49 protein-coding genes and 1 tRNA gene (2 of these 50 only partly in view) are annotated in these 57,671 nt (G+C 64.6%); 23 read left to right on the top strand and 27 right to left on the bottom strand.

All coding sequences use genetic code 11. The features are described from left to right. The 3 genes in view from AC07YH_RS00510 to AC07YH_RS00500 are tightly spaced (at most 4 nt apart) and all read left to right on the top strand, a layout consistent with a single transcriptional unit that may run on beyond the window. Positions 1-1,221: the 3' portion of a glycosyltransferase family 61 protein gene (locus AC07YH_RS00510; protein WP_494745055.1), read on the top strand. The gene continues 6 nt to the left of window position 1, outside the view; 1,221 of the gene's 1,227 nt are visible here — the last part of the coding sequence; its start codon lies off the left edge, out of view; its stop codon occupies positions 1,219-1,221. A 4-nt stretch (positions 1,222-1,225) separates the two neighbouring features. After that, a complete protein-coding gene (locus tag AC07YH_RS00505) occupies positions 1,226-2,389 on the top strand; it encodes a glycosyltransferase family 61 protein (RefSeq protein ID WP_494745054.1) in 1,164 nt (387 codons plus the stop codon). Further along, a complete protein-coding gene (locus tag AC07YH_RS00500; protein ID WP_494745053.1) occupies positions 2,386-3,471 on the top strand; it encodes an esterase-like activity of phytase family protein in 1,086 nt (361 codons plus the stop codon). Before AC07YH_RS00505 ends, AC07YH_RS00500 begins: the two co-directional genes overlap by 4 nt. Before the next feature lie 54 nt (positions 3,472-3,525). Here the strand turns inward: AC07YH_RS00500 and AC07YH_RS00495 are convergent, their stop codons facing one another. Next, entirely contained in the window at positions 3,526-4,371 is an 846-nt protein-coding gene (locus AC07YH_RS00495; RefSeq protein ID WP_494745052.1) for an oxidoreductase, read from the bottom strand. Between the two features lie 120 nt (positions 4,372-4,491). Here AC07YH_RS00495 and AC07YH_RS00490 point away from each other — a divergent pair, with 120 nt between their 5' ends. Continuing rightward, complete coding sequence (locus tag AC07YH_RS00490) at positions 4,492-5,397, top strand: LysR family transcriptional regulator (protein ID WP_494745051.1); 906 nt, start codon at positions 4,492-4,494, stop codon at positions 5,395-5,397. Here the strand turns inward: AC07YH_RS00490 and AC07YH_RS00485 are convergent. From AC07YH_RS00485 to AC07YH_RS00475, 3 genes are all read right to left on the bottom strand, one after another. Beyond that, positions 5,394-5,750: a response regulator gene (locus AC07YH_RS00485; protein ID WP_494745050.1), complete on the bottom strand. Its 357-nt coding sequence runs from the start codon at positions 5,748-5,750 to the stop codon at positions 5,394-5,396. The genes AC07YH_RS00490 and AC07YH_RS00485 overlap by 4 nt on opposite strands. Further along, complete coding sequence (locus AC07YH_RS00480) at positions 5,747-6,892, bottom strand: sensor histidine kinase (RefSeq protein WP_494745049.1); 1,146 nt, start codon at positions 6,890-6,892, stop codon at positions 5,747-5,749. The genes AC07YH_RS00485 and AC07YH_RS00480 overlap by 4 nt, the downstream gene beginning before the upstream one ends. Before the next feature lie 359 nt (positions 6,893-7,251). Continuing rightward, the gene (locus tag AC07YH_RS00475) at positions 7,252-7,749 is read right to left on the bottom strand and encodes a GNAT family N-acetyltransferase (RefSeq protein ID WP_494745048.1); all 498 of its coding nucleotides are present in this window, start codon (positions 7,747-7,749) and stop codon (positions 7,252-7,254) included. A 43-nt stretch (positions 7,750-7,792) separates the two neighbouring features. On the opposite strand from AC07YH_RS00475, the gene AC07YH_RS00470 reads away from it, so the two are divergent. Next, positions 7,793-8,086 (top strand): DUF6916 family protein, encoded by a 294-nt coding sequence (locus AC07YH_RS00470; RefSeq protein WP_494745047.1) that lies wholly within the window; start codon positions 7,793-7,795, stop codon positions 8,084-8,086. 49 nt (positions 8,087-8,135) lie between these two features. Here AC07YH_RS00470 and AC07YH_RS00465 read toward each other — a convergent pair whose 3' ends face one another. From AC07YH_RS00465 to AC07YH_RS00450, 4 genes are all read right to left on the bottom strand, one after another. Beyond that, on the bottom strand, positions 8,136-8,693 hold the full coding sequence (locus AC07YH_RS00465; protein WP_494745046.1) for a phage tail protein: 558 nt from the start codon (positions 8,691-8,693) through the stop codon (positions 8,136-8,138). A gap of 30 nt (positions 8,694-8,723) precedes the next feature. Further along, positions 8,724-9,275 (bottom strand): phage tail protein, encoded by a 552-nt coding sequence (locus AC07YH_RS00460; RefSeq protein ID WP_494745045.1) that lies wholly within the window; start codon positions 9,273-9,275, stop codon positions 8,724-8,726. 25 nt (positions 9,276-9,300) lie between these two features. Continuing rightward, positions 9,301-9,831 (bottom strand): phage tail protein, encoded by a 531-nt coding sequence (locus AC07YH_RS00455; RefSeq protein ID WP_494745044.1) that lies wholly within the window; start codon positions 9,829-9,831, stop codon positions 9,301-9,303. Positions 9,832-9,982: 151 nt separating this feature from the next. Next, the gene (locus tag AC07YH_RS00450; protein ID WP_494745330.1) at positions 9,983-11,251 is read right to left on the bottom strand and encodes a dicarboxylate/amino acid:cation symporter; all 1,269 of its coding nucleotides are present in this window, start codon (positions 11,249-11,251) and stop codon (positions 9,983-9,985) included. Between the two features lie 91 nt (positions 11,252-11,342). Here AC07YH_RS00450 and AC07YH_RS00445 point away from each other — a divergent pair. Next, a tRNA-Arg gene (locus tag AC07YH_RS00445) sits at positions 11,343-11,419 on the top strand. 151 nt (positions 11,420-11,570) lie between these two features. On the opposite strand, the gene AC07YH_RS00440 is transcribed toward AC07YH_RS00445, so the two are convergent. Beyond that, positions 11,571-11,750 carry an antitoxin Xre/MbcA/ParS toxin-binding domain-containing protein gene (locus AC07YH_RS00440; protein ID WP_494745043.1) on the bottom strand — a complete coding sequence of 60 codons (180 nt, stop codon included), beginning with the start codon at positions 11,748-11,750 and terminating at the stop codon, positions 11,571-11,573. Between the two features lie 32 nt (positions 11,751-11,782). Next, positions 11,783-12,043 (bottom strand): hypothetical protein, encoded by a 261-nt coding sequence (locus AC07YH_RS00435; RefSeq protein ID WP_494745042.1) that lies wholly within the window; start codon positions 12,041-12,043, stop codon positions 11,783-11,785. 276 nt (positions 12,044-12,319) lie between these two features. Here AC07YH_RS00435 and AC07YH_RS00430 point away from each other — a divergent pair, with 276 nt between their 5' ends. Beyond that, a complete protein-coding gene (locus AC07YH_RS00430) occupies positions 12,320-12,967 on the top strand; it encodes a hypothetical protein (protein ID WP_494745041.1) in 648 nt (215 codons plus the stop codon). A gap of 76 nt (positions 12,968-13,043) precedes the next feature. Here AC07YH_RS00430 and AC07YH_RS00425 read toward each other — a convergent pair whose 3' ends face one another. The 7 genes from AC07YH_RS00425 to AC07YH_RS00395 all read right to left on the bottom strand — a co-directional run bounded on the left by AC07YH_RS00425 (position 13,044) and on the right by AC07YH_RS00395 (position 22,591). Next, positions 13,044-14,027 carry an HNH endonuclease family protein gene (locus AC07YH_RS00425; protein ID WP_494745040.1) on the bottom strand — a complete coding sequence of 328 codons (984 nt, stop codon included), beginning with the start codon at positions 14,025-14,027 and terminating at the stop codon, positions 13,044-13,046. Continuing rightward, positions 14,020-16,365, bottom strand: coding sequence for an AAA family ATPase (locus tag AC07YH_RS00420; RefSeq protein ID WP_494745039.1), 2,346 nt, complete (start codon positions 16,363-16,365; stop codon positions 14,020-14,022). Before AC07YH_RS00420 ends, AC07YH_RS00425 begins: the two co-directional genes overlap by 8 nt. 553 nt (positions 16,366-16,918) lie before the next feature. After that, the gene (locus AC07YH_RS00415; protein WP_494745038.1) at positions 16,919-18,829 is read right to left on the bottom strand and encodes a DUF7380 domain-containing protein; all 1,911 of its coding nucleotides are present in this window, start codon (positions 18,827-18,829) and stop codon (positions 16,919-16,921) included. 470 nt (positions 18,830-19,299) lie between these two features. Next, complete coding sequence (locus AC07YH_RS00410) at positions 19,300-19,497, bottom strand: hypothetical protein (RefSeq protein ID WP_494745037.1); 198 nt, start codon at positions 19,495-19,497, stop codon at positions 19,300-19,302. A gap of 14 nt (positions 19,498-19,511) precedes the next feature. After that, entirely contained in the window at positions 19,512-19,730 is a 219-nt protein-coding gene (locus AC07YH_RS00405) for a hypothetical protein (protein ID WP_494745036.1), read from the bottom strand. A gap of 61 nt (positions 19,731-19,791) precedes the next feature. Beyond that, a complete protein-coding gene (locus AC07YH_RS00400; protein ID WP_494745329.1) occupies positions 19,792-21,330 on the bottom strand; it encodes an ATP-binding protein in 1,539 nt (512 codons plus the stop codon). Next, positions 21,323-22,591: a DNA cytosine methyltransferase gene (locus AC07YH_RS00395; RefSeq protein WP_494745328.1), complete on the bottom strand. Its 1,269-nt coding sequence runs from the start codon at positions 22,589-22,591 to the stop codon at positions 21,323-21,325. Before AC07YH_RS00395 ends, AC07YH_RS00400 begins: the two co-directional genes overlap by 8 nt. Before the next feature lie 259 nt (positions 22,592-22,850). Here AC07YH_RS00395 and AC07YH_RS00390 point away from each other — a divergent pair, with 259 nt between their 5' ends. The 9 genes from AC07YH_RS00390 (at position 22,851) to AC07YH_RS00350 (ending at position 35,147) form a co-directional block, all read left to right on the top strand. Continuing rightward, positions 22,851-24,656, top strand: coding sequence for a DUF262 domain-containing protein (locus AC07YH_RS00390; protein WP_494745035.1), 1,806 nt, complete (start codon positions 22,851-22,853; stop codon positions 24,654-24,656). A gap of 1 nt (position 24,657) precedes the next feature. Beyond that, entirely contained in the window at positions 24,658-27,477 is a 2,820-nt protein-coding gene (locus AC07YH_RS00385; RefSeq protein WP_494745034.1) for a Z1 domain-containing protein, read from the top strand. A gap of 342 nt (positions 27,478-27,819) precedes the next feature. Then, the gene (locus AC07YH_RS00380) at positions 27,820-28,557 is read left to right on the top strand and encodes a PD-(D/E)XK motif protein (protein WP_494745033.1); all 738 of its coding nucleotides are present in this window, start codon (positions 27,820-27,822) and stop codon (positions 28,555-28,557) included. An 806-nt stretch (positions 28,558-29,363) separates the two neighbouring features. Next, positions 29,364-30,203, top strand: a complete 840-nt coding sequence (locus AC07YH_RS00375; RefSeq protein WP_494745032.1) for a TnsA endonuclease N-terminal domain-containing protein — start codon at positions 29,364-29,366, stop codon at positions 30,201-30,203. Next, entirely contained in the window at positions 30,200-31,894 is a 1,695-nt protein-coding gene (locus tag AC07YH_RS00370; protein WP_494745031.1) for a TnsB C-terminal domain-containing protein, read from the top strand. The genes AC07YH_RS00375 and AC07YH_RS00370 overlap by 4 nt, the downstream gene beginning before the upstream one ends. Beyond that, entirely contained in the window at positions 31,842-32,243 is a 402-nt protein-coding gene (locus AC07YH_RS00365) for a hypothetical protein (protein ID WP_494745030.1), read from the top strand. Before AC07YH_RS00370 ends, AC07YH_RS00365 begins: the two co-directional genes overlap by 53 nt. A gap of 152 nt (positions 32,244-32,395) precedes the next feature. Beyond that, positions 32,396-33,298, top strand: a complete 903-nt coding sequence (locus tag AC07YH_RS00360; protein WP_494745029.1) for a TniB family NTP-binding protein — start codon at positions 32,396-32,398, stop codon at positions 33,296-33,298. Positions 33,299-33,330: 32 nt separating this feature from the next. After that, entirely contained in the window at positions 33,331-34,212 is an 882-nt protein-coding gene (locus AC07YH_RS00355; RefSeq protein ID WP_494745327.1) for a TniQ family protein, read from the top strand. Between the two features lie 35 nt (positions 34,213-34,247). Further along, positions 34,248-35,147: a hypothetical protein gene (locus tag AC07YH_RS00350; RefSeq protein WP_494745028.1), complete on the top strand. Its 900-nt coding sequence runs from the start codon at positions 34,248-34,250 to the stop codon at positions 35,145-35,147. 185 nt (positions 35,148-35,332) lie between these two features. On the opposite strand, the gene AC07YH_RS00345 is transcribed toward AC07YH_RS00350, so the two are convergent. After that, a complete protein-coding gene (locus AC07YH_RS00345) occupies positions 35,333-35,575 on the bottom strand; it encodes a type II toxin-antitoxin system TacA family antitoxin (protein WP_494745027.1) in 243 nt (80 codons plus the stop codon). A gap of 356 nt (positions 35,576-35,931) precedes the next feature. Next, on the bottom strand, positions 35,932-36,528 hold the full coding sequence (locus tag AC07YH_RS00340) for a TetR/AcrR family transcriptional regulator (protein WP_494745026.1): 597 nt from the start codon (positions 36,526-36,528) through the stop codon (positions 35,932-35,934). A 97-nt stretch (positions 36,529-36,625) separates the two neighbouring features. On the opposite strand from AC07YH_RS00340, the gene AC07YH_RS00335 reads away from it, so the two are divergent. The 3 genes from AC07YH_RS00335 (at position 36,626) to AC07YH_RS00325 (ending at position 39,525) form a co-directional block, all read left to right on the top strand. Next, positions 36,626-37,375, top strand: coding sequence for an SDR family NAD(P)-dependent oxidoreductase (locus tag AC07YH_RS00335; protein ID WP_494745025.1), 750 nt, complete (start codon positions 36,626-36,628; stop codon positions 37,373-37,375). Between the two features lie 78 nt (positions 37,376-37,453). Further along, complete coding sequence (locus AC07YH_RS00330) at positions 37,454-38,407, top strand: zinc-binding dehydrogenase (protein WP_494745024.1); 954 nt, start codon at positions 37,454-37,456, stop codon at positions 38,405-38,407. A gap of 62 nt (positions 38,408-38,469) precedes the next feature. Next, on the top strand, positions 38,470-39,525 hold the full coding sequence (locus AC07YH_RS00325; RefSeq protein WP_494745023.1) for an NAD(P)-dependent alcohol dehydrogenase: 1,056 nt from the start codon (positions 38,470-38,472) through the stop codon (positions 39,523-39,525). 150 nt (positions 39,526-39,675) lie between these two features. Here the strand turns inward: AC07YH_RS00325 and AC07YH_RS00320 are convergent, their stop codons facing one another. From AC07YH_RS00320 to AC07YH_RS00300, 5 genes are all read right to left on the bottom strand, one after another. Next, positions 39,676-40,095 carry a hypothetical protein gene (locus AC07YH_RS00320; RefSeq protein ID WP_494745022.1) on the bottom strand — a complete coding sequence of 140 codons (420 nt, stop codon included), beginning with the start codon at positions 40,093-40,095 and terminating at the stop codon, positions 39,676-39,678. 23 nt (positions 40,096-40,118) lie between these two features. Then, positions 40,119-40,382, bottom strand: coding sequence for a hypothetical protein (locus tag AC07YH_RS00315; protein WP_494745021.1), 264 nt, complete (start codon positions 40,380-40,382; stop codon positions 40,119-40,121). Next, on the bottom strand, positions 40,382-40,606 hold the full coding sequence (locus AC07YH_RS00310) for a hypothetical protein (protein ID WP_494745020.1): 225 nt from the start codon (positions 40,604-40,606) through the stop codon (positions 40,382-40,384). The genes AC07YH_RS00315 and AC07YH_RS00310 overlap by 1 nt, the downstream gene beginning before the upstream one ends. Before the next feature lie 12 nt (positions 40,607-40,618). Continuing rightward, complete coding sequence (locus AC07YH_RS00305) at positions 40,619-41,503, bottom strand: hypothetical protein (RefSeq protein ID WP_494745019.1); 885 nt, start codon at positions 41,501-41,503, stop codon at positions 40,619-40,621. A 430-nt stretch (positions 41,504-41,933) separates the two neighbouring features. Continuing rightward, positions 41,934-43,850, bottom strand: coding sequence for an SIR2 family protein (locus AC07YH_RS00300; protein WP_494745018.1), 1,917 nt, complete (start codon positions 43,848-43,850; stop codon positions 41,934-41,936). 522 nt (positions 43,851-44,372) lie between these two features. Between AC07YH_RS00300 and AC07YH_RS00295 the strand changes: the two genes are divergently transcribed. Beyond that, on the top strand, positions 44,373-50,207 hold the full coding sequence (locus tag AC07YH_RS00295; RefSeq protein WP_494745017.1) for an SIR2 family protein: 5,835 nt from the start codon (positions 44,373-44,375) through the stop codon (positions 50,205-50,207). Positions 50,208-50,446: 239 nt separating this feature from the next. Next, positions 50,447-52,426 (top strand): phospholipase D-like domain-containing protein, encoded by a 1,980-nt coding sequence (locus AC07YH_RS00290; protein WP_494745016.1) that lies wholly within the window; start codon positions 50,447-50,449, stop codon positions 52,424-52,426. Positions 52,427-52,519: 93 nt separating this feature from the next. Here the strand turns inward: AC07YH_RS00290 and paoC are convergent, their stop codons facing one another. The 3 genes from paoC to paoA are packed head-to-tail and all read right to left on the bottom strand — an operon-like array spanning position 52,520 to position 56,314. Continuing rightward, positions 52,520-54,718: an aldehyde oxidoreductase molybdenum-binding subunit PaoC gene (paoC, locus tag AC07YH_RS00285; protein ID WP_494745015.1), complete on the bottom strand. Its 2,199-nt coding sequence runs from the start codon at positions 54,716-54,718 to the stop codon at positions 52,520-52,522. A 4-nt stretch (positions 54,719-54,722) separates the two neighbouring features. After that, entirely contained in the window at positions 54,723-55,673 is a 951-nt protein-coding gene (locus AC07YH_RS00280; RefSeq protein WP_494745014.1) for an FAD binding domain-containing protein, read from the bottom strand. After that, on the bottom strand, positions 55,670-56,314 hold the full coding sequence (gene paoA, locus AC07YH_RS00275) for an aldehyde dehydrogenase iron-sulfur subunit PaoA (protein ID WP_494745013.1): 645 nt from the start codon (positions 56,312-56,314) through the stop codon (positions 55,670-55,672). Before paoA ends, AC07YH_RS00280 begins: the two co-directional genes overlap by 4 nt. 623 nt (positions 56,315-56,937) lie before the next feature. On the opposite strand from paoA, the gene AC07YH_RS00270 reads away from it, so the two are divergent. Both AC07YH_RS00270 and AC07YH_RS00265 read left to right on the top strand, forming a co-directional pair. Next, positions 56,938-57,558 carry a lytic transglycosylase domain-containing protein gene (locus tag AC07YH_RS00270; protein ID WP_494745012.1) on the top strand — a complete coding sequence of 207 codons (621 nt, stop codon included), beginning with the start codon at positions 56,938-56,940 and terminating at the stop codon, positions 57,556-57,558. Next, on the top strand, positions 57,558-57,671 hold the beginning of the coding sequence (locus tag AC07YH_RS00265) for a TrbC/VirB2 family protein (RefSeq protein WP_494745011.1). The gene runs 195 nt beyond the window's last position; 114 of the gene's 309 nt are visible here — the first part of the coding sequence; it begins with the start codon at positions 57,558-57,560; its stop codon lies off the right edge, out of view. Before AC07YH_RS00270 ends, AC07YH_RS00265 begins: the two co-directional genes overlap by 1 nt.

The following is a 57,671-nucleotide window of genomic DNA, read 5'->3' as shown; positions in this document are numbered from 1 at the left end:
CGCCTGGTCCGCCTCGCGCGCCGAGTGCGGCGCAAGCTGAAGGGCTTGATCCCGGATGCGCCGCCCCCGCCGGGCGTGCCGCTGACGGTGATCGAGGAGGCTGCGGCGCTGACCCGCGTCGCCAATCCGATGACGGGTCCGGCCGGCGTGATCGGCCCCGTGATCGAACAGTCCGTGCTCGACGATCCCGACGCCCGCGCGCGTCTCGAAGGCAAGAGCGGCGGCGTCGACATCCCGACCTGGGCCGACGGCGTTGGCGGCGTGCTGCACGCGGCCGTCGATCTGATCCGCGTCGGTGACGTCTGGCACGCGCCGGCCTTCGGCGCCGTGTTCGATCAAACCGGGCGGGTGTTCAAATCCTCGGTCCACGAGGCCCTCTACCTGACCCCGACCCTGGCGGCCTTGCCGCACACCCGCCGCGAGGGCGAGGCGATGCTGTTCGTGCCGCCGGCCGACGCGCCGATGCTGCCGCGCGCCACGGTGTTCATGGCCTGGGGAGGCTTGCACAACTACGGCCACTTCCTGATCGACTGCCTGCCGGCCCTGCTGGCGGCGGATCAGGCCGGGGCGCTGGCCAGCCATCCGCCCGTCGCGCCGCCGCTGTTGCCCTGGCAGGCCGAGCTGTTGGCCTTGCTGGGCGTGACGCCGACCGTCATCGACGCGCCGGCCGCGCGCCTGGGCGAGGCGGTGTTCGCCACGCCGATGGATCACTTCCTGCACGCCTCCGGCCCGCCGCTGGACGCCGTGCGCGACCGTATCTTGGCCGCCTCGGCGATCACGGACGATCCCGCAGCGCCCAAGCGCATCTACATCTCACGCCTTGGCTCGCTGAAGCGCGTGCTGACCAACGAGGCCGAGCTGGAGGCCGCTCTCGAGATGCGCGGCTTCACGATCGTGCGGCCCGAGACCCTGTCGGTGCGCGACCAGATCGCGCTGTTCCATCGCGCCGAGACCATCGTCGCCCCGGCCGGCGCCGCCCTGGCCAATGTGCTGTTCTGCAAGCCCGGCGCGACGCTGATCGAAATCCAGCCCAGCAACTTCACGGGCGTCTGGGTGCGCAACATCGCGCTGCTGGCCGATGTCGACTGGCGCGGCTTCTTCGCCCCGTCGCCGCTCAGCGAGACCGAGATCGTGATGGAAGGCGAGCTTCGTCCGGCCTCGGAGTTCCGCTGGCGGCTGGACCTCCCCGCGTTCCTGACCTTCCTCGACGGCGCGCTCTAGGCCCATGGCCGCCTTCGTCGACCTCTCGGGCGCCGACCGGGTCTCGATGGACGAGGCGCTGAGCGGGGTCCATCGGGCCGCGCGCGTCAAGCTGATGGGCTCCAGCGGCCCGATCCCGCCGCGCCCCATGCTGTGGCCCTGCGCCGGCGACCTGCTGAACGCCATGCATGATCTGGACGGCCTGGTCGCGCCCGAGATCGACCTGCTGGTCGCCCACCGCGTCGTGGCCGGCGGCACCGGCGCGCACCTGAAGCTGGACGGCCAGCTGGTCTATGCCGAGGGGCCGTACCCCTTCTACATCCGCCATTGGTACGAGCACGACATCACGCCGGAGACCTGGGACTTCCAGGCGAGGCCCCGTATTCGTCTCGACCGGGCCTTCGTGATCAGCCACTTCAACTATGTCTGGGGTCACTGGCTGACCGAGATGTATCCGAAGCTCTTCCTGATCCGGGCCTTGAACGCCGCCGGGATCACCGCGCCGCTAGTGCTGCCGTCGACCGCGCCGGGCTATGTCACGCGGATCGTGCGGATGATGCTGCCGGGCCAGGAGATCATCACCTACGATCATCGCGACGAGGCGGTCGAGATCGGGACGGCCCTGCTGCCGCACATGCTGCACAAGGACTATCAGTTCCACGACTTCCTGCGCTGGGAGCTGGAGCGCGAGGCGCTGGCTTGGCCGGGCGCGGGCGAGATGGACAAGGTCTTCGTCAGCCGGGGCGGGGTGCGCACGGCCCAGTCGTTCCGCGAGATGGAGAACGAGGCCGAGATCGAGGCGATCGCGCAGGAACTGGGCCTGACCCTGCTGCGGCCCGAGACCATCCCGTGGGAGCAGCAAGCCAGGATCTTCTCGCGGGCGCGGGTCGTGGCCGGCGAGTTCGGTTCGGGCCTGCACAATGCGCTGCTGTCGCCGGAGGGCTGTCAGGTGGTGTCGCTGAACTGGCTGGTCGAGGTGCAGTCGCGGATCGGCAACTTCCGCCGCCACGATGTCGGCTACATCCTGCCCACCGACGGTCGCGCCCGGCTGCACGCCATCGAGGCCCAGGTCCAGCCGTTCTCGATCGACCCCGATGAATTCCGTCGCAAATTGAGCGTAGCCGTCGAGCGCGCCGACATGAGGCGACCGATGTCCGGTTGGGACGCCGCGCCGGAGCTGATGCTGTGAAAGCCCTGATCCTCGCCGCCTTGCTGGCTACCGGCTCCGCGTCCGCCGCCGAGCGGGTGTCGCTGCTCAAGGCCTGCGAGACGCCCAAGGACATCGTGTTCCAGGGCGGCGGCTACGGCGGGATTTCGGGGATCGACTACGACCCGCGCAGCAAGCTCTGGGCCTTCATCAGCGACGACAAGTCCGAGCATGGGCCGTCGCACTTCTTCCTGGGCAAGCTGGATGTCCGGCCGGGCAAGCCCTGCGGACCGGAACTGACCAGGATGGTCCCGCTGCGCCGCGAGGACGGCCAGACCTTCCCCGACCGCAAGGCCGGGACCGAGGCGGCGGACGGCGAGGCGATCCGCTTTGATCCTCACGGCGCCGACCTCGTATGGTCGACCGAGGGCGATTTCGACCACGGCTATCCGCCAGCCATCCGGCGGATGAAGGCCGACGGGACACCGGTCGCGCGCCACGTCGCGCCCGACGCCCTGACCTTCCACGACGGCGGCAAGACCGGCGCGCGCAAGAACGCCACCACCGAGGGGATCAGCTGGTCCGCTGACGGACGATCCCTGTGGGTGTCGATGGAATGGCCGCTGGTCCAGGACGGCCCGATCCCGTCAGTGGCCGAGGGCGGGCTGACGCGGCTGAGCCGCCTGGACCGCTCCGGCAAGCTGGTCGCCCAGTACGCCTATCGCATCGACCCGGTGCAGGTCGCCTCGCCGGTGGGTGTCGGCGACAACGGGATCAGCGAGATCCTGACCCTGGACGACCATCGCCTGCTGATCCTGGAACGCTCGGGGATCAAGGAGGCCGACGGCCACTACAGCTATCACATCCGGCTCTACCTGGCCGACGTGGCCAAGGCCGGGGACGTCTCGAAGGTCGACAGCCTGCTGGCGACGCCGGTGCGGCCGGTGGAGAAGCGCCTGCTGCTGAACTTCGACAGCCTGGGCGTCCGGATCGACAATCTGGAAGCCATGGCCTGGGGGCCCCGCCAAGCCGACGGGGCCCGTACGCTGGTCCTGGCGTCGGACGACAACTACGACGCCAAGCAGATCAATCAGGTGCTGGTGTTGCGGTTCACAGCCCCCTGATTGTCATCCCGGACAGCCTCTGCGAGGCTTCCGGGATGACAAGGAGGAGGTGGCTTAGGCCGCTTGTTCTTGCTTCGGGAAATCCGTCGACTCCGCCACCGCGCGCCAATCCTTCAGCAGCGCCAGGTGGGCGGCCGCCACGGCTTCGGTCGCCGCCGCCGTGTCGCTGCCCAGGGGCAGGCGGACGGGCGGGTTCGGCGCATCGACGAACTCGATCAGCACCTGGGCCAGGCGGCGCGGGTCACCGGGCTGGTTGTGGCTGACCGCAGCCGCCACGGCCCGCGTGGCCCCGGCCGTCTCGTGGTAGTCGGCGATGCTGGCCGGGCTGACGCTCAGCGAGGTCGCGTCCAGGAAGTCGGTGCGGAAATAGCCCGGCTCGACGGCGGTGGCGAAGACGCCCAGCGGGGCCAGTTCGGCGGCCAGCGCTTCGGTCAGGCCCTCGACGGCGAACTTGGTCGAGCAGTAGATCCCGAAGCCGGCGCCAGAGCGCAGGCCGCCGACCGACGACAGGTTCAGGATGCGGCCCGAACGCTGGCGGCGCATGTGCGGCAGCACCGCGCGGGTCACGGCCAGCAGGCCGAAGACGTTGGTGCGGTACAGCGCCTCGATCTCGGCGCCGGTGGCTTCTTCGACCGCGCCCAGCAGGCCGTAGCCGGCGTTGTTGACCAGGATATCGATGCGGCCGAAGCGCTCGACGGCGGCCTTGGCGGCGGCGTGGGCTTGGGCTTCGTCGGTGACGTCCAGGGTCACGGCCAGCAGGTTCGCGTGCTCGCCCAGGCGGTCGGTGACGGCCTTGGGATTGCGGGCGGCGGCCACGACGGCGTCGCCGGCGGCCAGGGCCTTTTCCGCGATCAGGGCGCCGAAGCCGCGCGAGGCGCCGGTGATGAACCAAGTGCGCATTGTTCGTTTCCTTAACCAGAGGCCGGGCGGAGCGCCTCGGCGATGGACGAACATCTAGACCCGCGCCTTAGATGAGATAATCTTCTCAGTTCTCGCCGACATAGTGAGCTGCGTTCATCAATGCGTCCCGTCGCCCCCGCCGACCTGGCCAGCTTCCTCGCCATCGCCCGTCACAAGAGCTTCCGTCGGGCCGCCGACGAGCTGGGTTGCACGCCGTCGGCGCTGAGCCACGCCCTGCGCGGCATCGAGGAGCGGCTGGACCTGCGGCTGGTCAACCGCACCACCCGGAGCGTCGCCCTGACCGAGGCCGGCGAGCGCCTGTACGAGCGGGTGTCGCCGGCTTTCCGCGACATCGACGACGCCCTGGACGATCTCAACAACTTCCGAGGCCGGCCGATGGGCGCGCTGCGCATCAACGCCGCGCGGGGGGCGGTCGAGATGATCCTGCTGCCGGCGGTCACGCGCTTCATGGCCCAGCAGCCGGGCGTGACCGTCGAGATCATCGCCGACTCGGCCCTGGTCGACATGGTGGCCGAAGGCTGCGACGCCGGCATTCGCTTTGGCGAGACCATCGCCCAGGACATGGTCGCCGTGCCGATCGGCGGACGCCAGCGCACGGCCATCGTCGCCTCGTCGGCGTTCTGGGACGCGCACCCCAAGCCGACACGGCCGGAACAACTGCGCGAGTTGCCCTGCATCCGCTTCCGCTTCGCCAGTGGGCGGTTCTATGCGTGGGAGTTCGAACGCGGCGGGGTCGAGCTGAACATCGAGGTCGAGGGGCCGCTGACGATCAACGACCAGCAGCTGACCATCCAGGCGGCGCTGGACGGGCTAGGCGTGACCTTCGCCTTCGAGGACCAGGTCGCCGACCTGATCGCCCAGGGCCGGCTGGTGCGGGTGCTGGAGGACTGGTGCCCCTATTACGGCGGCTTCTATCTCTACTATCCCAGCCGGCGCAGGGCGCCGGCCCCGCTGCGGGCCTTCATCGACTTCCTGAAGGACGGCGGCCAAAAGGACGATGTCTAGTCGTTTCGGAACTTGTCCACGGCCTGGCGCAGAGCGCCGACATTGATCGGTTTGGCCAGGACCTCGATGCTCTCGAAGCCCTTGCGCGGCAGGTCGCCATAGCCGGTGGCGAACACGAAGGGCACGCCCTGTTCGCGCAGCTGCTCGGCGACCGGGAAGACCATCTCGCCGCCGATATTGACGTCCAGCACCGCGCCGTCGGGCGTCGGTTCGCCGCTGTCCAGGAAGGCCAGGGCGTCGCCCACCGCGCCGAACGAGCCGGCGATCTCGCAGCCCAGGTCGTCGAGCATGTCCTCGACCATCATGGCCACCAGCGCCTCGTCCTCGACGATCATCACCTTGGCGGATTTCATGCGGCCAGACTCATCCGTTCCGAAAGCGGGGCGCGGAGGGTGTAGACGAAACCCGCCGGCGGGAAGTCCAGGGTGGCGGCGCCGCCCAGGTCGCGGGCCAGGCCGCGCTTGATCAATTGCGAGCCGAAGCCGCGGTGCTCGGGCTGGCTGTTGACCGGAGGCCCGCCGATCTCACGCCAGGTCAGGGTCAGCATCTGCGGGGAGGCGGCTTCGTTCACCGTCCAGCGGATGACGACCTTGCCCTCGGGCGTGGACAGGGCGCCGTGCTTGGCCGCGTTCACCGCCAGCTCGTGCAGGGTCATGTGGACCGAGACCGAGGTCTCGGCGCTGAAGGTGATGGCCGGGCCGATGATGTCGAAGCGGTCGACCAGGTCTGCGCTGAACGGGGCCAGGGCCTTGTCGAGGATATCGTGCAACTGGGCGCGGCCCCAGGCGCGGCGGGTCAGCAGCTCGTGGGCCTGGGACAGGGCGAGAATGCGGTCCTCGAACACCTCGGCGAAGACTTCAGGCGAAGGCGAGGCGCGCAGGGTCTGGCGCGAGATCGACTGGACGATGGCCAGGGTATTCTTCACCCGGTGATCCAGCTCCTGCAGCAGGAAGGTCCCGTGGTGGCGGGCGTCGACCAGACTGTCGTGCAGGCGACCGCTTTCCAGGGCCGAGGCCGTGGCGCGGGCGATGACCTGCAGCTTCTTGACGATCTCGGGCGAGGGGGTCTGCTCCTGCGCCCAATAGGCGCCGATGGCGGCGACCGGGTCCTCCATCCGCACCGGCGTCATCACCAGGCTTTTGACGAAGGTCGGCCGGTAGGCGTCGTGCGGGATGCGGTCGTCCAGATAGATGTCGGGGATCACCACCGTCTGGCGGTTCAGCATCGCCCAGCCGGAGATGCAGGCAGTGAGCGGGAAGCGCTTGCCCTTCCACAGCGGGCCGATCGCGTCCTCGTCGAAGTACCAGCACTGCTCGTTGTCGCGCAGGACGAAGGCCACGCCATCGGCGCCGGAGATCCGCCGCGCCGCCTTGCGGACGACATCGGCTACCTCGGCGATCGTGCGCGTCGCCGACAGCGCCTCGATCGTTTCGATGAGCGTCAGCAGGCCCGAGTCGGACCCTGAAACCTCGTCTCGGAGTGCTAAATCCAGCATGTCTCCAGCGTTGCACGTTGGTTGTGGTTGAAACCCTAACACGCAGGCGGAGCCGGGCAAGCTGAGCCGCCGGTATAAGGTTCGGTGACCCCTGTATCGACCCCTATTGGCGCGGGGCATGTCATCCGTCGGATAGCCGACAAAGTGTGCGCAAGCACATTAAGAACGTTGATAGGTCAAGGCTCTAGCGTGAGCGCCCGCGTTTGGCGGCGCGCGAAATCGCGAAGAAATAGGCACGGCGCGGCGCGTTTTCCCGCGCGTGTCGCGCGTCAAACGGTCGCGGATGACCACGACCGTGACGGGTGGCGATGAGTGTCGGATACCGGGCGTTCAGCGCCCCGTCTGGAGCTCCACGACCACTAGGCGGGCGCCCAGCACATGTCCTGGTAGACCGCATCAGCCGCCGTCATCTCGAAACCCAGGCGCGCATAGAGGTTCGCCGCCGGGTTGTCGCGGGCGACCTGCAAGGTCATCGGCAGGCTGGCCGCGCGGGCCTCGTCCTGGAGCTGGCCGATCAGCCGCGCGCCCAGGCCCCGTCCGCGCCAGGCCGACGCCAGGGCGATATCGACCAGGTGCAGGCGCGCGTCACCCAGATCGCTGACCAGGCGACCGACGCCGACGCCGTCCGCCTCGACGATCTCGCGGCGGGCGTTCGGATACTGGGCGCGGTGGCTCGTGCTCTGGGCGTGGAACTGCTGGCGCATCATCGCGTCCAGCATGGGTTCAGGCAGGCCCAGCGCCGCGAATGGGGCTGCGCGATGGGAGGCGAACAGCGCCAGCAGGAAGGCCTGGTCCGTGGGCTCTTCCGAGCGACGAGCAAACTTGGCGGCTTTGCCTTCGAGGCTGTTGGGCGTCATAGTTGCAGTCTCAAGGTCCAAACCTTTAACGAGCGCCCTTTCGATGACAGACGTTCTCGCCGCCCTCACCGCCGACCGGTTTTCGCCCCATGTCGGCGCGCTGTTCCAGATGGGGGACACCGAGCTGTCCCTGACCTTGGTGGCGGTGGAGGTCCAGGAAACGTCAGAGGGCCAGCGCGCGCCGTTCAACCTGATCTTCCGGGGCCCCAAGTCCCCTTGGGCGCCGGAAAACCTCTGGCCGGTCAAAGGGCCGGACGGCGCGGTGCACGAGATTTATATCTCGCCGATCCACACCCCCAGCCCCGACTGCCAGGACTATCAGGCCGTCTTCAATTGAGATCGTCCGCGCTCTTCCGCCTTGAAGAAGAGCGCGGGTCCGGATGCGGTCAGTTGCGCGACGGGAAGATGCCGTTGAGCGCGATGCAGACGCTCAGGGTCAGGAAGGGCTGCCGGTTCTCGTGCGGTTGCGAGCCCCCTTGTGTCGCCAGCGCCAGGGGCGCCATGGGCGTCAGCGACGTGTTGGTCGCCTTGTAGGGCAGGAAGGGCGGCGGCGTGCCCTTGGTCATCTTGCTCACGGCGTTGCCGAGGATCGTGCTGCTGGTCGGCGTCGAAACATTGTCCCCGGCGGCCGCGCTGGTGTTGGCGTTCAAGAAGTGGGTGTGTTGCGGCATCTCGGAGATGTTCAGCGTGTGCGAGTTCTCGCCGAGAACCTCGCCCAGGGTCAGGGTCTGTCCCCCGCCCGCGCCCTGATGGAGGGGCGTGCGAGTGCGCATGTCCGGAAGGGCGAAGGTCGTGACGCCGTTACCACCATACGTCGTGCCCAGCAGTGAAAACAAGGCTTGGTTCTGCTGGATGGACAGTATCTGTCCATTGCAGAGCGCCCAGTTCTTGGGCGGGAAGTTGAAGCTCATGATGCGAAGTTCGCCCATGTAGTAGTCGGCCATGGCGAGGCGCTCCGAAAGTTTGAGGGACGCTTAGTTGCGGGCCGGGAAGGCGCCGCGCAGCGCGATGCAGTAGCTGACCGTCAGCGAAGGCATCATGTTGTTGTGAGGGAGGCTTCCGCCGGTGGCGGCGAGGGACTGGGGCAGCATCTGCAGGTTGGGGGCGGCGGCGGCGTACAGCAAACCCTGGGTGTTCTGCTGGAAGTTGCCCGTAAAGGCCTTGGCCAACTGGTTGTTGGTCGGCGTCGTCGCCGCGCCGTTGTTGCCGGTTACGGAAAGGGCGTGTGAGTGGGTGGGCATTTCGGTTTGCAGCAGGGTCACGGTGGGCGAGCCGCCGACTTGGCCCAGGTCGTAGATGCTGAGCCCGGGGCCCGGTTGGTTACGACCCACGTGCAGCGCCGCCGAGCCCTGAAGATTCGGCAGAGCGAAGTTCGACGTGCCGTTGCCGCCATAGGTGGTTCCCAGCAGCGAGAAGAGCGCAGTGTTCTGCTGGATCGGGATGAGTTGGCCGTTGCAAAGCGCCCAGTTGGCAGGCGCGAAGTTGAAGGCGAAGAGGCGAATCTCCGCGAGATACTGATCGGACATGAAGGGGTTCCTCGATCTGGCGCGGTCAGTTCTGCGACGGATAGATGCCGTAGAGCGAGATGATGAAGTTCACGCCCAGGTACGGCTGCATGTTCTCGTGCGGCTGAGAGCCTCCGGCCTGCGTCGTGGCGTTGGCGGAGGTGAGGATCTGCGTTCCACCGTAGGGCCCATATTCGGGAATGGTGGTCCCGGCCTGCGCCGCCGCGAGCACCGTGCCGGTGGTGGGCGCGCCAGTGTCGCCCTCGACCGTGGTGGCCAGCAGGGTGTGGCTGTGCTGCGGAATCTGGGCGACCGACAAGGTGACGGTTTCGACGCCGGCCGCCTGGCCCATCACATAGGTCGTGCCGCCGGATGTGCCCTGGTGGGTCACGACGCGCCCGCGCAGGTCCGGCAGGCCGAAGGTGGTGACGCCGTCGCCGCCGTAGGTCGTGCCGATCAGGTTGTACAGTGTGTCGTTGTCAGCGATCGATATGAGTTGGCCGTCGCAGAAGGCCCAATTCATGGGCGCGAAATTACCGCCAAACATGCGGATTTCGCCAACATACGGCTGGGTCAAGACTTACCTCCCCCACTTCTTAGTGAACTGTTCTGTGGTCGGTCTTGCCGGCAGGATACGGTCTGCGCGGCCCAAGTACAGAAAAATTGACACGTTCGATGAACATTGTTCACCGTTGAAGGTGGCGGCGCCGTGATCCCTTAGGGTTGTGTCAGGTCGCCGCTGCTTCGGGAGGGACCGTCTCACCCCGAAGCACACGCGTCAATCGATCTCTGTCGAGCGCTCCCTCCCAACGTGCAACGACCAGGGTCGCCACGCCATTGCCGACCAGATTGGTCAGGGCCCGGCATTCGCTCATGAAACGGTCGACGCCGACCAGCACGGCCAGGGCCGCGATCGGGATGTCGGGCACGACCGCCAGGGTCGCGGCCAGGGTGATGAAGCCCGCGCCGGTGACGCCGCTGGCGCCCTTCGACGTCAGCATGGCCACGCCCAGCAGGGCCAGCTCCTGGGTGAGCGTGATGTGGGTGTTGGTCGCCTGGGCCAGGAACAGGGTGGCCAGGGTCATGTAGATGTTGGTGCCGTCGAGGTTGAAGCTGTAGCCGGTGGGGATGACCAGCCCGACCACCGAGCGGCGGGCGCCGGCGTTCTCCAGCTTCATCATCATCTGCGGGAGCACGCTCTCCGAGGAGCTGGTGCCCAGCACGATCAGCAGCTCCTCGCGGATGTAGGCCAGGAACCGCAGGATCGAGAAGCCGCACGCCCAGGCGATCGTCCCCAGCACCACCAGCACGAACAGGATCGAGGTCAGGTAGAAGGTCGCCACCAGAGCGCCCAGCTGCATCAGCGCGCCAATGCCGTACTTGCCGATCGTGAAGCCCATGGCCCCGAACGCGCCGATCGGCGCCAGGCGCACCACGACGCCGATGATGCCGAAGAACAGCTTGGAGGCGTCCTCCAGCACGTTGGCGACCTTGTCGCCGAAATCGCCCAGCCGCGTGCAGGCGAACCCCGTCAGGATGGCGATCAGCAGCACCTGCAGCAGGTTGCCTTCGGAGAAGGCGCCGAAGAAGGTCTCCGGGATCAGGTGCAGAAGATAGGCGACCAGGCCCTCGCCGTGCTTGGCCTTCTCCAGGTAGCCGGCGGCGATGGTCGGATCCAGGGTCTTGGGATCGATGTTGAAGCCGGCGCCGGGCTTCAACGTGCGCCCGACCAGCAGGCCCAGGATCAGGGCGAAGGTCGAGACGACCTCGAAATAGAGCAGGGCCTTCACCCCCACCCGGCCGAACGCCTTGATGTCGCCCATCCGGGCGATGCCGCCGGCCACGGTGCAGAAGATCACCGGCGCGATGACCAGCTTGATCAGCTTGATGAACCCGTCACCGAGGGGTTTCACCGCCACCCCGATCTTCGGCCAAAGCGCCCCGACCAGTATGCCCAGCGCGATGGCGATCAGGACCTGGACATAGATCGATTTCAGATGCCGCACGCGTAGATCCCCCAAACCCCGACTGCAGCGGGGTTCGCACGCCCGCCATCTTGCGCTATTGACCCTGCGCCTCGCACGCGAAGGCCCAGTAGCTCAGCAGGATAGAGCAGCGCTTTCCTAAAGCGAAGGTCGGGGGTTCGAGTCCCTCCTGGGCCGCCAGGCTGTTATTGTCGTTGCAACTTAACGCCGCCCCAATTGCAACTTAACGCTGACGATAGTGGGAGGCAGTTGCATTTATGGCTTGAGGTCGGCCATCCGTGGAGTGCTGCCGTAGAGCCGGCCCCTTGATGAGCGGCAGCAGCGAAATGGCTTAGGCGTAAGCGCCGCTCTGCATCTGAGTGAGGATGCGGGAAATCACGATGCGACCATGCCAGGTGTCCAGGTACTCGATGGGGCGCTCACCACCCAAAGCCGGCAGGGGCGATGTCACCCATCCGGCAAACCAGCCGGACGCGTTGAACCCGTCGGGCGCTCCGATCTCCTGCACCATCGTTTCAATCTGACCGATGAGCCCCGCTACTCCTAAAGCACATTCGCTTTCCCTAGCGACAGACGTGCGTCGAGTGCCGCTTTTTTGTTGATGGCCGCTTGGGAGAGCTTCAGCACCGAGAGCTCTCGACCACACCCACGCATAAAATCGGCAAGAGCCATTTTGACCCAACGAGCGGACAAGCCGTTCTTGATGATCGCAACATGTTCGATCGGTGCGGCCTTGAATACATCTGAACACGTCCAGTCTTGGAACGCTTGAGGGGCGCGACTGGCGATTGATGAGGCGGTCACGCGCGACTCCTTCATGCCTATGCGGCGGCCTCTAGCCGCCAGCCCGAACGGTTCGCCAGACAGACTATCATCTACGCGGCTTCGTGCCGCGATGCTTGTGCAGCTCTGCGCCATCAGCGGACATTTGAACCGCTCCAGAAACTCGCCTTTGAGCAAACGGCCGGATGCTGTGTCTGAAGGTGACCTCGGGTGCCGGAAGTTGCGCTCAGGCATCCGCTTGCGCTGATTTCTTCCTCGTCAGCACCCGTGGACTCGTAACTGATGGAGAAGGTATCGATGATCGAACCTTGGAGAGGCGAGCGCTGGGGCGATCCGGCCAATGCACTGGGCGGCTTTCGCCTGATGATCCTTGGCGAATCTCACCATAGCGACAGACTGGATCACGCGATCGGGTCAAAGCCGAGAGACATGACCACCGGGGTCGTCGAAGCTTACATCGCGGATAATCTCCACCCGCGCTCCAAAGCCTTCTTTACTAAGCTAGCTGGGCTAATAGCTGAACGTCCATCTTGTACACTATCGTCGGATGAACGCGCAGATATTTGGCACTCTGTTGCTTTCTACAACTACATTCCTTGCATCGCGGCTGAGTCGCCCCGCAACTGGCCTTACCGGCCAGAATGGGCTCAGGACGCGGAACTCTCGTTCGAGCATTGGCGGCGCATCTTGGAAGTGGAGGCCATCCTCGTTTGCGGTAAACGACTTTGGGAATGGAGCGGTCATTGGGGACAGCATCCCTGTGAAAAGACTGTTCGGATCTATCCAGTCCACGGGCCGTACACGGCGGTCGCGCATTGGATTAATCATCCCTCAAGCGGCGGCTGGTCTCCGTCGAAATGGGCCTCTGTATTCACGGCGCTTCGTCACTCGGCCGCAGAAGCGCGCCTGAAGCACGAACACCCAACATATGCCGTCGACGGATAATCTAGCTGCTGGAAGCAGTCCGCCGCAGTGCCTGCGACCGCGACGTCGATCAGCTCATCGCTAGAATCACTGACGACTAGGCGCTGGCCACGCGCGCCATGAAATCGTCGACGTACTGCTTGGCCATCACCGAATAGGGCGCTTTGGGATCGGTCATGCCCAGCATCTCCTCCAGAATGCGATCCTGAAGCGCGGTCAATCGCTCAACGATCTCCCGGTCCAGGCCGTTGGGCAGGGGCGCCGTGGCCTCGATCTTATCGATGATCCTGCCAAGCTCGACACTCGCCCCCTCCAGAAACTCCAGCTGTCGGAGGATCCGCGTCCGGTCCTGCACTAGGCGAAGGCGGTTGAGGCCGTAGACCTGTATCGAAACCGCACCCCGCACGCTGGCGCCCGTCGATCGCACCTGCGCCAGATCGCCTTCGGCAATCTCTTCTGCAACGTCGCCAGCGCGGCGCGCTTTGGGCAGAACCAGTCCGATCAGGTTGTCCGGATCGATGTAGTATTCTAGGTGCTCGCCGGGATCATCCCGTGTGGGATCCAGAAGGACGGCCCGCTCGGCGGCGAAGTCGGCGCTTGGCGCCATGGCGCGCACGCCGGCGATCGGAAACGCGTCCTTCTTGCCCGACAGCCGGACATGGTCGCTGGTGAACCGATCGTCGCGCAGCTGCAAAAGGCTGGAGAGGCCTCGCGGCGTGATCTGATAGCGACGCCGATTGCAGTCGATGCAGCTGGGCAAAAGGTTGGCCCAGTCCATGGCTACCCACCAGTAGCCAGGATGGGCCTCCCCTTCGACCGCGCCCTTGGGCCGGTAGTGCTCGACGTCCACTGGGGCGCCCACAGCGTAGAAGGTTTCGCAGTACGCGCATTTGCCGTGGAACAGCGCCTCTAGCCGCAGCTTCACCTCATCGGCCTTGTAGACGGAAAATTCGAAGCTCTGGCCAGCGAGCGCCGGATTATCGAAGTGGTCCTGGGCGCGCTGCAACTCGGTCTCGCCGTTCCTGTTCATCGCGCCGAGCGCGACCGGCGCCGGGTCATCCCCTCTATCTACCTTACGCATCGCGCGATCCGGTCTTGCCTTCCAACGCATCGAGGATGCGCCGCCGCGTCCCCGCCTCCAATTGACTCAAAGCCTCGGGATCGCGAGCTCGTTTTTGCTGCAAGTGATCGGCGACGGCGTCCTGCACCAATCGCTGAACCGTGGTCGAGCCAACCGGGAGCGCATCATTCACCTGGTCCTGGAAGCTTCTCAGCACCCTACCTTCGTCGGCCGTCAAGGGTACGTCGTCGCGCTTCTTGACCAGGATGTCGGCGATCTGGGCAAAATCCCTTTCAAGCTCGGGCGCGTCGGTGGTGAAGAGGTCGAAGAGGTCGGAGGTCAGGAGTTGCTCGACGCTGAGCCTCGTCACGTCTGGCAGGTCCTCCCGGCGCTCGACACGCACCGGCAGCTGATCACCGACCGCGGACGGCAAGGTCACGCGATGTAGCACGGCCACTTCGCCGTCGTGCATGCCCCGCAAGCACAAGGGATCGTGACTGGTCGCGATGAATGTGGCGGCCGGCAAGGCCGTGCGCAGACCGCGCATGATTTGCATTTTCCAGCGCGGATGCAGATGGGCCTCGACCTCGTCGATCAGGATGACGGCCCGAGAGGCCACCACGTCCCGATTGCCGGACTTTTGCCGGCGGAGCATCAATCCTTCGAGAATATCGCAGACCATCGCCAGCACGGAGCGAAACCCTGACGAAGCCGTCATCAGAGGCGTGCGGGTCTCAACGAACGCTTCTTCATCCGCCTCGCCCGGTTCTGGCGCCCGCGCTGTCCGAAACACGATCACGCAACGCCCCGTGTTTCGATCGCCCTCACGGTCGATGCGATGAAAGCCGCCCGCGATTGATAGCACGGACCGCAAGGCGCGAATGACCATGTCGAAGTCGTCGTCGTCCTTGATACTGAGGAGCCATTTTTCGGGATTCGAAAGCAGGGTGTAGGAGTCGAAGAGCGAGCTGATAGCGACCTGGGGCGTATGCTTCACCCGCGCATAGCCGTACTGGCGAAAGGCGCCGTAGGCGAAGACCGCGACCTCGTTGAACGAGCGGCGGGGCCAAAGACCTTCTTGCCCAATCTCCACGACCCGTGTCCGCTCTCCGAACCGCAAGGTGATAGACACCTCGCGCGACGCTCCCTGCGTAGCGCCCATCATGACCGGATTGAGCATCAACTCGTCCGGCGAAAAGCGCAGTTCGTCATAAATCTCCGGGCTCGAAAGCCCCAAGGTAATGGCCTCCAGCACTGAACTCTTCCCGGCCGAGTTCTCGCCCAAAATCAACAGGGCCGCCGCGCTCGGGCGTTCGCCTGGCGCGGGCGCAGGTGGTGCAGGAACCTGGAGCTCGATGTGCTCCAATCCTTTGAAGTTACGGATTTCCACAGCCGTCAGCCCGCTCTGACCCTGCTCTTCCTTTTTTGGAGCCACCGGCAGTCGATCGCGCAGCCGCGCGAAGGCCTCCGCCACGCGACGTTGTCCATCGCCGCGCTCAAGGATGCCCGTTACGAATGACCCGATCCGCTCCTGGCTGAGAGAGGGTTGCGCTCCCAAATGCTGGGCCAGATCGAGCGCCATTTCCCGCAGCACCAAATACCAGACGCCGCCGAACTCCAGGGCCGGAAAGTCGAATATCGAGACCGCCTCGCCAGGCATCTCACTCGCCTCAAAACTCGTTGGCGTGTCGGGCGCATATCCGATCAGGATGTCCACATACTGCTGGAACCGCCTCTCCCGGCGATCACACAGCTCGGATCGATTAAGGTTGAACGTCTTGAGGGTCTCCAGATCGTCTTCGCGAAGCGCGAAGATCTGTCCCGGCATCATCACGCGAAAACGCCGCGGATATTGGACGCGAACGCAAGGATCGATCAGCAGCGACCGCTCCTCGGGCGGGTAATCGCCCCACAGGCCCTCGCTTCGCTCCGCGTACTGGTTCAACCTGGCGCGGGTCGGCAAGACGGCGCGCTCGCCCCGCACCGGAAAGTAGTTGGGTTGCGCTGGGCGACACCCGTCGCAGATGGCGACGATGTTCTCCCAAGCATTGGCAAGCCACGCATAGCAAAGATGCGCGTCCCTGGTCGTTAGGGCGGGCAACGCATCCGACGACGGCCGGAACCGGTAAGGCATGGTCTCGCCGACCGTTTCGCAAAACGCGCACTTGCCGCGGAACAACTGCTGCAGGCTTTTCGCCACCGACGGGTGCTCAAGCGGCAAGTCAAAATCGGGCGCGCGGCTTTGAGACCGCGACCTTGCGTCCGCGAAGAAATCCCGCATGCGCAGCCGCGCTGATCGGGCCTGCTTGCTCTTCAGGAACACCGGTGGTGACACCAGCGATCGATCGAAAAACTGCATAGCTCCCCCCTTTGGGGCAAACCTTGGCCGCTTCGCAAATATCGTCAATAAGTTGTGGCGATAGACCCCGTTCGCTCGTAGCGACCTGCCGCCCCGCCGGCCGCGATTTCGCGATGGTGCGTTAAACGCAGCACATGGCGTCGGATCGTATCTGTCGAGGCTGCGCCAGAAGCTGCTGTTGGGTTGCCTCCAGAAAGGCGACTTTCGGCTCCGATAGCGAGGGCGGCTTACGACCCGTCTCGGACCTTCGCGGCGATGGCTGGGCTCGAAGGAGCACCGGTCCTGGGCGCTGGGCGACGTTTGGAACCTCAAGAGCCGCCTGACCGCAGTCGCCTAAAAAGAAGGCCCGGCGCGAGGGCCGGGCCAGTCATTAGGGAGGAAACGCCCAGGAAGGGCAGAGGCGACAACGCCTCACGAATCCACCTCTCAAGTGAGCCGGCGGCCAGATCAAGGCGTATGGGCGGCGATCACGCGGCCATCCCTAGATGTGCACGCACGCGCCAAATCGTCCCTAGGGCGCCGCTTGCACGGGCAGTGGCCCGCAAGCGGCACCCTAGGGGATCTGCCCCTCGATGTGGGGCGCGATCGCCTCGGCCCAGCTATCGACCAGCGGCTCGCACGCCAAGCGCCAGATCAGCCAACAGGCGTAGATGGCGTCGCCCCCATAGCACTGCCCCGAGGTGAGCTTGCCGTGGCCGATCACATGGCGAAGCGCTGGCCCACGCCGATCCAGGAACAGGGTGTCGATCTCCAGGACGTAGGGCTCGCCGAAGACCTGCAGGAGCGCCGGGCGCATCGTCTCGAAGATCGCCGACATGGACCGGTCTTCCTGGGTCATGTCGGACTGGATGATCGTGGTGGGATGGCCAGCCTGGGTCAGGACATGGCGAACCGCGCCCTCCATCTGCGGCAACAGTAGGTGTACGGCGCTGAGATAGTCGCCCTGGAAGAAGGCGGCGAACCCTCTGGCGAAGATTTCGGCCTGCTCGCGAGGAATGAATGGGCTCTGCAGGCAGACGGCAACGAAGTGGCGGTCCTGCAACCCAAGCCGCTCGACGATCGACCGGCGGGCCGGCTCGATCATCGCCGTGGCGACCAGGCTGCGCCGCGCGCTGATGCTGGTGTTGAGCTTGGTCATGTACCAGTCCTCATCCGGGTCATCGTTGAGCGGGATCGGAGCGGCCTCGGCGACGACCTTGCCATCCCGGTCCAGACGCACCTCGCCAAAGAGGTTGGACAGCGGGAACTTCCGCGCCGTCTCCAGGGCCGAGACCTTCTCCTCGGCGTAGTTGACCAGGCCCGACATGAAGCCGAACTGCAAAAGCGCGTCGGGGAGGGTCAGCCCCTCGAACATCGCCACCGTCCCCGTCACCAGGTCGGTGATATCGGTCGAGTGCTGGATGGGGGTGAAGTCATGGGTGGCGTCGATCTGGGCCGCGCGCAACTCCGCCTCCAGGGCCAGGCGCCGATCGCGTGTGTCGGGAATGGCGCGTAGTTCGGCGATCGCCGTGCGCAGCGAGTGGGTCCGCAGAAGCGCCATCGCCCCTTCGGGCGCCTCGCTGAGAGTCAGATCGACCGACTTCAGCCGGCAGCGGCGCTCGGCGTCCTTGTCACCAGCCTCGCGCCAGGCGTCGGCGGCGTGCTCGTAGGCGCTCTTGCGCGGCAGGTGATAGCCTTGCGGCGACACCGCATCTCCCACCGCTTCGCTATCGACGGCCAATTGCGAAGGGACCACCAGCCCGTAGGCCCGCACGAGATCGGCCAGCTGATTGAAGATGGCGTAGACCCGAGCGTCGCGAGCAGCCTCGTAGCGGCCGATCACCGTCGCGGCCAGATCGGCGGGGACCGTCTTGTCCTTGCTGGTCGCGCGGTGGATCTGCAAGGCGCGGTGCAGCAGCGTGATCTGCTCGAAGCTGACGGTCTGGTCGCGTTCGAGCCAAGCGCTGTAGGTCTCGTCGGCCAGGCCAGCGACGGCGAGGCGATAGGCTTCGATCGCCACCTGCGCCGAAGCCTTGGCCGCTCGGCGATTGTACCAGGCCAGATCGGCCAGACGCGCGCGAAGGCCAGGGTTCTGGGTGAGCGGCGCCAGGACCTCGAACACCGCCGATTGCGGCCCCTCGAAGTCGGCAGCGATGGCCGATCGGGCGTACGGGCCGACATAGCAGATGGGCTTGAACGGCTCGCCGGGCTGCTCGGGCGTCAGCATGATGTCGCAGACCGACGCCAGGAGCCTGAAGGCCCGGGCGGTGGCGACATCGCCCCGCGCCTCTACGTCCTTCTTGGCGCTGTGATAGCGATTGGAGAGGTCGTGGGTGTCGACGACGGCGCCGATTCTGATCGGCGCCTCCCAGTCGGCGGCCTCAAAGTCTTCCACGGTGACGATGGCGCCGCCGGCGCGCGCGTTTCCGACCTGGGCCTCGCCCTGGCCGGCATCGTCGTTCTTGGGCTCGACTCCCTCGTCCATCGCATCCCCCTTGTCTCAAGCCCCGGGGCGGTTGCGCAATATGACCAAGCTTGGCCTCTAGGGCGACGCGGCGGGGACGCCCCGTTCGAGGCGCATCCAAAAGAATGGCCCGTCGCGGACGGGGATCAAGCCGGGCTCGCGCGTCCAGGAGCGCACGAACGCGCTGCTCATGACCGGAGATCATACTTGTCCAACGCCCCCACGCCCCATCCCGTCGATCTGCATGTCGGCGCGCGCGTGCGCTTTGCCCGCAGGCTTCTGCTACATCGACGCTAGGATCAGCTCTGCGGCTTGACCGTGGATCATCGTGGCCATGGTTGTTTTGGCCTGCTTGGTGTGGGTTCAGCGGGCGGCTGCATCGCGCCATGAGCTGCCGTTGGTGCGGCTCCAGATTCTGGACCTTCATCTATGCGCAATCGGCCACTGCGCGGCGAGGGCGTCCTGAACCGCTCGGGCTGGCAAGGCGGCGGTTAGCCGGTCCAGCGCGATCCGGTCGCCGTGTAGACCGCACTGGTGCGATGAACGACCAAGTCGCTCCGCGACAACTGCGCGAAGCGCAGGAAGTTGCCGCGCATGATCGCCTCAGCACTGCCATGGCCGAAAGCGGCGGCGACGGCCTCGCGTACGAGTCGCCCGTACTGGTCGGTGTGCTCCTTCTGGGCAAGCATTAGCCAGTCTGTGCCTAAACTAGGTGCTGCTTGATCATCGGATATTCCTTGGCCAGCGCCGTGAACTTTTCGACCGCCACCAGAGCGGCTTCGGTCTCCAGCGCTTCGCCGAACAGGCTCATGTCGATAGAATGGCCTTTTTCCTCGGTGCGTTGGACATAGCGCGCCAGCCAGGCTTCCCTGGTCATGCGACCGGCGAGCAGACGTTCGTGACGCGGGCGGACGCGAGCCATGGTTTCACCGGCCTCACCGTGACCCTAGTCAGCCGACTTGTGACGCTTTGGCGCGGGGTCGCTAGTCGGCAAGGCCCAGGCGCAGCAACTCGTTGAGGGACGTACGGACTCGGCCGGAGAAGCGGACCCCGTCTTGCTGCGCTATTGCTTCAGCGATTGCCAAGCCGGTAACGAGACGCAAAACGCCCTCGAGTTCCGGGCCCTCCCTGCCCAAGTAGCGCTTTGAAAAAGGGTGGTGCATGGAGAGCCGCACCTGCAGTTGACAGCGGCCATCGGCGTTGCTGGATGGAGCGGCGACCTCGATCCAGTCCGTTGAGGACTCGCCATAGTCTAGCGCGAGATCAACCTCCCAAGCGGCGTCAGAAAGATCGAGGGTGATCTTGCGCCAGGTCGTGTTGCCTGCGACCTGCAACGGACGGCTCTGGATTCGAAGGGGTGCGCCAGGTCGAGGCGCCAGCCCCGCTTGTCTTGATTGTTGTGCTTTCTCGCCAACCTCTTCGGCCGTTGCAGTCGCGACGCGACCGTCGATCGAGGGCGCGATTTCTGTCGCGCGCCAGTTCTGGGCCTGATCCAGAAGGGGCATATCGGGGCTTGATAGAACGGCCCTCAGTTTCTCTGCGAACTCTTCCTCCGCTTCGTCCCAGCGCAAGCCATCCTTAGTGTGACTGACCTGAAAGTCGACGAGGTCAAATTCGCCAAACAGCCTCTGATAGGTGAAGGAGTTTGAGGCGCCGAACACTTCACGCGGACGATAGCCTTCGTCAGCGCTGCCCTCAATGACACGGTCTCGGCGCAGCAAAGCTAACCCGGCGCGCGTTGTGGAGCCGCGGGCGCGGATCGCCACCCAACCCTCCGCACGGCGGCCGCCATCCAGTGCGATGGAGACACTTTTGCGCCACTCGCGCACAGGCCCGTTGGGATCGCGCCAGTAAGGCGCTGCGAGGATCTGCGGCGTCTCGTAAATGACCGGCTCCCCGTTGAATGTGAGACGCAACTCACCGCGCTCGATGAAGCGACGATAAAGGCTCCCGAGGTGGTCCTGAATCTTGCTGAGGGTTCGTCGCTGAGGCACCTTACGCACGTCGTGCAGAACGATCTCTGTGTAGTGATCATCTACCTGCGCGACGCTTGTCCGCACCTCGAGATCCTCACTTCCCGCGCTCACGATCTCGGCAATATCGAAAGATACCTCGCGCGAGACGCGCTCGCCTAGCGCAGAGCTTCGGATCGTCCAGCGCGGCGCGAGCCACGCCGAAGCGCTTTTCATCCCCATGCCGAACTCTGAGAGGCCCGCCGCATCTGCCGGTGCCTCGGCGGGGCGAAACGCCCGAACGTAAGCGTCGGTCCGGATGCCGGCCGCGTTATCGCGGATGCGAATCTCTCCCAGCGCGGGATCGACATCGATATCGACAGAAAGCACGAAGCTGTCGCCCTCGACTTTGCGAAGCGCGGCCCGCTCGGTGACATAACTCTGGACAGCATTGTCCACGAACTCGCCGAGTGCGTGCCAATGTGTGTAGTTAAGGTGCGGCAGGACAGAGAGCAGGCTTACGCCGGGTCGAATGTTGACGCGCTCGATGGAGCTAAGCGGCCTAACCATTTGAAACGAGTGCAAGATGTGGCGCGGCCCCAATCAGACGTTCGGCAATGCGCTCCACAACGCGGGCGTTGACTGCATTGCCAAGAGCCCGTGTCGTGCCATTGAAAGTCGGCGGCAGAGACTGAAGTTCGCCAAGATCCTGCAGGCGAGCGCACTCGCTGGCCGTCATGTAGCGACGCTCCCAGCCGATTATCGGCACCTGTGAGGTGCTGGAGGCGATGAGCGCCGGCGCGCTACGCGGCGACTTCGCCCGAATGCCCGACCCTCGCAGCTGGATCACTGTGTCCCACACGCTCGTGATCCCCTCGTCAAAGTTCCATTCGAACTTCTGGTAACTGTGCTCAAACTCCTGGAGCTTTGGGAGCCACCGATCGATCCATGCGCGGTTTTCGCGATAGAGTTGTCGATTGAGATCGATGAAGCCCTTTTTCCAGCCGGGGAACATCTTACGGCCGCGTGCGTAGGGTGGAAGGGCTGCGTCGAGTTTCGCGCCTTGGAGGCCTGTAAGCGGCTGTCCAAATGCGCCTTGAAATTGACCGATCGCCGTGGTCGTCGCCGGCGGAGAAACGGTGAAAGGATAGGTCGCCCCAAATTCGGCGGTCCAGATGGGAAACCAAGGCTTCTTGGCTCCCTTTGGATAGAGCCTCACGAACTCATCCCAAATCTCGATGGCGCGTTCGACCTTGGGCGAGATCTTGCTGCCAGCCTGCGGCGCATCCAGCACCGTGCGGATGTGAGTGGTCTCGGCGATCGGCTCTGGCCATGTAAAATGATCAAGGCCAGCGCGGGCGCCGACAATGAAAAGCCGCTCGCGGACTTGTGGCACACCAAACTGGTGGGGCGATAGCACTCGCTTCTGCGCGGCGTATCCGGCGTGGCGTAGTTCTTGATCAAGCCATCGCCAAGTCCGTCCACCGTCGTGCTGCTCAAAGTTTGGCACGTTCTCGAGGATGAAATAGCTTGGCCGGCGCAGCTTTATCCAGTTGAGCACGACGCTGGCCAGGTCGCCGTTGCGCTCGCAACTGAGGCCGGCCTGTGCCCCGGCTTTCGAGAACGGCTGACACGGGAAGCCAGCGCATAGCACATCAAAAGCGGGCGCCTTAAGCGGGTCGATGTCACGGATATCGCCGAGCGGCGCTATCCCGAAGTTCTGAGTGTAGATCTCACGAAGGCTGGGCTCCAACTCGGAGGCCAGGACGCACTCGTGGCGCAGCCTCTCCAGAGCGACGTGAAACCCACCAAGGCCAGCGAAAAGGTCAATGAAGCGCAGCTTTATCTCCCTGGTCTAGGCGGCCGGCATCGAGACGCGAATCGTACCACATCGCGCGCAAAATTAGCCAGCCGATCGAGCTTAGCCATTGGTGCGTCGCTGAAGTGGGCTGTGCAGGCGGCTTACGCAAGGCTGGAGACGGCTGCACTCTTCCGCGCCGATACGATGAAGGGTGACGAAGCAATATTGTATGCTCTAAGCTGCGCTGCAGGGGTAGCGCGCGCCCACAAGTTGCGCTCGGGGTGGCACGTTGGAAGACATCGATCTTGACCAAATTCGGTCGCATCTGGAGCAGTTGTCCGAGACTGGGGAAATCCCCGACCTTGCTGGACGCGTCCCGAAGCCTTCGTTCCTCGACGCGAGCGAAATTTCCTTTGAGGACAACACTTGGCTCGCGCACCTTGTGGACCTGCAACTCTGGCTCAGCCTGGATGCGACACTGAGCGCCGACGCCACGCCGCAGCAAGTCACCAACTCTCTTTTCGACCAACTCTGGCCGGGCGCCGGCGGAGCAGCCTTCTCGATCGATGTAAGGGGGGTAGTTCTGCTTACCGAACTCGGCGCGCAACGCCTTGAGGAGCGGCTGTCTCGCGCGGTTGCTCTGCGCGCCGCTTTTGAGGCGGCAATTGAAGATGGAAGGACGCGGCGCGACGCAACGGCGGAGTGGCGGGAGGCCTGGGACGAGCCCGTTTTTAGTCAGCCGCTCAATATCGACGCCACGGTCGGGACCTGGCGGATTATCGAGTTCGCCGATCGGGCCGTTGATGGTGAACTCGACCTCAATCCACCCTATCAGCGAGACTTCGTGTGGTCGAATTCGGGCTCGCAGACCCTTATCGACTCAATTCTGCGCGGCATCCCGCTGCCTTCGATCATTTTGGCCAAGGCCGCAGCTGATCAGCGCTACCAGATTGTCGACGGCAAGCAGCGCCTAACCGCAATCTTGCGATTCATGGGCAAGCATCCCGAGGGGCTAGCCTTCGCCGCCACTGCGAAGAGCCCGGAGTTGCTCGACACAAACATGGGTGCCTTCGTGCGTAAGAACGCCCTCACAGCGAATGACCTGCGCAAGCATTACCTGCCGTTCAAAACCCGCAAGTACGAAAAAGATGATCCTTTGTTGGCCCTGTCGGGGAAGTACTACAGCGACATCAAAGACAAGAAGGTGCGGATTGCTGGCGCGGATATCGCGATCAAGCAAATCTTCGAACGCACCACGGCTTATCTGATCCCTGTACTCGAGTATCGAAACACGCCGGTGCGAGACATCCATCGGGTGTTCCAGATCTACAATCAGCAAGGAATGAAATTGAATGCGGAGGAGATCCGCAATGCAGTCTACAACCATCTCCACATCACTCGGTTGATGTTATTCATCGGCGGAGATCGTCCTGATATGGCGCTTGTGCCGTTCATGGCCGATCTTGTCGGTCGCTTTGATGATATGCGCGAGATCATCGAAGGCCGCGGTTTCGGAATGGTGCGGTTCAAGCGCGCGAAGGTCTTGCTCTGGGTAACCGCTACCCTCTTGTACCCGTCAAAGGGCGAGAATGGCGTTTACCGTACGCCGTCGACGGCGACGCACATCGACGCCTTCCTGGACCACATCGACGACAGCAACGCGCCGCTCAAGCGCTCTACGGACACGCTGAGGCAACTGGCGGAGGATCTCGCGGAGGCTGTAGAACTGCACCAAGAAGTCGACGAGGCTTGGCACCCGGGATTCCGCAGCAAGGGTAAGGCGACGAAATGGGAGGAGTTGCCCATGGTCGCCAGCCTCTGTGCATGCTTTGTCCTAGTGGTCATGAACAAGGCAGATGACTTGCGAGGCGCAGTGGCGCAGATTCGCGAGCTTACGCGAAAGAGGCCGGGGCCCGAGAGCACGCAAAATCGCACGCAATGGGCCCATATCTCCGATGTGACCGTAAGCATACTGCGCGCGTTGGGGATCGATCTTGAGGTCGCCGAAGGGGCGCTGCTCGGGCGCTATCAGGCATCGGCGATCAAGGGATTGATCGAACTCCAGAAGCTCCAAGACTTCAACCCTCAAGACTGACATGGGTGATTCTGCGATCACCGTCGTGCCCGTCCCGCCGGACTCGGCCGCCGAAGTGCTGATGCCGAAGGCCGGCTGGTGGGGGCGCTATCGTCACGCGGTTTCTTCGAGGTTGTCCGACATTGGACTGCAAGTGCTTGAGGATGACGCGCGCTATATCGCGGCGCACGCCCTCCCGCGGACAGCAGGAGGGATTGACCGAGAAGCCTGGCCTGAAGGGCGTGTGCGTACGGGGATGGCGGTAGGGTCGGTGCAGTCCGGCAAGACAGCGAGCATGCTTGGGGTCGCTGCCCTTTGCCTAGACGAGGGGGTCGATATCCTTATCCTTCTCGCCGGAACGCGAGTTGGGCTCTGGCTGCAAACATATGAGCGACTTCTTGAACAGCTCGATGGCACGACCCCCGAGACGGCATGGCTTCGATCCGCCGAGCGCCTCATCCTGCCGCAGCCGGAGGACGTGCTAAATGCGGCTCGCTCTCAGCCGACGCAGTACCTTAACAAGCCCAAGGCCCGCACCGCGCTTGCGAAAGAACTCCCGATTCTGTGCGTCGTGCCCAAGGAGGACGCGCACCTTCTACATCTCGCGAGACTTCTGAAGGACGTTGCCAGTCCAGATGTCTTGGAAGCGCGCCAGCGGCCTCTGACGATGTTGGTGCTCGACGACGAGGCGGATGACGCCTCTGTGCTCGATAGCGCTCAATCAGAGAAGGTGACGCCGCGATTCATCTCCGCTCTCTGGAGCGGCGACCCTGACGAGCGCGCTACGCGTCACCCCAACTTGCTCGCGACCTATGTGGCCTACACCGCCACCCCCCAGGCCAACTACCTACAAGAGACTCACAACCCGCTCGCACCTCGAGACCTTCACGCGGCTCTGAGAGTACCTGGAGCCATCGGGGCGCGGTTGCCGCGCGAACTGACCTACGAGGAGCCGCGAGGGGTGCGATCCTACTACTGCGGCGGCGATGTTTTCTATGAGCGGTTCGCTTCCAGCCCAGGCCGCCTGTGCCTCACGACGGAGTTTCCTGCACCATCGTCGACCGAGACGGCCGAAGCGTTTAGGGTTCGTCAGGAGCGCACGCGCTGGAACATGATCGGCGATGCTTTGCGGGCCTATCTGGTAGCGGGCGCCGTGCGGCTCGTCCAGGATCGACGCTCCTTCGCGGGGCTTTCAGGTGTGTCATTTGAAAGCCTCGACGCTTTGAGGGCCGCGCTGCCCCCGACCCACACGATGCTATTTCACCCCTCGGCGCGGAAGAATGACCACTTCCGTGGCGCTGAGGATGTCGTGCGATGGTCGCTTAGCCTGCCCGGGCAAGAGGCCGAGGCGACGGTCCCTGAGGATCAGTTCGGGGATGCAATTCTAGCGCTATCCGCAGGCGGGCTGCGTCAACGGCTCGACGCGGAAGAAGGTGCCTGGCGCGTGTGGCTGGAGCACTTCGAACTCAGCCGCGAAGCATTGAGCCTCGAGCCGCTTGGCACCTACAAGCCAATCTCCAGCGACCTTTGGGAAGCGGTGCGCGCAAGCCTTATTGACGACGTCTTTCCAAACGTCGCTCTACGGGTATTGAACAGCGATCCCCAGGCCGATGATCGGCCCCAGTTCGAGCCGGTACGGGACGAGAGCGGCGTGCTGATGCCCCCGCCAGACATCTTCACAATCTTTGTCGCGGGAAACGTCCTTTCGCGCGGACTAACCTTGGAGGGCCTGTGCACTAGCCTCTTCTTGCGCGGTGCATCGGAGCCAGCAGCCGACACCCAAATGCAGATGCAGCGCTGGTTCGGCTATCGCGGCCCACATCTGCCGTTCTGTCGTGTCATGATGTTCACCGATCAATTGGAGTTGTTCCGGCGCTACAACGTCAATGACGCGGCCTTGAAGTGGCAGATCATGCGGGGGATGGACCGGCCGGACCACAGCGCGACGCGGTCGATGCTTGTGCTGCAAGGCGCGCAGTTCGTCGCGACCAGCAAGGTCGACAGTCGCCGGGTTCCCCTGAACCCTGGGCCGAGGCCATCCGTGAAGCTCATGCAACGAGCGAAGAGTCCCGACGTCGACGGCAACACAGGCGTTCTGCGCGCCCTGCTGCAGACGGGCGAGTGGGTCGACCTGCGGGGTCCAACCAACACTAAGCGCGGGATCATCCGGCAGACCCCAGCGAGTCTGCTCGAACTGGCGGGGTGGCTGGAGCGGTTTCGTTATGACGCTCACGATCCCGACCCGGCTAGCGAACTCAGTCGGCGATGGTTGCACATTGCTGAGGCTGTTAGCTCTAACGAGCCGTTGTTCCGGCCGCCGGGCCATCATCCGACCGGCTACGCGGCTGACCCGCAATCCTGTCCTTATTCAATCGCGGCCTACCTCAGGCTCTGGCATGCGCTCAGGTTGGGTCACCTAGCGCCGGGCTTCTATCCGACGGACAGGCCTCGCACGCCTTGGAGCTTTAGCGACAATGCCGTCGAGCCGACATTCTACCTGGCCGTGCGGTTTGGCGAGAATGCTCCCAAGGACCCGTGGTTCGCTACGCACGGGGTGAAGGCAATGACCCGTCAGATGACTTCGGGTGATCGGTTGTCGACACTTTGGGGCACACGGGGCTATGGCGAGGGCTACTACGGCGACGAGTTCGTCGATTACTACCACCATGGCAGCCAACCCGTCCCCAACCTCCAGGGCGAGGCCTCTTGGCGGCCGCGCGGCCATCCCGGCATGGCCCTATTCCATCTGATCAGCGATGATCGCGGTGGTGATGACATGCTCACGGTCGGCCTGAGTCTGCCCCATGGCGGTCCGGACCACATCGCCGCGTTGCGAGCTTAGATGCCGAGAGAACCCGACACCTTCGAGACTTTACGAGCCGCACTCGATGCGCTCGAGGTGCCGGCTGGCGAGGCGCGTCGGCTGCACTGGGTAGTCCAGGGCCTCCTTGGCGCAGCTAAGACCGCGTCAGGCGATTTCGAAATCTTCCTCCTTGGGGAGCCTCTAACGGCGCGCTCAGCAGTCGTACGACGTTGCCTTGAGCACGGTGCCTGGCGGCCGACTTCCGGCGGTAGAGCCTTCCACGCTACGCGAGTGGTTCTCCCGGCTGATCCCCACTTCGCTGCCATTGCTGCGCTGATCGCGACTGAGTTGATGCGCGCCGGCCTAGGCTCTGGTGTGGCAATGCAAGAGGTATTCACCGAGGTCGAGCCAATCATCGAGCTCGCCATACAGCGCGGCTCGCTCACGGATGAGGTGCTGCTGGGTCTCTTCAGCGAGCTTCTCGTGCTTCGCACGATCTTGCGCGCCAGAGATCGCTCGCTCGAAGACAAGGCTGTCCTGGTCAGCACCTGGCGCGGCTGGCAGCAGGGCCGCGACTTCGTGATGGAGCGACAGGCCGTTGAGGTCAAAGCGACCCGCGGCCTCACGTCGAGCCATGCTTTCAGCGGCCTGCACCAACTTGAGGAGCAGACGCTACCGGACGGCGATATGGAGGCGCTGCACCTACTGAGCATCGGCCTGCAAGAAGTCTCCGAAGGTGGGGCGTCCCTCCCGGATCTTGTGGACGATTTGCTGTTCGAACTTGGTGAGCCCTTAGAACTCGAGGGAGATCCGAGCCCTTTGCAGTCGCAACTGCTTGGCTGGATCTCACAGTATGGCGCCGGCGGTCGAGGATACAGACACCTCTCCATGCGAGGATGGCCGCAGTACCAGGCGCAGTTCGCGCTCTCGTTCTCGCCGCGCCTTTATCGGATCTCTGATCAAGCGGTGCGGCTCCTTCCGCGAGCAATAGTCGAGGAAACATTCGTCCGCGCCGATAGCCTAACATTTGAGGCGACTTTCCCGGCGCGCGTATCGGCCTTCAATCCTGCTGAACAATGGCAGGCTGAACTTGTTCGCATGGTCGACGCGCTTCTTTGAGGGCCGAACACATATCATCTCGTGCGATATGCAGCTGTGGCGTGCAAGGTATTCGGCTCAGCTTTCCAGCCTCCGGCCACCATCACGATCCGCAACAGTTCTAAGCAGACCCTGCCAAGGTCGGCGATGAGTCAGGTCTTCGCCTTTCTGGTGCTAATCGCTCGGCGGGATTTCCGCTGATTTAATGCTTCGTAGCGGGACGCTGCAGAAAGAGCGCGAGCGGCGAAGTTTCCAAGCTCGCGCGTCTACCAAGGAGCGGAAGGGCAGCCTTCTAGCGGGCAAGCGTATCTTACGGTCGCGTCGAGATGTGTTATGTGAAACACTAGACGGGTTCCGTATTCGATATTCAAGGTGCTGCAGGAATTTAGATCAGGTGCCGCATATAATTAGAATATGCCCGATCGGGCATAAATATAAGATCGCGACAGAATCATCGCACATTGCTTTGCGCACTTGATTGGACTCATTTTTTCGATCTGAATAGCGATTAGCCATTTCGGATATTCAGCTTGCGGGCCCTTGGCGCGCAGGGCGGCGAAGCTTTGCCTGGTTGGCAGGCCTCGCCGCCACAGATCGAAAGAAATGAAAATGAGGCTCAGCTAAATCACACCGCCATCTGGCGGAGAAGCTGGTCCCGAGAAGATTGCCGTCTTCTCGGGACCGGTTCCGGAGCGAATCCGAAACTCGTTTGTAAGCGAGCGGAACTCCCCCCCACACACACACAAGCCGATCGAGTCAATGGCCCCTGCCGGGCCGATCGACGAGACACGCCTGTGCTCCGCCTTTCCGAAAACAAGGAGAGACACATGAACAAGCAAACAAATGACTGGGTGCCGGCTAGGGCACCGCTCGCCTTTGAACGACGCTCTAAAGTGCTCACGCTGGTCGATGCGATCCTCGCGCCACTCAAGAAGCGAAAGCACGGCTACCAGGGCGCCGTCACGCCAAGCTCGGCGACGATCGTCATGACACCGGACGGCAGCCCCATCCGTAGCGTGATCACTGGCCGCCGCGTCATCGTCACGGGCTTCTACAGCAGCCGCAAAGCCGGCCGAGCCTTGCCGTTCGAGAGTATGAACGAAGCGGCGATGCTCAAGCACTGCGAGGTTGATACGCGGGTGGTGGACTACCGGTCCCAGCCCTTCCGCTTCGAATTCGTGCTCGACGGCGCCCGACGCACCTACATCGCCGATTGCGTGAGGCTCCTCGATGACGAGACCATCGAAGTTGTCGAGGTCAAAGGCGCGCGCAATAGCCTCGGTGACGCCGACTACCTTCAGAAGCTCGACCGGGTGCGAGACATCTGCAATGAGCTTGGCTGGCGCTTCACGGTCATGACTCAAGAGCGGCTGTTCGAACCAACTGCCACCTACGCGAACATCGACCTGATCCAGTCACGGCGGCTCGTCGCGGTCGATCTTCCGCGAGCCTACGAAGTGCTTGATCTCCTCGATCAGGAAGGAGGTGGCAGCTCGCTGGGCGCGATATCCCGGCTGTTGAGCCCTGGCCCGCTCGGGAGCGCCATGGCGCAAGCGATGATGGTCCGGCGTTGGATCAACATCGACATCGCTGCCCCGCTCACCGACCTAAGCAAGGTCACGCTCGTCCCGACGCCTCGGCCCATCCGCCTAGGAGGGTTGTCATGAACCCCTCCATTCTCTTCAAGGCGGGCGATTGCTGGTCGTACTGCGGCCAGCGCATCAGGTTTGAATGCGAGATGGGGAACGGTCGCCTCTTCTTCCGCGACGAACGAACGCTCAGTGCATTCCAGGTCGAAGATGAGGAAGGCAACCCGTGTGCTCCTGATCTTGAGTGGGCTCTGCGGGCCTTTGCCGCCGGCGACCTCAAGGGGGAGCGGGATCCGAACGGTCCGCCCGAGCGTCGCCAAGCCGCCCTGCAGGAGATCGACCCTGAAACAGCCCGCCAGCCCGATCCGGAAGCGGAGATGCGCCTATTTGTCCTTAAAGCCCTGGATGCCCTTCCGGAGCTGCCCAGGAGCGATCGGGCTTTCCGTATAGCTCTATCCAAAATCTGGGGCGAAAAGCCGGAGGCAGTGGCGAAATTTCCGAAAAGGCCAGCCCCCTGCACGGTGCGGCGTTGGATCGATACGCGTGGCGCGCCAGGTGATCGACCGCTCAATCAGATGGTCTCGATGTCTGGCCGGACCGATCGCAAGAAGCGTCTTTGCTCTGAGATCCACGACGAAATCCATGGAGCAGCGCTTTGGTATTGGTCAGCAAGAAGATGGTCGATCACCGACGCGCATGCGCGCATGCGTTCGGCCCTTGAAGGGATCAACAAGGAACGCGCTTCGTTCGAGTTGCCGCCACTCTGCCTAGCCTCGCGGGAAATACTTCGACGGACGATTCGCCGCCTGGAGTGTGCAGAGACCGTTCGGGAAAAGTTCGGCGCCCGAGTAGCTGACGCTCGGTTCAAGCCTGCTGGACAGGGCCTTCGCGCAACGAGAATCCTGCAGCTTGGCGCGATGGATCATACGCTGCTGGACGGCGTAGCCGTATTCGACGCGGCCTATATGCTTCCTCTCGGGCGCCCGTGGCTTACGGCCCTTTTGGACGTCCATAGCGGCTGTATCGTCGGCTTCTTTATCTCTTTTGAGCCCCCGTCCATCTACTCAGTGATGGAGTGCATCAAGCGCGCCAATCGACCGAAAATCGGGCTGCCGAACTCTGCCAGCAAGTACCCGATCCTCATGTTCATCTTCGGCCGGTTCGACGAGATCATCACCGACAATGCGATGGAGTTCGCAGGGGTGGCGATGCAAGACAGCCTCGTCGATGCGGGCCCGTCGTTGCGGCTTCCCCCGGTCGCAGCGCCAACGTGGAAGGCGCCGATCGAGCGGTTCTTCGGCGCGCTCAATACTCTGCTGAACCAGAAGCTGCCCGGTGGGACGCTCAAACCGGAACTCCTGAGAGAACTCGGCTACGACCCGTACAAGGATGCAGTTCTCACGCTCGCGGAACTTGAGACTCTCATCTGGGAGGCCCTCGTTGTCTGCTACATCACACCTAGTGAGGGGGAGAGCTCACCCCGCGCTCAAATCTGGGAAGAAAGCGCGAAGAAGCACAGCATCGCCGTCATCAAGGACGATAGCCAGCTCGACAAGATGTTGGGGAAGGCCGAATACCCGCGCGTGCTTACGCGCTCCGGCGTCGAGATGTTCGGGCTGTCGTATAGCGATGAAGCCAAGGTTGCCGGGCTACTCGAAGACCTTTTGCCATCGGAGCCGGTTCGGGCACGCCGAAAAAGGGTCCGCCACCGCGCGGGTGAAGATCAAGTACAACCCCGCGAACATCTCGGAAGTACATGTCTGGAATAAAATCCGCGGCTGCTACGTCACACTCCAGTGCGTAGACGACAAATACGCCAAGGGAACTTCTCTCTGGCATCACCGCAAAATCCAGGAGTGGGCGAAGCAGAAGGGCTTCGAGTTCAGCACCGAGGCCGACCGGCTTCAGGCGAGAGTCTCGCTAATTGAAACGCTTGAAGAGGCCGCGCCTAGCCTTAGGGGCAAGGAACTGCGCGCATTCGCGCGCCTGAGCGCCTCACCGAAGATCCAGGCAAAAATCGGATCGGACGTGGGGCTTGCCTATGCGCTCTCCCGCCACGACGGGATGGCGCCGCTGATCGTGCCCTATGACACTCTGGCCGCGGAGCGAACCGACTAGGGGCAAAAGACGTCACGCCCGGCCCGAAAGAAAAAGCCTACGCCCAAACCCAAGCGAAGTAAGGAAGTTCACCAACACAGCCATCTCAAACCCGAGACAGGTCAGCTCGCGGATTTCTCCGTCGACCTCTCGTCCTGGAAGGAGGTCGAGTTGTGAGAATCGACCCGATCATCTCGAAGCTGGCTCTGTTCGAGCGCCTCTACATTCCCTACCCGCCGCACATCGAATTCCACCAGCAGTGCGCCTACCTGGTCCAGATGGGACGTATCAGTCGCGGGCAGCCCCAGAAGGGGATGCGCGTTCTAGCGCCCTCAGGCTCTGGGAAGACGGCGGCCGCTTCAGCCTTTGTGAGGCAGTTCCAAGCCCAGAATCCCAGGACCGACGACTTCGTGCCGATCGTCCACGTGGCGCTGGAACGGGCGGCAACCGCGAAGAAGTTGATGATGTCGATCCTTGAGTATTTCGGAGATCCACACTCCTCACATGGAAACGAGCAGATGCTCAAGAAGCGGGTGAAAATCTGCTTCGAGCGATTTGGGACCGTCTTGCTGATCATCGATGAGGTTCAGCATCTCAACTACCGAAGCTACGAAAAGAACGATGTGACCGACAGCCTCAAACGGCTCTTGGATGATGGGGTCGTGCCCATCGTCTTCATGGGCACAGAAGAGGCTGAGGACCTGTTCACCAGAAACATCCAGCTCGCTGGGCGCCTCATCGCGCCCTGCGACTTCCACAGGCTCGATCTCCAAAACAAGACCGACCGCAGCCTGCTGGCGGGTTATGTCGCCAAGCTCGACCAAGCCATGCTGGAAAGGAAGATCCTTCCAGAGTCTAGCGCTCTCCACGACCCGGGGACCTTGACCCGATTGCACCTGGTCACGGACTGGATCGTCGGGAGGATCTCCCGTTTGCTTGCCATCGCCCTCGAGATCGCTCTCCGGAGAGGAGCGACCAAGATCGAGCGATATAACTTGGCGCTCGCTGTCGATCGCTGGGCCATCCCGAACGGCATTACCAAGCAAAACCCCTTCCTGCAGGAGGCTGAGCAGTGAGCGGGTATGCGAGTGGCGCCGTGACGACCAGTATGGAGAGGGTTCTCTTCCCGCTAAAGCCGCATGAGGACGAAAGTTATTTCGGCTTCACGGCGCGTCTAGCGAGTTGGAATGGCTTTGAGCATCGGAGGGACCTTCTCCGAGCTCTCGGCCTCCAAATCCTGCACACGAGCGACATCTATCAAGCGGCGAACGACACCGGCCAACTTGCGCGGCAGCTTGGGATCTCTTCGGAAGAGTTGGGGCGCCTCACGGCGCCCCAGCTCGACCCAGAATACAGGAAGGAATTTCATCTCCGAAGGCGGCGGGTGTCCGCGAGGGGCTTGAACAAGAGCCTCCACCATCGCTTCAGCTGGACGATATCGCGCCTGCCATATTGTCCGCAGAATTGGGACTTTCTTGCGGGAAAATGTCCTGACTGCGGGCACGAGTTAGGTTGGTCGTTTGTCGTCGATCTGCATCTTTGTGAGAGGTGTGGATACGACATGAGGCGCCTAAAGGTGGTCTCCGTACCCACCGACTACCGGCGGAATCTCCAGTTCCTCGCCGATCTGGTTACCACCAACGCTACGGGGGAAGTTTCACCGGATCTGAAACTGCCCGCAGTCCTCACAGGCGAAGCGCGGTTACGGGTTTTCCGATTAACATGTCTCATTGGCAGGACTCTCGCCCTCCAGAACACCAAGTTCAGGTACTCGAAGGCTTCGACTTTAGTGCGGGTGAAGTACCTGGCAAAGGGCGTGGAGGTGCTTCTCGGCTATCCCGAGTCGTTCGACGCCCTATCAGTGGGCGGGAATGGGCCTCTGCCCAAGCAGTTGATGCAGTTGCGGGATTTCACCGGAAGTGTCTCCCCGAGTGCGGCCGGCTATTCAACCGGCTGCTCACCGACTGGGAGCCTTGCCGTCATGGTTTGAAACGGCTCAAGCGAGAGCGCGAGCGTACGGATTGCATGACGGTCCGAGAGGCGGCGAAGGAGCTCCATGTCGAAAATCTGGCCGTTCGCCAGTTGGTCGACCAAGGGCTGATTGAGCCACTGGATTCTCGCGGCTCGGAACGGCGATACGATTGGCTGCGCCGAGAGGATGTCCTCCGTATCGCCGACAAGCTGGCAGACCGCTTGTCGGTCCGCGAATTCTCCCGCAACCACCATATTCCGCTGTATGGAGCGCTACAGCTGGTCGGCTCAGGGCTTCTTGCCCTGAACGACTGCCCGGTCGTCACAGAGCTTTATGGGCGGCCTCAGTTGATCCGTGTTGACGCGGACGCCTTGATCGCCAGGCTTCGGTCGGTCGTGCATTTTCCCGCCTACGATAGCGAGACCGTGTCGTTGGAAGACGCCTTCCACGGCGTAGGTGATCAACCCAAGCCTTGGAGCGCGATGATCAGGGCTGCGCTCGAGCGTCGCCTGGAGCTCTATTGGAATGGCGCCCCGCACGAGACGTTGAGCGTGAAGGATCTCCACATATCCAAGCGCGTCGCGTGCGATCTAGCGGCGAAGCGGCGACCGGAGTTGCTCGAGGTGCCCGCGAGCTACGAAGGCTGCCTTGTTCAGGCCAATCTCAGCCGGGGCGAGGCGGAGCAGTACCTGAACTGCTTCCCAAGAGACGTAGCTTGGCTGCTGTGCAATGGCCGGATGAGCGCGGAATTTCCCTCTAACCAGATCGCGCAACTGGGTCACGAGTTGATCTCGTCGCGGGAGATTTCGTGGAGGTGGAGGGTTTCACCAGCCCTCCGCGACGCGCTTCCCGCCAAGCACGGCATCGCGCGATGTGCCGGACCCTTCTGGCCTCGGGCGGAAATCGAAGCCTTCTTCGGTCGGAGATTTCCGTTGGGCGGACCGGCCGAGTAATAGGGCGGAGGAGCCGGGCTTTCGGTCGGGCTCCTCTGCAGCGTTGCGGATCCATGAGCGGCGCCGTTTTGGCTCGCCTACTGCCGAAGCTATCGCTGCGACCGCCAGTGACGTAGCCGGCGCCTATTCGCTTGGGGCGATATGGCGAGGTCGTGATCATGGTGCGGGTGAGATCGGCTGGACGTCTACTGCTTCCACAATGGCGTTCGGTTCAGCAGGGCTTTGAGCTTCAGGCCTGGCTCCGGTGGGTTGTCGAGCGCTTGCACGAACGCGTCAAAGTGATCGGGGGCAAGCCTGAAAAGGCGTTGGTCGAGCAGCACATCGACCGCCTGCAGCCGTGCGCTCTCGACCATGAATTCTGTACGCGTTTTGCCGAGCACCGCCGCCGCACGGTCAATGAGCTGGCGGGTGTCCACGTCGATCCGCAAGCTAACGCTACGTTTGGCAACAGCCGCGTGGGCCGGGCCCGCGGGGCCTTGAGAGCGGGCAGATCCGGCCGGAAGGGAGCGTATCTTCGTCATGACTGGAAATCATGGGCCGGTGGGCAACCAGGTCAACACACAAGCGTGTCGGCAGCCCTATTCAGCTGACATGGCTCAGACCAAGCGACCACGCCAGTTTGCGTGAAGATCGAAGGACCTGGGGCGGTGTTAGATTGCGGATATACCGCTTTGGGGCGGCGTTATGTTGTCAGGCTTAAGTTGTCAAAATCGGCCGTTTGAGCGTAGTCAGCCACTTAGCCGATCGCTCCTAGCGAGCAACGATAGCGTTTTATCGCGCTCGCCTAGGTTCGAGACGTCGCCAGATGTTCCAGGGTGACGTTCACGACCTCGTGCAAGGCGCGTCTGTCGGCGCCGCTCGTCGCCTGCACCGCGAGCCCCTGGATGAGGGTCGAGACGTAGCGCGCCAGTTTGGCGGGATCGCCGTCGACGCTCCTGTCGCCGGCGTCGCGCGCCTGTCGTAGACGCGCCTCCAGCAGCGGCTCGGCCGCCGTCCGGTATTCGGCAAGCTCCCGCCGCATGTCGGCGGCCTTGTCGCTGCACGACAGGGCTCCCTGCACGAAAAGGCAGCCGGGCGGCCGTGAAGGGTCGGTGTGGGCGTCCGCTGACCCACGCAGCAGGCATTCGATCACCTGGTAAGCCGAGGGCTGGGACAGCGCGGCCTCCAGTATGGGCGCGCCTTGGGCGGCATAGAGTTCGAGCACGCGCCGGAAGAGCTGCTCCTTGCTGCCGAAGGCCGCGTAGAAGCTCGGCGGATTGATGCCCATGGCGGCGGTCAGCTCACCGAATGTCGCGCCCTCGAAGCCCTTCTCGATGAAAATCGGCAGGACGGCGGCGACCGCCTGCTCGGGATCGAAGGTCCTGGGGCGTCCCTTCGCCATGTCGAACTCCTTTTGTAGCCGTGACTACATTTATCTTGACGAGCGTGTCGTCGCCAAAATATGTAGCCGCACCTACATTAATGAGCAAGGAGCTCACATGGGCCTGCCCCTCGAAGGAAAAGTCGCCGTTGTGACCGGCGGGTCGCGCGGCATTGGCGCGGCGATCGTTCGCCGCCTGGCCAAGGACGGCGCGAATGTCGCCTTCAGCTATTCGAAATCGAAGGAACGCGCCGACCAGGTCGCGGCCGAGGTCGAAACCTTCGGGCGCAAGGCGCTCGCCTATCAGGCCGACCAGGCGTTGGCGCCGGAAGTCCAGGCGTTCATCGAGAAGGCCCACGCGCACTTCGGGCGCATCGACATCCTGGTCAATTCCGCCGGCGTGTTTGTCACCGGCGGGATCGGTGATCCGCTGACGGACTACGCCGCGCTGGACCACCAGCTCGAGGTCAATGTGAAGGGCGTCGTCGCGGCGGTCCGCGCCGTCGCGCCGCTGCTCTCCGAGGGCGGTCGCATCGTCTCCATCGGCACGACAGGCGCCGATCACATCCCGTTCCCAGGCGCGGCGGACTATGTCGCCACCAAGGCGGCGGTCGCCGCCTACAGCCGTGGCTGGGCGCGCGATCTGGGCCCACGAGGCGTCACGGTGAACGTCGTCCAGCCCGGCGCCATCAACACCGACATGAACCCCGAGGACGGCCCGTTCGCGGAGATGCTGAAGGGCCTGGCCGCTCTCGGCCGCTACGGACAGCCGGAGGAGATCGCCGCGGCGGTCGCGTTCCTGGCCGGCCCGGAGGCCGGCTACATCACCGGCGCGACCCTCAATGTCGATGGCGGGCAGACCGCCTGATCCTTCTGAAACGGACTCAGGCGGCCACCTCGCCTGAGCTTCCCGCGATTGGCGCCCATAACCGGCAGGAGAACGCTCGTGGCCAAGGTCATCCGCATTCATGAGAACGGCGGCCCTTCCGTATTGCGGATCGAGAATGAGGACGTGGGCGCGCCTGGTCCGGGTGAGGCCCGCCTGCGGCAGACGTTCGTCGGGATCAACTATGTCGACGTCATGGTGCGCGAGGGCGTCTATCCGCAACCCTTACCCACCGTCCCGGGGTTCGAGGCGGCGGGTGTGGTCGACGCTGTCGGTCCCGGCGTTTCCGGGTTCGCGCCAGGTGACCGCGTCGCCTACTTCTTCGCGGCGGGCTCCTATGCGAGCGAAAAGAACCTGCCGGCCAATGCCCTGGTGAAGCTGCCCGACGACATCTCGCCCGAAACCGCCGCGACCTTTATCTCCACGGGACTCACGGCCTGGACGGGCCTTCGCGCCATGCACCAGGTCAAGGCCGGGCAGGCGGTGCTGGTGCTGGGGGCTTCGGGCAGTGTCGGGTCGGTCCTGGTCCGCTGGGCCCGCGCCCTGGGCGCCACGGTGATCGGCGTGGCGGGCTCGGCCAGTAAGCTCGCCAAGGTCGAGGCCGGTGCGACCCACGCTTTCCTGGCCAGTGATCCCGATCTTGCCGCCAAGATCCGCGTCATCGCGCCAAACGGCGTCGATGCGGTCTATGACCTCGTTGGCCAGGCCACCTTCGATCTGGCGGTCGCGGCGGTTCGCGACGGCGGCGCGATCGTCACGCTGGGCGCGCGATCCGGCCAGCCGCGAGCCTCGGGCGACCTGGCGCGCCGAGGTGTCACGGTGACCGGCGGCGGCATGCCGCAATATGTGCGCGGGCCGACCGTTGCGATCGCCACCGGCGCGCTATGGGCGGCGATCCGCGAGGGCCTCTTCGCGGATATTCCCACGGTCCGCTATCCGTTCGACGAGGTCGCCCGCGCGCATGCGGACATGGACGCCAGGACGCTCGAGGGGCTCCCCGTCCTGATGATCTGATCTCTGAGTCCTGACCGGGCAAGGCGCCGTTTCGCCCTTGCCGCCCCTTTCTGGAGCCCTCGATGACCGTCAAAGCCTATGGCGCTTTCGCCGCCGACAAGCCCCTGCAGCCCCTGTCGATCCTCCGCCGCGCGGTCGGTCCGCACGACGTTCAGATCGACATCGCCTATTGCGGTGTCTGCCATTCGGATTTGCATACCGTCCGCGCGGAATGGGAGGGCACGCTCTATCCCTGTGTTCCCGGACACGAGGTTGTCGGGCGGGTCGCGGCGGTGGGCGACCAGGTCGAAGGATTTCAGCGGGGCGACCTGGTCGGCGTGGGTTGCCTGGTCGATAGTTGCAAGCGGTGCGAAGCCTGCGACGATGACCTGGAGCAGTATTGCGACCATGGCTTTACCGCCACCTACAACTTTCCCACCCAAGATGCTCCCGGCCACACGCTGGGCGGCTATGCCCAGCAGATCGTCGTCCGGGACGCGTTCGTCCTGAAGATAAAGCACGCCGAGACGCAACTGGCCGCGGTCGCGCCGCTGCTGTGCGCGGGGATCACGACCTGGTCGCCGCTGCGCCGCTGGAAGGCCGGGCCCGGCAAGAAGGTCGGGATCGTCGGAATCGGCGGCCTGGGCCACATGGGCGTCAAGCTCGCCCACGCCCTGGGGGCGCGCGTCGTCGCCTTCACGACGTCGGAAGCCAAGCGCCAAGCCGCCTTGAGCTTGGGCGCTGACGAGGTGGTCGTCTCTGGCAATCCCGATGAAATGGCGGGACATGCTCGCAGCTTTGACTTGATCATCGACACCGTCGCCGCCAGTCACGACCTGGACGCCTTCACGACGCTGTTGAAGCGTGACGGGGCGCTTTGCCTGGTCGGTGTGCCAGAGCACGCCCACCCCACGCCGAACTTCCTCGAGCTGATCTTGAATCGCAAAACGATCACCGGTTCGATCATTGGCGGCATCGCCGAAACCCAGGAGATGCTCGACTTCTGCGCCGAGCATGGAATCGTCGCCGATATCGAGATTATCGACGTGCGGCAGATCGAGGACGCCTACGCTCGCATGCTGCGGAGCGACGTTCGGTACCGCTTCGTCATCGACAACGCCTTGCTCGCCGACACCTGATCCAGCCCGGGAGGCTGGCTTCCAAGTCAGGGTCGGAGGGAGTTGCTGAGATGGAAGATCTCGGCGTCGCCTTTCTGGCGGCGCCGAGATCTTCCCGAGGCCGAAGAGGCGACCAAGGTGATGGGGGCGGCTTTCGCTGTCGGCTGGCCGTTACGAACTGAGCATGTCGCTCAAACCGCTCAGGACATTGGTCACGGCGTCGGCTGGAAGATCCGCCAGGCCCGACAGGTCGCCTGTTAGGGCGACATCCGCGCTGTTCGCCAATTCGCTGGCGGCGGTGGCGACATCATGGGCATGGCCGCCGTGGTGGGTCAAAACCTCCGCCATCAAGGCCGCGCTTATGCCGCCGAGCGCGACGCCGCCGGCGATCCGGCCGATGTCGCGTCCCGATGCCGGACTACCGGTGTGAGCCGGCGCGCCATGCGAGCGCGCTGTCGCCACGGCCGCCGGGTCCACCCGTTCGGGCATGCCCAGGGCTCGCCGGACGACGGAGGGGCCATCTTTGAAAATCTGAACCAAGGCTGCGATGAAACCAATGATCGCAGCGAGCACGGTGAATGTCGCGAACATCGACGCTCTCCTCGGCGACGGGGCTAGACGGGAACGACGGCGCGATGCTCCGCGAAGACCGGCGCACCGTTCTCGATCATGATTTCGGACGCGGACAGTTCCGCCAGCAGGCGCTCGTAGAGAGCCGTCTCCTGCTGGATCGACAGCAAGGCGCGGCTCTCGCGCGACAGCGTCTGGCGCAAGCCGCGGAGAAGTGCGCGAGCGACGCCGTGGGAAATCAGCGAGAAGATCAGGACGAGCAGGTAGAGGCCGATCAGGCCCCCCGCGCCCCAAAGCAGGTAATGCATCATGACGAGAGCCTCCCGATGGTTGCGATGCGTTGGGCGAAGCTGCGCGTGCAAGCGCGTTTGAGCGCTTCCAGGCGGATCTTGGCCGCCGCCGTTTCGATCCTGATCGCACCGACGTGCTCGGACAGGCGGGAGGCCTCGGCGCGCAAGGCCGCGGCGTCGTCGAAGCGTTCGCTGATGGTGGTCGGCGACTTTCTGGGCTCGGGGCGTACTGAGGTCGACATGGGCTTCTCCTTTCAAGCGGCCTGCAGTTGCAGGCTGTCCCAAAGGCGCGATGAAGCCGCCGCCATGGCCGCGGTCAGGCGCGGCGCGAGTTTGGCCGCGTCGGACGAGCGGCCTTGGGCCTGCAGCTGTTCGCCAACCCATATCCATTTGAAGGCCTGATAGGCGGCGTCATCGACCTGGCGATCATTGGCCGCCGATCTGGCCGCGATCCGATCAGCATGCGACGCCGCGCCCGAGACCCGGTCCGCCGCGCGTCGCAGATCATAGGCTGACTGAGAGGTCTCGTTGGCCTTGAAGAGGTTGTAGCCGCCGCGAAAGACGCTGAAGACGATGCCCACGCCGCTGACCACGTCGGCGACGCTGGCGACGCCGGCCACCCCCATGTGGCTGGCCAGCTCGCCCGCGCCGTCGATGGGCAAGGCGGCCACGACGTCGTGCAGGTTCTCGTGCAGGATCGGGACATTGAGCAGGCCGATCTTGTCCAGGTGCTCAACGCCCTGAGCCAGGATCGCCACGCCCGAACCCATCATGATGCCGCCATCCAGGGATCGGGCTGGCAGGACGATGACCGTCCGTGCACGGCGGATCAGGTCACGGATAGCGTCCGAGGTCTTGCCGCTGAACCACTCCTGCTGGGTCTGGCCCTTGCGCCCAACGCGACCCTGGGCGGCGACCAGGCGTGGCATCAGCCAATCCATGTAGCTGGCGCGGATGGCGGCGGTCTGGTGGAGCTGGATCGCCAGCGCCTTGGCCGATCTTTGATATCGGGCGTTGGCCGAACGCAGTTGGCCGGCGGCCGCCCGCAGCTCGGCTTCAGCCTCCGAGCGTTTGTGTCGTGAGAAAAAGCCGAACGCGGCTGATCCCAGGGCGATGAGCGTCAACGAAATGGGTTCCATGGGCACCCTCTTCGGCCGATCGATGATCTCTCCGAGACCTCTCGAAGAGACGTCGGCTCGAGAGAAGCCTCTGCCCGCTTTGGCGCCCTGGCAAATTAAAAGAGACCGCGCCGTTCTGACGATTATTTCATCAGTCTTTAAATATCATCGTTTGACGAATTTGTAAGACTGATCTATGTTTTTCGCTTCTGAAAATCAAAGTGTTAACGACGCTATATGTTGTGTTGAAGGCGCGAGCGCTTCAAGCCATTGCGTTGACGTAAGGGTAAGTCTGGGGCTTGGCCATATTGAGTCGGTTCCCTTGGGCGGGTTTGCGCGGCAGCCCCCGTTGAGATCGCCTGAGCGGTGGCCCCCAAATCTCGGCGAACGCCCGGCCTGAGCATCGCGTCGTCGAGGTCCGACTGTGCAGCTTGGGCCTTTGGGAAGCCGCCTACTGGAACAGCGGCTTGAGGCGGGCGATCAACTCCCTCGTGAACACCGTCAAGTCGCCGTCGATGATTTCCAGCCCTTGCCTGGCGAAGAGTTGCACGTCGTGACGGTTCGGTCGGATCTGGACCGCCCAGGAATCGATCGGACGTCGATGGGCGTAGAGTTCGATCAGCCGCCTCACGTCGGGCTCGGCCAAGCCGTGGCCCAGGAAAAGCATGGATCGGTCCTCGAGCTCGCTGCGAAGATAGGCCGGGAGCAGTTGAGGAAGCTGGGCGGCCAGGCGTTCGAAGGCGCCGCGCTCGACAGCGGCCTGCTCGTCTAGATCGCCAAAATGGGCGAGGCCGCCGTTGAGCTTGACGACCAGATGCGCCGGGGCCCCAAAGCGACGCAAATTGTCAGGCCGATCGATCCGGCGAAGGCCCCCCTGGGGCGATCGCTCGACGAACTCGGAGCGCCCGTCGACGCCTCGATCGACGTAATAGAGCAGTCGGAAGGGCTCTCCGGCCTGGACCAGCGCTTCCTCCATCAGCGTGTCGTAATTGGTGGTGAGCACACACAGGGACGCATCGGTGTTCGTGGATCGCCACAGCGACGGAAGAGATGCGATCAGGTGGTGGATCGCACTCGGGCGTGCGCCGCGTCTCTGGAATTCTTCGAGGATCGCCTGCCACAGGTGGTTGGGGCCGTACTTGGCGATGATGTAGCCCGCGACAGCGGTGCGATCTCCGGCAAGTGCTTTTGGGCCCTCGAACTTGGCCGCCAATCGATCGTAAAAGTCCACGCCGAGAAACGACTGGTCTAGGCCCGCATAGGCGCCCAGGAAGAAGGTCAGCTTGCCGGCGCGCGCTTCCTTGGCGATGGCTCCAAGTTCGGGCGAATGATCGAACGGCTTGGCGCCCGGGGGCGCGGCGGGAAGTGCTGCGGCGACCTCGTCGAGTGTTTTGGCGGAATTGACCGACAGCTCCGCGACGCCGGCTGCCTTCGAGGTGGAGGGCAATGCGGTCGTCGAGGATTCCGTCAGCACCTTCCGTAGCAACAGCTCGATCTCGTGATACTTGCCCGGAAAGTACCACAGCGGCCTCACGCCGAGCTGATCGAGCTTCTTGCCGCGGGCTTCCCAGGCTTTCGCAGACTTTTCCGCCGCGAGTATCGCGTAATGCCTGATGCCCGGCAGGCGGTCCGCGATCTCGCGCAGGACGTCGACGGTGCGGTCCTGCTCGAGACTGCAGCCGAGGAACAGTAGCGGTCGATTTGTGAACATGAGCCAGGCCAGTCCCTGCAGACGTCCCGTGCTTGATCCGTTCCCATTGGCGGCGCCGTAGGCCTTTTCGTAGCTTTCGCGCGTGAACACGCGATCTTCGCGGTCACGGCAGTCGCCGTGCATCTTGACCAGCGTATGGCTGCTGGCGTGCATGGCGGCGACGATGTGATCCTGGCGCGGTCCGTGGATGGATGCGTCGAACGGCTTCTTGGCCGCCTCGAAGACCTGCTCGAGAACCCGGTCATAGTTGGTCGTGATGACCGGACCGCTCGTAAGGTAGGGGAGGCACGACAAGGCGCCCGTGACGAGATCCTGAGCAAGCACCGTCCGGTCGAAGGCGTTCGTGATGCTCCCCGAGAGCGCGTTGGGGCGATCCCTTTCCACGAGGGACGCAGCGGATTCGAAGTCGCCGACCTTCAGGAGGGATTTGACCTTCGCCTCTATCGTGAGGCCATCCGCGAGTCCGGCGATCAAGTCGCGCCATTGAGGAAACCGCCCGGCGCTTCCCTCCAGGCGAACGGCCGACGACATGCCTGCGCCGACGAAGGGAATGACGCCCTGAGATGTCCTGAGTTGGCGGACCAGAGCGTCGATCGTATCGGCGTTGCGCTTTGCGATCGCATCGTGCAGCGCAGCGTCATCCAGCTTCTTCGTCACAATCCAGCCTCAAGCACTTGTGGGGCCTGACACGAAATGCCGGCCCCGACGAACGGGAACCGGTGGGTCGTTGCGTAACAGCTTCGCCAAGAGGCCGACATGCTGATCGGGAAGCGCTCCCACCTTCCGCTCCCCTTCGATCCATGAGGCGCAACCGTGCGGGCAATCATCAGCCTTTGCAATATTCAGTTGAGGAGGGCGGCGGCGCCTTGGGCGCTAAGCAAGACCGACTGCTGGCGCTTCCGCGACCGCGTTGCTGCGGAGCATATCGCGGTGGCGCGGCGGTCCCGGTTCATTGGCAAGCAGCAGCAGCGCTGGACGCGTCCCCGCCAACGATTTCCCGGAGGCGGTGGCGATCCCGGCGCCAGCGACCAGTCCTTCGCGAGGCGATTTTGATTGCGAGGTTCGCGTATTGCGAGTTTCGATTGACGATTTCAACCGCCTGTGGCGAGCTGGTCAAGCTTCGGGGGAAGCGGCGTCACGGAGATTGCTGTTTGGGCCCTGTCAGTAGGGAACCCCAGCATGAAGGCTCACAATTCCAAGCGCCCTGTGCTCAGCGATTGGGTCTATGCCGAGCGCCACCTGATGGGGTCGTTCGACAGGCAACTGCTGGAAGACCACGCCATCGCCCAGTTGGCGCGTGCGTTGAACACGCGGCGTCTGGTCGCTGTCGTGGGGTCGGGGGTCAGCAATGGCTACGGCCAGCCGGCCTGGACGGACTTGCTGTCCAGCACCGCTCAGCTGGTGCTCGACGAACTGGATGCGGCCGCGCAGGTCGATGGTGGCCAGGTGCGGCGGTTCCGCGAGGCGCTCGGCGCCGAGAAGCCAGGTTCGAACGTCTATGTCGAGACGCGCGAAGCGCTGGGTGACCTGGCGCCGATCATCGAGACCTTTGTGGCCACGGGGCTGGACAAGCCGTTCGAGAGCTTTTCGGCCGACAAGATGACGATCGCCTTCGAGGTTTGCGAGAACCTGCTCACGGCGTTGCGCATCCGCGAACTGGAGCGGCGCAAGCAGCTGGTCAGTCACCGCAAGGAGGCCACGCTCACCAAGCGCTATCTGCGCGAGCGCTTGAAGTGGCAGCTGAAGGACGATCGCGGCCGCGCGGGTCTGCTGTTCGCGCGCCTTGCCAAGCAGAGGGCGGGTTCGGCGGCGGAGGCGCCGCTCAGGCAGATTCTCGCGGCGCTGTCCTTCCCCGACAAGGTCGCCTCATCCCCGACCGAAACCCAGGACCGCCTCGCCCACTGGATCGGGCACCTCACCTATCGATGCGCCGTACGCGCCTCGGCGCGGCGCGCCGTGGACGGCAAGGCCATGTTCGGCGCGGCTCGAGATGGCGTGGTCGACGCCGTGGGTCTGCTGGCGCCTCGGCTGACCGGGAAGGCCGAGACGACCCGCACCCAGCTGGCCCTGTGGCTGACCCGCAATGAAGGCGTGGAAAACCGCCATATGATCGAAGCGGCCTTCGCGTTGCTGGAGGTCGATGAGCTGTCGGAGGTCGTCGATGGCCTTCTGGCCTCGGCCGAACAGGCGGCGCGAGACGAGGCCGGCGGCGCGCGGTCCAGCGGCGACGGGGCGGATGTGGTGCGGGCCATGACGCCGGCCTATCGCGACCCCTTGGCGATCCTCTTCGATCATCTCCGGGTCAAGCGCGTTCTGACGACCAACTACGACGCCGAGGTCGATCGCCTCCTGGCCGCTCGCGGCTACCACGAAGTTGACGCCGCCGAGCCGGACCCCGGGCGACGGCAACGGCCATCCCAGGCCTCGCCGTCCCGCGCCCTGTTGATCGACGGCTCCTCGAACCGCGCGGAAATCCTCACCTACGAGCCTGGCGCGGCCGCCTATCTCTTCGACTACGGCGCCGACACCCGAGAGCACCGGATCCAGGTTCTTCACATCCACGGCCGCGCTCGCGGCGCCGACAGCTGGCTGGTTCTCAGCGAACACGACTATCGCGAACGCTATGCGCGCGATGACGACCCCCGCGCGCGCGCCGACGACGCGATGCGGCTTGTGTTCACGGCCAACCCGTTGCTGTTTCTAGGCCTGGGCATGCAGGAGCCCGATATCCTGCGGCCCCTGCGGGCGTTCTCGGACGGCGTCTCGCGCCTCTGCGATCGTCCGGCGGTCGCCCTGCTGCCCCGGCGAAGGGTCGATGGCGGAGAGCGCGAGAGCCAAGTCGTGGCCCTGTCGCGCTATGGCGTCTACTACCTGTTCTTCGGCCAGGGGACGTACCTGAAGTACAGGGGCGAAAATCGCGCTCCGGAACGTGTCTCCAGCCCGACCCTGATGGCTGAGATTCTGAGCCATCAAGATGCTATCTGGGAACATCTGAAGGCCAGCACCGTCGCGCCCTTCAGCTACCGGCCGCCGCGCCGCAAGGGCGTCTTCTCACTTCGCGATCGTGTCGTCGAGATCGAGAGCGGCACGCACGGCAGTCCCGCGATTCACATGGCGCGGGCGCACCTGCGCTGGATCGAGGAGCGTTTGTCGGGCGTCCCTCGGCGCATGCCGCGGGCGACACGAGAGAGTACGGTCGCGCCGCCGACCCCGCCGACCGAGGCCGAACTCGAAGCGCTGCGGATCCTCAACAAGGGCGTTGCTCAGGTCGTGCAGACCACCTTCATGACCGCTTGGCTGCGGCAAATGAGCGTGCGCTGGGGCGCCTGGCGGGACGAGTGGTCGGCCGCGCCGCGGCGTCGCGAGCCGGATGGCCGCTCGGCGAAGCCCGAAGAAGGACACTTCGAGGCGTCGCGTCACCGCACTCTGCTCCGCAACCTCGATCTCGAACGACGCAGCCGGCCCCCCACCGACCCGACCCAGGAGCCCACCGACGGCGAGGCTCCGCGGACGGACAGGTTCTTCGCCGGCGCGCCATCGCCCGCGTTCCAGATCCTGCGCGCAGCGATGAGCGAGCAGGTCGGCGACCCCCGAGACGGCCGCCGGCTGTTCTACATGCTGAGCCGGCGAGGCACGGGCCGGGGCCACGTCTTCTCGGCGATGCGTTCGCCGCGCCGCTTCGCCCATCTATGCGACTGGTTGAAGCTGACCGAGGCCAAGCCTTTGGACGAGCAGGCCACGGCGAGGGACAGTCGCAAGCTCGCCAACGACACCGAGGCCAAGGCCCATGCCCGCAACATCCACAGCGCATTCTTCAATCTAGGACTTTCGCACGAGGTCCTTTCGACCTTTGATCGCCTGGCCTCGTTCCTGGAGGACGCGGCGATGGCCATGACCACGGACGAGGCGGCCAGGAAGCGCCTGGCCGCGGACTGCCGGGGCCTGCGCGGAGACCGCCTGGGTCGGCTACGTCACGCGATGGCGTATCTGCACCGACTGGCGCCGCCGGAGGTCGGCCCCGCGCCCGAGGGCGGTCTGGCCCGCGCCGTCGTCGTCATCAACCACTTGAGCGTGCTTTTCGAAAAGCACGGCGAACCCAAGAACGCCCAGGTGCGCCATCTCTACGAGGCGCTGATCGACGAGGCGCACGCGAAGGCGCCGGTGGACTTCATCTTCATGATGAACGAGCAGCATCTGCCGGCCACGCTAAACGCCTGGGCCAATGCGCCCAAGGCCGCCGAGAGCGATCCGCATCTGCTCTGGCTCAAGCCCGCCGGGCTGCCTGCCGAGGCCGAGCGCACCCTGGGTCTCCGCGCTCACGACGCGTTCGGGCGCGCGGCGCGCCTGATGACGCCCGAGGACTGGCGCACGCTCAACGCCGGGCGCGACGAGGCGGATCGCACCACGGGTCCCAGAACCTTCGTTCACTTCATGCAGGCCATGCGGCCCATCACCCTGGCCACGCGGTTCTTTCCACGCGCCGCGATCGCCCTGGCCCATCTGGGCCGCGTCGAGGGGCAGGGGTCGATCCAGGTGCGTTTTGGCGCGTCTTACCATTCCGCCGCGCCGGGTCTTGGCCTGCGGACCAATCGGGAAATCGCCGCCTTCCAGACGCGGGTGCGCAGCGTCTTCGAGACCCGTCTGGCTAAGGTTTCCGATGTCGGCACGTATCGCCGCCTCGGGGTCGCCTTCGCCGGCGAGGAGATCGAGCAGATCATGCTCTCGGCGTTGCTAGCCTATCCGCCGGCCTTGCTGACTGACCGGAGCTGGAGCCCGGGGACCGCGGCGCAGGACAGCCGGCCGCCCCGCCGCACCGGAGACCTCGCCAAGGCCAAGAAGGCGATCGTCGATGGCTTGGATCTCCTGATCGACGACCAACCGCTCCCCCCGCCGGAGATGGGGGCGGCCTATCTCGACCAGATCGCCACGGCCGTCGGTCACAGCCGCTACGCCATGACCATCGTGCTGGCGGCCATCGACGACATGATCGCCCGCCGTCTGCCCGGCCGGCCCGAGAACCTCGTCGATCTGGCCGCCGTCCGCGCCTTCGTCGAACGCTTGTCCCTGGCGGCGGCGGGCAAGCAGCCCGAGGTGCGCGAGGACATCGCAATCGCCCAGGTGCTGCAACTTTACCAGGCTGACAACGTCTCGAGCCTTGGAAAGCCCTTGGGAGCTTGGCCCTTCCAGCCGCCCGGCGACAAGGACAAGACTTCGCTCTGGGCCAGGCTCTACACCGCGCCGCCGCCGATGCTGTTCGATCTGCAGGAGCGTATCCTGATCACCCTGGCCCTGATCGGCCAACCGGTCGAGATGGTCGTCCTGACGGGGGTCGGCCCCGTGGCCGAGGCGCTGGACGCCCTGTGCGCGCGGGTCGTGGTCGGGCCCGACCAATCGGCCGAACGGATTAGGGTGCTGCGCACCACCATGGACCTGCTGGTGCATCGGTGCCTGGTTTTCCGTGTCGCCGCCAAGGGCGACGAAAAGGATCACGAGGTCGCCGCCCGTCACCGCTTCGCGACCCACAAGTCCGTACGCCGGCACCTCTATCGCCAACTCAACGCGCCGATCATCGACTATTCCGAGGTCGATCAGTTGACGGTGTCGCTCTACGCGACCCAGCCCAGCGATTTGCCGCGCCCGACCGCGGAGGGGCATAGGCGAGTACGCCACCTGATCGACCAGCTATCGCGCTTCGAGCGCGCTGAGGGGACGCGCGCCCACGGCGCGCCGGACCCCTACCTGGACAGGCTGGATCGCGACGCACTGACGCCTCGCGAGGTGCTGGACGCCGAGCGCGATCGCATCGCGCGGGTTCGTCTGCGGGCCGCATATGGCGCGCTGCGCTCGATCTACTCCATCGGCGTGCTGTCGCGGTTCAGCAGCTATGAGGATGAAGGTCTCGAAACGCCTGATGGCGGCTATTTCGAAAGCCACCGCCTGCGGGTTCGATGGATGCTGCGCCTAGCCACCGTGCTCGACGGTCGCTCCAAATCCGATCACGAGATCGACGAGAGCAACAAGCCTGGGTCGACCCGCGCCGAGCAGGCTCAGGAGGACAAGCGTGAAGCGGAGCTGCCGGTGGCGACCTTCCACGCCGAGGAGACGGTGTGGCTGTTCAACGAGTGTGGTGCGCTGAGCCTTGTCCAGGGGCGGATGAACGACGCCGCCGACCTGCTCTCCCAGGCCAGCCGCTATGCGCGGGAGTTCGTGGAAGCTAACGCCTGGGGGCCGCTGCTGGCGCGGATAGGGCTAAATAGAGCCGTGGTCGACATCCAGCGTGGGCGATTGCGCGAGGCCGAGGCGCTTTTGCAGCGCATCGTCGCCGAGACGGATCACGAGACCCGGCCGTTGCGCCTGATCGCCGAGGGCTACCTCATCCAGATCGCCGACCTGCGCGGCGATGTCGGCACGGCCGATCAAAGCTATCCGGCGGTTGTCGACGATCTGCTGGAAATTGGCCGCTACCGCGCCGCGGCGATCTTCGCCATCCAGCATGCGGATTGCCTGCGCGCGATGGGGGATCCCACCCGCAAGGCGTTGGAGATGGCCAGCAAGGGGGCGAGCTACGCAGCCGAAGGCGGTCACGAGGATATACGCCAGATTGGGGAACTCGCTAAGGTCTGGATCCTGATCGCCGACAAGAGCCATGCCTTTGATGGTCGCGCGCGTCGCGAGATCGAGGACCGGCTCGACGAAATCCGCGACTATGCCAGCCTCATGGGCATGCCTCGTCTCAGCTGCTCGGTAGCCCAGGCGCGCGGCGAGTTCTGTCTGCGGCAGGGAGACTACCGCGCCGCCGCTGAGCTGGCCCAGGAAGCGCTACGGCTGGCGACGCGGTACGACATGGAGATGCGCAAGATTTCGGCGCTGACGCTGCTCGGGTCCGCGATGCTCAAGTTGAAGATGCCAGAATCAAAGGATTTGCTGATGCGCGCCCGGGAACTGGCCTATCATGGAGAGTATACGGCCAAGGTCGGAGCGATCGAGGCGGCTCTGGCCGAGACACCGGGTTAGGGCCTGCGCGTTGACCGGCATGCGGCTGCGGCTCGACGGCGACCATTGGCCAATGGTCACCGTCGAGACACCCCGGCCCGAGACGCGCCTCAAGCCTGCCGGACGCCCTCACCGTCGCTTAAGTTTCACGGAACGTCGTTCTTTATCGCTTCTGAAGCTTCGCCTTATATGCCATCCTGAATTGCATGAAGGCGGAGAGCCCGTCTTCCAGGTGGTGGCGCTATATCTCGGGGGCGAACATGGGGCGGGTCGTGTCGGCGTGCGCCTACGCCAATAATGAAGTCGCCTATGTCGCCTGGACGATCGACGGCGTGATCGCCGACTGTCTCGGGTTCGAGGTCGTGCGGGTGATCCTCGACGAGCAGGGACATGAGATCGAGCGCAAGTCGTGCGCGGCCTGGGTCGGCTTCAAGGGGCAGAGCAATCCGGAATGGCTGCCGCAGACCAGCGGCGTCTGGCCGGTGCAGAAGCTGTCTTGGCGCGACCTCACCTTGCGCAAGCTGCGGACGGCCACGGAGCGGCGCGGCGGCGTGCTGCGGGTCCGCTACGATATCCGGCCGGTCGGCGACTTCAGACCGGGTATGTCCCCGGCGGAGGATCCGACGCCCGAGACCGTGACGGTCGTGGCGCGCGATGCGCAGGGCAAGCCGATCAAGGTCGATGGGGTCGTCCAGAAGAAGACGGTCAAGGCCTATGAGGGGCGGCCGCGCCCGCTGGGCTACCTGGCCGACAAGGCCACCCCCAGCAACGTGGTGACGGTGACGCGCAAGCGCGGGCCCTTCCAGTCGACGTTCACCAACGGGATTCTCGCGGCGCAATGGCTGCGTCATGTCTTGCTGGAAGACGGAGTGATCAAGCCGAACGAGCTGTACGACAAGATCTGCGATCCCAACGACGCCCACCGCAAATATCTGGCGGGCGAGGTGCTGCCGATGCTGCACGAGCTGTTCGCGCGGCCGGGCGAGTTCTATCTGGCGCTCTACGAGCTGGAAGATCGCGAGCTGCAGGATCTGCTGATCGCCAACGCCGGCCGGATTCACGTGATCCTGTCCAACTCGGCGGCGGGCGACAGCGGTTGGGACGACCGCAACGCCCCTGCGCGCAGCCAGCTGCGCGCCGCCGGAGTCGATCTGCAGAATCGGATGTTCAACAACAACGCCCAGATCGGCCACAACAAGTTCGTGGTCCATGTTCCGCTCGGCGGCGGGTCGCGCTCGGTCTTCACCGGAAGCACCAACTGGACGTCCACCGGGGTGGCCGGCCAGAGCAACAACGCCCTGCTGATCGAGGACGACGCCGTGGCGGCCGAGTTCCTGCTCTACTGGAACCGCATGCGGGCGGACGTCATCCCCGAGCCCGCGCCGCCGACGGCCGCGCCCAACCTGCTGGGCGCGCCCATGAACAACTCGGTTCAGGGCGCGAACTTCCGAAAGGGCAATGGCGCGCCGCGTATCGTCCAGCTGGCGGACGGGGCGACCGTGACCACGTGGTTCTCGCCGAACATGGCCTCGCGCCGGAAGGGCAAGGCGACGCCGCCCGACCTGACGGACGTCTATCGGCGCATGCGCCTGGCCAAGGACGCCATCCTGTTCCTGGCCTTCTATCCGGGGCAGTCGGGCAACGACTGCATCATTGGCGAGGCGGTCGATATCGGCCTGAAGGACAGGAAGCTGATTGTCACCGGCGCGGTCTCGAGCCCGAACGCCATGCCCAACTATGTGGGCAAGAAGAAAGGCGATCCGGACGACGACAGCGACGATGTCGCGGCGATCTCGCCCTTCACCTTCTCGCAGGACAATGTCGAGATCGTCCGCGCCGCCAAGATCGATGACCGCATGCTGCTGCAGGATTTCGGTCTGGAACAGGCCACGGCCAAGGCGACCGGCGCGATCATCCACGACAAGATCTGCGTGATCGATCCGCTATCGGATGATTGCTGCGTGATCCTGGGCAGCCATAACCTCGGCTTCAAGGCCTCGTATGGTAATGACGAGAACCTGATGATCGTCTCGGGCGACAAGGCCCTGGCCCAGGCCTATGCAGTCCACGTTCTGGACGTCTACGACCACTACCGCTTCCGGGCCATCGAGTCCGAGCGGCGCAAGGCCGGCAAGCCGGGATGGTCGGGTTTCCTGGAAGGCGATGACCGCTGGATGCAGGCCTATGCCGACGGCCGCAAAGGCGCGGTGTCGCGCTACTTCGCCCGAGGCGCGCGCTGAGCGGCCGTCCGCACGACAATAGTGTCGCCCTCCTGCCGCGCCGGATGTGACCCCTAAGGTCGGGTTCCTCGACCCCTGGATTTTGCCGGCGCGCTAGGCCATCCCCGGCATCTCCGCCAGCAGCTTGTCCAGCGTCACCGGATAGTCCCGCACCCGTACGCCGGTGGCGTTGTAGACCGCGTTGGCCACCGCCGCGGCGACGCCGCAGATGCCCAGCTCGCCGACGCCCTTGGCCTTCATCGGCGAGGACATCGGGTCGGTCTCGTCCAGGAAGATCACCTCCTGGTGCGGGATGTCGGCGTGGACGGGCACTTCGTAGCCGGCCAGGTCGTGGTTGACGAAGAAGCCGATGCGCTTGTCGACGACCAGTTCCTCCATCAGCGCCGCGCCGGCCCCCATGGTCATGGCCCCGATCACCTGGCTGCGGGCGGCCTTGGGGTTGAGAATGCGGCCGGCGGCGCAGACGGCCAGCATCCGGCGGATGCGGATTTCGGCCGTGGCGCTGTCGACGGCGACCTCGACGAAGTGACCGCCAAACGTCGACTGCTGGTGGGTCTTGGTGAGATTGCCGTACTCCATGGCGTCCTCGGCGACGACCGGCGCGTCGGCGGCGGCCTGGGCCAGCGGCAGGCTCTGATTGCCGAGCTTGACGCGGCCGTCGGCGAATTGCGCCGTGGACGGATCAAGTCCGAGCTTCGTCGCCACCGCCTCGCGCAGCTTGACGCAGGCGGCGTAGACGCCCGCCGTCGAGCTGTTGGCGCCCCACTGGCCGCCGGAACCGGCCGAGACGGGGAAGGTCGAGTCGCCGAGCTTCACCGTCACCTGGTGCAGCGGCACGCCCATCATCTCGGCGGCGGTCTGGGCGATGATCGTGTAGCTGCCGGTGCCGATGTCGGTCATGTCGGTCTCGACGACGATCTGGCCGGTCTTCTCCAGCCGAACGCGGGCGGCCGACTTCATGACGAGGTTGTTGCGGAACGCCGCCGCCACGCCCTGGCCGATCAGCCAGCGGCCTTCGCGGACCTGACCGGGGCGGGCGCTTCGCTTGCTCCAGCCGAACTTGTCGGCCCCGGTGCGCAGGCATTGGACCAGCTGGCGCTGCGAGAACGGCCGGCCGGGCTTTTCCGGATCGACCTGGGTGTCGTTGATCACGCGCAGTTCGACCGGATCCATGGCCAGCTTCTCGGCCAGCTCGTCGATGGCGATCTCCAGGGCCATCAGGCCAGGGGCCTCTCCGGGCGCGCGCATGGCGTTGCCCTCGGGCAGGTCCAGCGTCGCCAGCTTCATCTTCATCAGGCGATTGGCGCCGGCATAGAGCAGGCGGGTCTGCTGGGTGGCCGTCTCGGGGCCGCCGCCGGGCAGGTCGCCGGACCAGCTCTCGTGGCCGATGGCGGTGATCCTGCCGTCGCGGTCGGCGCCCAGGCGGATGCGCTGGATGGTGGCCGGACGGTGGGTGGTATTGTTGAACATCAGCGGCCGGGGCAGGGCGATCTTCACCGGCCGGCCGGCGGCCTTGGCCCCCAGGGCGGCGAGGATGGCGTCGGCGCGGACGAACAGCTTCCCGCCGAAACCGCCGCCGATATAGGGCGAGACCAGGCGGACATTGTCCTTGGGGATGCCCAAGGTCTTGGCGACGTCGCCCCGGCCCCAGGCGACCATCTGGTTGGCGGTCCAGACGGTCAGCTTGTCGCCCTTCCAGGCCGCGATGGTGGCGTGCGGCTCCATCATGGCGTGGGCGTGGTCGGGGGTGGTGTAGGTCGCATCCAGCTTGACCGGCGCGTCGGCGAAGGCCTTGTCGAAGTCGCCGATGGCGGTGTCGGGATTGTCCTTGCCGACCGGCGGGGCGTCGTCCTTGGCGGCGGCCAGGTCGAAGCGACCCTGGGCGCGCTGGTAATCGACCTTGATCAGGGCCGCGGCGGCGCGGGCCTGCTCGAAGGTCTCGGCGACCACGACGGCGACCGCCTGGTGGTAGTGCTGGATCTCCGGGCCGCCCAGCAGCATGGCGGTGTTGAAGTCGCCCTTGGCCAGCTTGCCGGCCGACTGGGCGTTGACGATGGCCAGCACCCCCGGCGCGGCCTTGGCGCGGGTCAGGTCCATGCCGTTGATGCGGCCCTTGGCGATCGCCGCGCCCAGCACGTAGCCGTAGGCGACGTTCTCCAGGGCGTCGTGGCGCTCATAGGCGTAGGGCGCAGTCCCGGTGGTCTTCAGCGGGCCATCGATGCGGTCGGTAGGCTTGCCGATGATCTTGAGCTGGTCGATCGGATTGGTGGTGGCGGGCGTGTCGAACTTCATGGCTCTAGCTCCGCGCGGCGGTCATGGCCGCGCCCAGGGCGCGTTCGGCCAGGGTCAGCTTGAAGGCGTTTTGCGGGGTGGTCTTGGCCCCGGCCAGCAGCAGTTCGGACACCGACTTGATGCCTTGGGGCAGGGCGCTCTCGGCCGCCTCGACCCGCCAGGGCTTGTGGGCGACGCCGCCCAGGGCGACCCGGCCCGAGCCGTCCTTGTGCAGGATGGTCGCCACCGAGACGAGGGCGAAGGCGTAGGACGCCCGGTCGCGGACCTTGTGATAGGCGTGCGTCCCGCCGACGGGCTTGGGCAGGGTGACAGCGGTGATCAGCTCGCCCGGCGTCAGGGCCGTCTCCAGGTGCGGCGTGCTCCCCGGCAGGCGATGGAAGTCGGCGATCGGGATGGTGCGGGTCTGCCCATCGGGGCGGACGGTCTCGACGCCGGCGTCCAGCACCCGCATGGCCACGGCCATGTCGGACGGGTGGGTGGCGATGCAGGCCTCGCTGGTCCCCAGCACCGCGTGCGAGCGGGTGAAGCCGCCGATCGCCGAGCAGCCCGCGCCGGGCGTGCGCTTATTGCAGGGCATGTTGGTGTCGTAGAAGTACGGGCACCGGGTTCGCTGCAGCAGGTTGCCGGCGGTGGTGGCCTTGTTGCGCAGCTGGCCCGAGGCTCCGGCCAGCAGGGCGCGCGAAAGGACGCCGTAGTCCTTGCGCACCCGTTTGTCGGACGCCAGGTCGGTGTTGCGCACCAGTGCGCCGATGCGCAGGCCGCCGTCCTTCGTGGCTTCGATCTTGTCCAGCTTCAGGCCGTTGACGTCCACGAGGCGGCGCGGCGTCTCGATCTCCAGCTTCATCAGGTCCAGCAGGTTGGTGCCGCCGGCGATGAAACGGGCGGTGGGGTCCTTGGCGACGGCGGCGGCGGCCTGCGCGGGGGTGCTGGCGCGTTCGTAAGCGAAGGCCTTCATGCCATTTCCCCCTTGGAGAGGCCTTCCGCGACTTCCGCCACGGCCTCGACAATGTTGGAATAGGCCCCGCAGCGACAGATATTGCCGCTCATCCGTTCCCGCAGTTCGGCCTCGGTCAGCTTGGGGTTCTGGGTGATGTTCTCGGTGACATGGCTGGGGACGCCGGCCCTGATCTCGTCCAACATCGCCTTGGCCGAGCAGATCTGGCCTGGCGTGCAATAGCCGCACTGATAGCCGTCGTGCTTGACGAAGGCGGCCTGCAACGGGTGCAGCTTGTCCGGCGTGCCCAGGCCCTCGATGGTGGTGACCTTGTCGCCCTCGTGCATGACCGCCAGGGTCAGGCAGGAATTGATCCGGCGGCCATCGACGATGACGGTGCAGGCGCCGCACTGGCCGTGGTCGCAGCCCTTCTTCGTGCCGGTCAGCTTCAAGTGTTCGCGCAGGGCGTCCAGCAGGGTGGTGCGGGTGTCCAGGGTCAGCGACCGCTTGTGGCCGTTCACCTCGAAGGCGACCTTGACCAGGCTCGGCGCGTCGGCCGGGGCGGCGCTCGCCGGAGAAGGCGCGCCCGCCAGGGTCGCGGTGGCCGCGCCGGCGGCCATCAGATCGCGCCTCGACAGGCTGAGGTCTTCCGTGTCGGCCATTCCATCCTCCGATCCTCCAGCCACGCCCAGCCCTATAAAGCGGAGGAGCGCGGTGGTGGTTGCGACGCGGCAGCGTCGCTTCGCAGGTTAGAGCCTGGATGGCCGAAGGATTATAGAATTTTCTTAAGCGAGTTCGTGAGCCACGTTCACCAATCTCCGTGACCGGAGCTCAGTGGAAGACGTTGTACCACCCGACGATCGCGATCATCACCCATCCGCTCAGCAGGCTGCCCGCGAAGTTACGCGACAGCCAGTCCCTGGTTTTGTTCAACGCTGACATGGAACGCCCCTGACGAAACTGAGCAGCAGGCTGACGAGTGATTCTATCCACAGGCAATCTTGTTTGCGGTCCGTCATCAAAGTTTTGCTGAATTCCACCGTTCGACGATCAATCTTTGGGAAGCACAGTATCCGCCGAGTTCATGAGTTAATTGTTGGTTAACGAGAATATCTTGAGTTCAGTAGTCGACATTTCAGCAAGCTTGAGCATGAAAAGTTCATATAGATCAGTAATTTTGACCAAAATATCAAAACCTTAATGCGATAACCTGACGCATTACGCCGACTCATGGCTCCAGATACATTTCAGTTAACCAAACTGGTCTGTGTCCGAGGGGGCGAGCTTGAGTTTCGATTTCGCTGGCCGGGCCGCAATCTTGGCCGTGGCGGCTTTTCTGGCCTGTCTGTTCGTCCAGCCGGCGCGCGCCCAGGTGCTGGAGATCGGCGACGACGGCGCGGTGACCCGTTTCGACGGTCCGACCGTGTTCACCGCCGACGGCGCCAGGACCCTGATCGAAGAGACGCCCGTCGCCGACCTCCCGGTCGGGACCGACTCGGTGCGCCAGCAGATCTCGACCGCCGCGACCGCCTACGCCCTGGATCCGAAGCTGGTCGAGGCGGTGGCCTGGCGCGAGAGCCGCTTCCGCTCAAACGCGCTTTCGAACAAGGGCGCCATCGGCGTCATGCAGCTGATGCCGGGCACCGCCCGCGACCTGGGTGTCGATCCGCACGATCCGGTGCAGAACATCCGTGGCGGCGCGCTCTATCTGCGCCGGATGATGTCGACGTTCGGCGGCGACGTCCGTCTGGCCCTGGCCGCCTACAACGCCGGCCCCGCCGCCGTCCGTAAGCACGGCGGCGTCCCGCCCTACGCCGAAACCCAAGCCTACGTGACCTCGATCCTCGGCCGCATGGCCGCGACGGGCGCGTCCATCGCCGTCCCTGTTCTTGGAGCTCCCCAGTGATGCGTAAGTCTCTCGCCGCGCTCGCCACCGCCCTCGTGGCCACCGCTAGCCAAGCCCACGCCCAGGCCGTGCAGTCCGATCCGCAAGGCTCCAGCGCCCTGCTGGCCGGCGTC

This window comes from Caulobacter sp. GW456-12-1-14-TSB4 (assembly GCF_059424195.1).
This window is presented reverse-complemented; position numbering and strand designations above follow the sequence as displayed.

Coding starts and splice junctions, on each gene's coding strand:
- AC07YH_RS00410 (WP_494745037.1), bottom strand. CDS start 19,497: ATGCTTGCCCAGAAGGAGCACACCGACCAGTACGGGCGACTCGTACGC.
- AC07YH_RS00505 (WP_494745054.1), top strand. CDS start 1,226: ATGGCCGCCTTCGTCGACCTCTCGGGCGCCGACCGGGTCTCGATGGAC.
- AC07YH_RS00420 (WP_494745039.1), bottom strand. CDS start 16,365: ATGCAGTTTTTCGATCGATCGCTGGTGTCACCACCGGTGTTCCTGAAG.
- AC07YH_RS00385 (WP_494745034.1), top strand. CDS start 24,658: ATGGGTGATTCTGCGATCACCGTCGTGCCCGTCCCGCCGGACTCGGCC.
- AC07YH_RS00405 (WP_494745036.1), bottom strand. CDS start 19,730: ATGGCTCGCGTCCGCCCGCGTCACGAACGTCTGCTCGCCGGTCGCATG.
- AC07YH_RS00465 (WP_494745046.1), bottom strand. CDS start 8,693: ATGGCCGACTACTACATGGGCGAACTTCGCATCATGAGCTTCAACTTC.
- AC07YH_RS00295 (WP_494745017.1), top strand. CDS start 44,373: ATGAAGGCTCACAATTCCAAGCGCCCTGTGCTCAGCGATTGGGTCTAT.
- AC07YH_RS00475 (WP_494745048.1), bottom strand. CDS start 7,749: ATGACGCCCAACAGCCTCGAAGGCAAAGCCGCCAAGTTTGCTCGTCGC.
- AC07YH_RS00490 (WP_494745051.1), top strand. CDS start 4,492: ATGCGTCCCGTCGCCCCCGCCGACCTGGCCAGCTTCCTCGCCATCGCC.
- AC07YH_RS00495 (WP_494745052.1), bottom strand. CDS start 4,371: ATGCGCACTTGGTTCATCACCGGCGCCTCGCGCGGCTTCGGCGCCCTG.
- AC07YH_RS00350 (WP_494745028.1), top strand. CDS start 34,248: ATGACGGTCCGAGAGGCGGCGAAGGAGCTCCATGTCGAAAATCTGGCC.
- AC07YH_RS00440 (WP_494745043.1), bottom strand. CDS start 11,750: ATGGTGCAGGAGATCGGAGCGCCCGACGGGTTCAACGCGTCCGGCTGG.
- AC07YH_RS00470 (WP_494745047.1), top strand. CDS start 7,793: ATGACAGACGTTCTCGCCGCCCTCACCGCCGACCGGTTTTCGCCCCAT.
- AC07YH_RS00340 (WP_494745026.1), bottom strand. CDS start 36,528: ATGGCGAAGGGACGCCCCAGGACCTTCGATCCCGAGCAGGCGGTCGCC.
- AC07YH_RS00315 (WP_494745021.1), bottom strand. CDS start 40,382: ATGCATTACCTGCTTTGGGGCGCGGGGGGCCTGATCGGCCTCTACCTG.
- AC07YH_RS00335 (WP_494745025.1), top strand. CDS start 36,626: ATGGGCCTGCCCCTCGAAGGAAAAGTCGCCGTTGTGACCGGCGGGTCG.
- AC07YH_RS00480 (WP_494745049.1), bottom strand. CDS start 6,892: ATGCTGGATTTAGCACTCCGAGACGAGGTTTCAGGGTCCGACTCGGGC.
- AC07YH_RS00425 (WP_494745040.1), bottom strand. CDS start 14,027: ATGCGTAAGGTAGATAGAGGGGATGACCCGGCGCCGGTCGCGCTCGGC.
- AC07YH_RS00415 (WP_494745038.1), bottom strand. CDS start 18,829: ATGGACGAGGGAGTCGAGCCCAAGAACGACGATGCCGGCCAGGGCGAG.
- AC07YH_RS00430 (WP_494745041.1), top strand. CDS start 12,320: ATGATCGAACCTTGGAGAGGCGAGCGCTGGGGCGATCCGGCCAATGCA.
- AC07YH_RS00460 (WP_494745045.1), bottom strand. CDS start 9,275: ATGTCCGATCAGTATCTCGCGGAGATTCGCCTCTTCGCCTTCAACTTC.
- AC07YH_RS00485 (WP_494745050.1), bottom strand. CDS start 5,750: ATGAAATCCGCCAAGGTGATGATCGTCGAGGACGAGGCGCTGGTGGCC.
- AC07YH_RS00310 (WP_494745020.1), bottom strand. CDS start 40,606: ATGTCGACCTCAGTACGCCCCGAGCCCAGAAAGTCGCCGACCACCATC.
- AC07YH_RS00320 (WP_494745022.1), bottom strand. CDS start 40,095: ATGTTCGCGACATTCACCGTGCTCGCTGCGATCATTGGTTTCATCGCA.
- AC07YH_RS00305 (WP_494745019.1), bottom strand. CDS start 41,503: ATGGAACCCATTTCGTTGACGCTCATCGCCCTGGGATCAGCCGCGTTC.
- AC07YH_RS00325 (WP_494745023.1), top strand. CDS start 38,470: ATGACCGTCAAAGCCTATGGCGCTTTCGCCGCCGACAAGCCCCTGCAG.
- AC07YH_RS00355 (WP_494745327.1), top strand. CDS start 33,331: ATGGAGAGGGTTCTCTTCCCGCTAAAGCCGCATGAGGACGAAAGTTAT.
- AC07YH_RS00290 (WP_494745016.1), top strand. CDS start 50,447: ATGGGGCGGGTCGTGTCGGCGTGCGCCTACGCCAATAATGAAGTCGCC.
- AC07YH_RS00380 (WP_494745033.1), top strand. CDS start 27,820: ATGCAAGAGGTATTCACCGAGGTCGAGCCAATCATCGAGCTCGCCATA.
- AC07YH_RS00375 (WP_494745032.1), top strand. CDS start 29,364: ATGAACAAGCAAACAAATGACTGGGTGCCGGCTAGGGCACCGCTCGCC.
- paoA (WP_494745013.1), bottom strand. CDS start 56,314: ATGGCCGACACGGAAGACCTCAGCCTGTCGAGGCGCGATCTGATGGCC.
- AC07YH_RS00280 (WP_494745014.1), bottom strand. CDS start 55,673: ATGAAGGCCTTCGCTTACGAACGCGCCAGCACCCCCGCGCAGGCCGCC.
- AC07YH_RS00400 (WP_494745329.1), bottom strand. CDS start 21,330: ATGGTTAGGCCGCTTAGCTCCATCGAGCGCGTCAACATTCGACCCGGC.
- paoC (WP_494745015.1), bottom strand. CDS start 54,718: ATGAAGTTCGACACGCCCGCCACCACCAATCCGATCGACCAGCTCAAG.
- AC07YH_RS00370 (WP_494745031.1), top strand. CDS start 30,200: ATGAACCCCTCCATTCTCTTCAAGGCGGGCGATTGCTGGTCGTACTGC.